The sequence below is a fragment of the Natronomonas gomsonensis genome (assembly GCF_013391635.1).
Taxonomy (GTDB): Archaea; Halobacteriota; Halobacteria; order Halobacteriales; family Haloarculaceae; genus Natronomonas; species Natronomonas gomsonensis_A.
In genome coordinates this window covers 1160187-1215359 of the sequence record NZ_JACAWU010000001.1, presented here as the reverse complement: position 1 = coordinate 1215359, position 55173 = coordinate 1160187, and the positions used below count along the sequence as shown (strand labels likewise).

The following is a 55173-nucleotide window of genomic DNA, read 5'->3' as shown; positions in this document are numbered from 1 at the left end:
GCCGCGTTCGGTCAGCTCGTGGGTCGCAGACAGCACGGCGAGGGCGTCCGACCGGTCCTCGGCTGTGACCGCGAGTTTCGCCACGTCGCCGTAAGTTCCGGCGCGGGTGAGAAGCGACTGGAGTCGCCCCTTCGAGGGCGTTTTTTCGAAGTCGTGGGTCGAGACGACGACCGAGATGTCTTCGGCATCGGCGCGGTCCAGCAGATCGCCGCCGTCGCCGTCCTCCAGCGTCGCGAGTTCGATGTCGACGGCTTCGACCGACGGGTGGGCGAGGGCATCCGCGAGGGCGTCGAGGCGGCCATCGTCGCTTGCCTCTCCGCCCTCCCAGTCGGCGCGGTTGGTGACCAAAAGCGGGAGGTCGCCGTCGTAGTCGGCCAACTGCTCGCCCGGCGCGTCGGCGAGGTCCATCCGGAACTCCACGCAGTCGGCGTAGGCGCGGGCGTCGGGTTCCTCGGAAAGGTCCCCGGTCGCCGCCGCGAGCGTGAACGAGTCGAAATCGAGAGGCATGTTCGGAGCGTCGAGCGGCACGCTAAAAGGGTTCGTGGGTCGCCCGGAACCGCGTCGGCGCCTCGCCCGTCCGCTCGACGGCGGCGACCGTCGACAACTCGATGTGGCGTTCGTTCTTCGTCACGACGTAGGTGTCGTAGTGTTCGGCCTCGTAGTTCGCGGTATCGGGATTGTCGGCGACGAACTCGCGGTGGGCTTCGAGTCGTTCGGCGGCGAGGTCCCGGGAGAGGTCGGGGGCGGTCTCGGCGCGGGGTTCGAACGTCGCCGCGAGGTCGGCGTCGCGTTCGATTGCCACCGACGACCGGCCGGAAACGAGCGCCGCGAGCGAGGTGGTCCCAGTGCCGGCGAAGGGGTCCAACACGGTATCACCCCGAATCGAGTACATCCTGACGAGCCGAAGCGGGAGTTCGAGTGGGAACGCCCCGGAGCGCTCGCGGGCGTCGTCGTCGGCCTCGCGGGTTTGTCTCGTGCCGCGGATTTCCCAACAGTCGGAGAACCACTCGTTTCGCTCCTCCCAAAAGAACGCCGAGGCGTAGCGGTCGGTGTCCTTCGGTGGGAACTCGCGGGTGTCGCCCTTCCGGAACAGCAGGACGTGTTCGTGTTCCAGCGTCGCGTAGGCGTTGGTCGGCAGCGTTCCCGACCCCATGAACTTGTTCGTGCTGTTGGTCGGCTTCCGCCAGACGATGCCCGGCAACTGCTGGAGGCCCGCCGCCGACAACCCCTCGATAATCCGGCCGTGGTTCGGGAACAGCCGAAACCGCCCGTCCATCCGGCGGGTGGCGTCACCGACGTTGACCGCGGCGATGCCGCCGTCGACGAGGGCGTCGGCGATACCCTGCCACACCTCGTCCAAGAGGGCGTGCATCGCCTCGAATGCTGCCTCGCCGTCGGCGGCGTCCAGCGCCTCCGCGACGGCGTCGTCCTGGGCCGCGAAGGCGTCGTCCCACATCTCCACCATCGGGTACGGCGGCGACGTGACGACCAAATCGACGCTCTCGGAGTCGAGGTCGAGTTCGCGGGCGTCGCCGACGCGCACCTCGTGGGTCGTCTGCACGTGGGGGAGAAACGGGGGACGGGTAACGTGCTTTGCGGTCCGATTCAGGCCCGCCCGAGGAACGTCGCCTGTGCGGTCGTCCCCTGTGTGCCGTAGTCGGTCACGCGGACGCTGATGGTGTCGCCCTCGGCGAGTGCGTCCGAACCCGAGGGGTCCGGCACGTCGCGGACGAACGTCTGGAGGCCGTTTATCGTGCCGCGGACCTCCGCCGGCGTCCGGTCGTACTGGGTCTCCTTGACGACGAGTTCGTAGGTTTCGCCCTTCTCGGCGGCCTCCTCCGGCGGGCGCTGTTGGGCTTGCTCGTGGGCCCGGTCACGCTCCCGCTGGCCCTTCGAGGGACCGCCGAGAACCGAGCGACCGACGAGCAACACGACCACGACCACGACGACTGCGGCGGCACCGAGTACGTACGTCTCGACCATTGCCGGCAGTTCTCGGTCGATTGACAAAGCGGTTGTGACCGAGAGTGACGGAGGGGGCCCCGAGGAGGAGACAGAAGGTTGATACGCGGCGCTACCGCAGGATTCCCCGATGACAAATCGGGAGGTGAGCGTCGTGTTGCCCGCCTACAACGAGGCGGACAGCCTCGAACACACCGTCGAGGTGACGCTGTCGACGCTCGCGGAGTTCCTCCCCGCCGGCAGTTTCGAGGTCATCGTCGCCGAGGACGGCTGTGAGGACGCCACACCCGAAATCGCCGACCGGATGGCCGCCGAGGACGACCGGGTTCGACACTTCCACAGCGACAAGCGCCTCGGCCGCGGCGGCGCGCTGGAACGTGCCTTCCGTGAAAGCGACGGCGACGTGTTGGTGTACTTCGACACCGACCTCGCCACCGACATGCGGCACCTCGAAGAGCTAGTGGAGTCGGTCCGCTCCGGCGACTACGACGTGGCGACCGGGTCGCGCCGCCTCCCGGGCGACAAACAGGACCGCCAACCCGAACGCGGCGTCGCCTCGACGGGGTACAACGGCCTCGTCCGACTGTTCCTCCGGTCGCCGCTGTACGACCACCAGTGTGGATTCAAGGCGTTCGACCGCGAGACGCTGCTGGCACTGCTCGACGATGTCGAGGACGACCACTGGTTCTGGGACACCGAGGTGCTCGTCCGCGCCCAGCGGTCCGGCTATCGAATCAAGGAGTTCCCAGTCGATTGGGAGCCGAAGGGCGACACCAAAGTCGACCTCGTGCGGGACGTCTTCGGGATGGGCAGTCAAATCCTGCGACTGTGGTGGCAACTCGGCGTCAAACCACGCATCGACCGCCGGGTGACGATGGCCGCCGGCACCGCCCTCATCGTCGTCGCACTCGCGTTGATGACCGTCTATCTCGACCCGACCGAAGTGTTGGCAGCTCTGCGGTCCGCCGACCCGCGACTCTTGGGTATTGCCACCGTCGTCTACCTGCTGTCGTGGCCGCTTCGGGGGCTCCGGTACCGGGACATTCTCAACGAGTTGGGGTACCGGGAACGCGTCGGCTTTCTCACCGGCGCCGTCTTCATCAGTCAGACCGGTAACCTCGTCTTCCCGGCGCGGGCCGGCGACGCCCTCCGGGCCTACATCGTGAAGGCGCGACGCGGCATCCCCTACCCCTCCGGGTTCGCCTCGCTGGCTATCGAACGGGTGTTCGATTTGCTCACGATTACGGTGCTCGCGGGGGCGACGTTCCTCGGACTCGCGGCCGCCGGCGTCGACGTGACCGCTATCGGTGCGACGCAGGCCCCCGGCGAGGGCGAAAGCAGCGGCCGGACGGCGGTCTACGTGGCTGCCGGTGTCGGCGCCGCCGCCATCGCCGCCGTCGCTGTCATCGTCGCGACGGCCCGCTCGGACCGGAACCTCGTCCGGGCGACGCTGGGGCGAGTCAGCAGCGACTCCTACGTCGACTACGTCGCGAGCGTCGTCGAGCGGTTCACCGGCGACATCCAGACCGTCGCACAGGACCGCCGAGCCTTCGCCGTCATCGGCGCCTCCAGCCTGCTCATCTGGGCCATCGACGTGGTGACGGCGCTGGTCGTCTTCGCCGCCTTCGGCGTCGATCTCGCGCTGTGGGAACTCGTCGCCGTCGGCTTCTTCGCCGTCAGCGTCGGCAACCTCGCGAAGGTGCTGCCGCTGTCACCCGGCGGCATCGGCCTCTACGAGGGCGCGTTCTCGCTCATCGTGTTGGCGCTGACGCCCGTCGGCTGGGGCGTCGCGCTGGCGGCGGCCATCGCCGACCACGCCATCAAGAACCTCGTCACCGTCGCCGGCGGCGTCGCCTCGACGCTCGTGTTCAACGTCTCGCTGACGACGGCCGTCGAAGAGGCCCGAGACGCCGAAAGCGAGGGGTCGGTCCGGGAGTGAGCGCATATAAGGCCGTCAGGCGTTGTGCGGGACGCCCGCGAAAACGTCGTCGTTGCGGTCCGTCGCTCGTAATTACCAGAACTTTTAAAACATTTTCGCACCACTGTAGGTGTAGCGACTGCTGACCGGGTTTTTCGGGGTGTATCCCTACCTGGTAGCACCCGCCTCGTAGCATGAGCGAGCACACACGAACACGAACGACCGAGAACGAGACGGAACGGGAAGCCGAACGAGACGAACGAGCGGGCTGTCCCGAATGCGGCGGGAAGCTCGGCGCGGATACGGAACACGGCGAGACGGTCTGTCGCGATTGCGGCCTCGTCGTCGAGGAAGACGAAATCGACCGCGGACCGGAGTGGCGCGCCTTCGACAGCGCCGAGAAGGACGAGAAATCACGCGTCGGCGCCCCGACGACCAACATGATGCACGACAAGGGGCTGTCGACGAACATCGACTGGCGCGACCAGGACGCCTATGGTAACTCGCTGGGCGCCCGCCAGCGTCAGAAGATGCAGCGGCTCCGCAAGTGGAACGAGCGGTTCCGCACGCGGGACTCCAAGGAGCGCAACCTCAAGCAGGCACTCGGCGAAATCGACCGTATGGCGAGCGCACTGGGACTGCCGGACAACGTCCGAGAGACCGCCTCCGTCATCTACCGGCGGGCGCTCGACGAGAACCTCCTGCCCGGCCGCTCCATCGAGGGCGTCTCGACGGCGTCGGTGTACGCCGCCGCCCGACAGGCCGGCGTCCCCCGTAGCCTCGACGAAGTCGCCGGCGTCTCCCGCGTCGAGAAGAGCGAAATCGCCCGCACCTACCGCTACGTCGTCCGCGAGTTGGGCCTGGAAATCCAGCCGGCCGACCCCGAGAGCTACGTCCCGCGGTTCGCAAGCGACCTCGACCTCTCCGACGAGGCCGAAAACCGCGCCCGCGAATTGCTCCGGAACGCCAAAGAGCAGGGCGTCCACTCCGGGAAATCGCCAGTCGGACTCGCGGCGGCAGCCGTCTACGCCGCCTCGCTTCTGACCAACGAGAAGACGACACAGGCAGCGGTCAGCGAGGTGGCCGACATCTCGGAAGTCACCATCCGCAACCGCTATCACGAACTGCTCGAAGCAGAACAGGACCTCGCGGTCGTCTGAGGCGGTCACTTCTCCGCGTTCGTTCGGTCGGTAGCTTCCGGTCTGGCCGCGATGCCGGCGAGGTTCGTCCGTAGCGATACGCCTATCCGTTCGAGTACCGAGAATCAGCCACAACCACGGCGGCCGAGCGGTCGCCCACACCACCCATGTTGACCGGAACAACGCTGGCTCGCGCCGGCATCGACGCCGTCGCGCTGAAACCCGCCGAACACGACCTCGACGCGGCGCTGGACCTCGACGTCGACACCGTCGTCGTCGACTACGAGGGTCGCGAACACCTGCCGGACGCCGAGACGCTGTCGGCGCTGGCCGATGCCTACGACTGCTACGTGACGACGCCGGTTCGGGCCGACGGCTTCGACCCCCTCGGTGACGACGGCCTCCTCGCTGGAGTGCCAGAAGCGGCCACCCGCGTCCTCGTCGCCGGCAACGGCGCGTACCTGACCGACGAGGAATCCAACCGCGCCATCGCCCCGCGACTGAGTGCCGCCCGCGAGGACGCTCCCGAGGCGTGGGTCGGAACGGAGGGCATCGAACGCGTCGCCCTCGCCGCCGGTGGCACGCAATTCGAGTTACTCTCCCGCGGCACCGACCGCGAACTGCAGGCGCTTCGTACCGCCGGCTTCGACGGCGAAGTCGCGCTGTACGCCCCGACCGTGTTGAGCGACGACGACGACGCGATTCTCGATGCCGTCGGCGGCTACGTCGCTCGCCGTGGCCCCGTCCGGAGGGCGCTACCCGATGGCGCCGCCACCGACGCCGACGCGGCGGGACGGGCCCGCGAAATCCTACTGGACGCCGCGAGTGACTTCGCGCTCGTCGGCGACACGGACACCGTCGCCGAACGAGCCGAGGAGCTCGAAGACGCCGGTGTCGACCGCGTCGTCGCCTACCCGGCTCGCGGCCTCGCGGCGTTCCGCTGATGGCCGCCGGAGGCCAACCACCCGTCGAAGCGCCACCGAGCGTCGCCGTCGTCGGCTGTGGCGTCGTCGGCGCGACCGTCGCCGTCGAGCTGGCCCGACGGGACGCCGACGTGACGATTTTCGAAGCCGGCGACGTGGCCGGCGAATCCAGCGGCCGAGCGGCCGGCATCTGTTACGACGCCTTCGCCGACGCCGTCGACGCCAAAATTGCCGAGCGCGCCCTCGACCGCTTTCGAGAACGCGGCGCGCTCACCGACCATCCCTACGTCTGGCTGGCGCGGTCCGGCGACGACCGCAGCGCCGAGGCGATGGCCGAACACGTCCCCCGCATGCGACAGCAGGGCCGTGACGTGTCGGTTCTCGACGCCGCCGCCTTCGAATCGCGGTGGCCGACGCTGGAAACCGACGACGTAGCGCGGGCTGCCATCGCCCGTAACGCCGGCTACGCCGACCCGGGAGCGTACACCCGCGCAACTGCCCAACTCGCCGTCGGGGAGGGCGCCGACCTCCGGACGGAAACGCCGGTCGAACTCGACGGAGCGGGTCGCGTCGACGGCGAGGACTACGACGCCGTCGTCGTCGCGGCGGGCGCTCACACCGCCCGACTGCTCGGCGAGGCCGGCCACCCCATTCCCGTGAAAGCCTATCGCGTGCAGGCACTCCTGACCGAACAGACACCGCTTGCCGACGATGTTCCGATGCTGTACGACGCCACCGGCGGCTACTACCTCCGCCCCCGCGACGGCCGGTTGTTCGTCGGTGACGGGACGATTCCGGAGGAACACGACCCGACCGACTGGGAAGAAACCGCCGACGGCTGGTTCCGCGAGAACTGTGGGGAGTATCTGGACACCGCCGTCGGCGAGTCAGTTCCGGAGTCGCGGTCGTGGGCGGGCCTCTGTACCGCCACGCCCGACGGCGACCCACTGGTGGGTGAGCGCGCCTCAGGCCTCTACGTCGCTTCGGGCTTCCAGGGCCACGGCTTCATGCGCGCGCCGGCCATCGGCGAGGCGCTCGCAAGCGAGGTGCTGGGGGAGGAAGGAATCGACGCGTTCGACCCGACGCGGTTCGAGGGCGACGAGTCGTTCGAAATCGTCGAAGGGATGACGCTCGAAGATTAGGCGTCGGCGGTCGCGTCGATGTCCTCCGAGTCGGTCTCGTCGGCGTCCGGTTCGGAGTCGTCGACTGTTTTCGGGATTCGGACCTCGAGCGTCCCGTTCTGGGTCACCGTCGCCTCGGCGTCGCCGGCCTCGACGGACACATCCTCGGGCAGTTCTGCGGACCCTTTCAGGCCGAGTCCGCGCCCCGGGAAGCGCATCTCGTAGCCGTCGTGGAACTCCCGGAACCGGTCGAGGCGAACCGTGACGGTGTTGTTCTCGAAACTCACGTCGACATCGTCGGCGGTCGCGCTGGGCGCATCGAAGACGACGAGCACGGCGTCGTCGCTCTCCAGTACGTCCGCCGCCAGCGGTTTTCGCTCCTGAACGCGGCTCGACGCCCGGCCGATGCCGTCGAGGACGGCCCGGCCCAGCGACTCCCCCACCTCCCGAATCATACGTGAATTTCCTCCAGCCCGTCGCTTTCGCCGCAGTACGGACAAGAAAACGCCTCGACACCGGTTCCGTCCGGCATCGAGTACTGGTAGTGAAGTTCGAACATATCCAAATCACAGTCGTTGCGCGTACAGACGACTTCGAGCGTCTTGGGCATACAGCGGTGTAGGGGCGAGACGCTAATCAATGCCCCGGCGTTTTGAGCCGTCGGCACCTAACCGACGTATGGAGATTCGCGGCGTCGACTTCAGCGGGGCGTCCGAGCCGGGCGACGACATCTGGATTACGGAAGGGTCGTGGGACGGCGACCGATTGACGGTTCGGCGGTGTCGTTCCGCCACCGAGGTCTTCGGTGCGACGGGGAGAACTACCGTGCTGAATCGGCTCCGGGAGTATCTCGCGAGCGAGCCCGGAACCTCCGGGCTCGATGTCTCGTTCGGACTGCCCGACACGTTGCTCCCCGACTGTGAGACGTGGCGCGAAACCCTCGAATGGTTCGAAGCGGCGTTCGCGGCGGCCAGCGCCGACGAGATGCGCGAAGAACTGAAGCGCCGAGCGAGAGCCAGCGACGCCGACGGCGTGGAGTTGAAACGACGGACCGACGACGCCGTCGGCGCGAACTCACCGTACAGTTTCATCACCTACTACCAGACGCTGTACGGCATCCGCGAGGTCGTGGCGCCGCTCGTGGCCGACGGACGGGTCGCCGTTCCGCCGATGCAGCCCGCCGACGAGCGAAACCTCATCGAAATCTATCCGGCCGGGACGCTCCGCCGTCTAGACACCGTCGACGAGACGTACAAAGACGGTGCTGCCGACGCTCGCCGCCGCCGCAAGACGATACTGAACGCTCTCGTCGAGTCGACGCCACTCGAGTTGGCCGACGGGATACGAGAGCGTGCCGTCAGCGAGACCGGCGGTGACGCCCTCGATAGCATCGTCGCCGCGGTCGCGACCGCCCGCGCAGTCCGGCGGGACTTCGACCCGGACGGCGATTTCGACGAGCGAGAGGGCTGTATCTTCGTCTGACCGCCGACCCAAAGCCATCCGCATCCGTTTTACCGCTCGACCGCCACGTTCGGGGTATGAAAGAGCCGGCGACGCTGGACGTGACCATCGTGGACGGCTACGTCGACGAGCCGGCACACTTCGGCGTGCCGCCCTACATCTCGACGTATCCGCGCTTCGCAGCCGGTGCCGCCGTCGACGCCGGCGTGCCGTCGGAGCAGGTGACGTATCACACCATCGACGAGCTCCGAGACGAGCGCGCGAAGTGGCGGGACGTGGCCGAGGCGGACCTCTTCGTCTACGTCGGCGGCATGACCGTCCCCGGGAAGTACGTCGGCGGCACGCCCGCCGAACCCGACGAGGTGAAGGAACTCGCCTGGACTGCCGAGGGGACGAGCGTGATGGGCGGGCCGGTCCGGTTCGGCGTCGGCGAGGCAAACGAAGGGGCGACCGAGACCGAACGGCAGAACCTCGATTACGACTTCCTCGCGGGCGCCGACATCGAGGCCGCGGTGTACGACCTCGTCCACGGCGGCCTAGAGGGCTTCGAGGACCGCTACCGTGACAACGCCGAGTTGGACCGCTGGGCCGCGAAGGGCGCGTTCGTCATCGAACAGCATCCCGACCATCCCGACTACCTCATCTGTGAGATGGAGACCTCCAGGGGGTGTCCCTACCGGTGTTCGTTCTGTACCGAGCCGATGTACGGTGACCCCGCCTTCCGGACGCCCGACTCGGTCGTCGCAGAGGTCGATGCCCTTGCGAACCACGGGGCACGCCACTTCCGCCTCGGCCGACAGGCCGACATCCTCGCCTACGGCGGTGACGGCGAGGCGCCGAACCCCGACGCCCTCCGCGAACTCTACGGCGGCATCCGCAACGCCGTGCCGGACCTCGGGACGCTGCACCTCGACAACATGAACCCCGTGACAATCACGGAGTACCCCGAGAAGTCCCGGGAGGGCATCCGCATCATCGCCGAACACAACACACCCGGCGACACGGCCGCCTTCGGCCTCGAATCGGCCGACCCGCTCGTACAGGAGGAGAACAACCTGTTGGTCACCGCCGAGGAGTGTCTGGAGGCGGTTCGAGTCGTCAACGAGGAGGGCGGCTGGCGCCCCGGCGAAGAGCCGGGAAGCGGCCCCTCCGTCAACCCCACCGCCGACCGCCTGCCGAAACTGCTTCCGGGTATCAACCTCGTCCACGGCCTGATGGGCGAACGCCGGGAGACCTTCGAGCACAACAAGCAGTTCCTGCAAGACGTTTACGACGAGGGGCTGATGCTGCGGCGGATCAACATCCGGCAGGTGATGGCCTTCGAGGGGACCGAGATGGCCGAAACCGGCGCCGACATCGCCCACGACCACAAGAAACTGTTCAAGCAGTACAAACGCGAGGTCCGCGAGGAAATCGACAATCCGATGCTCCAGCGGGTCGCGCCGCCGGGAACCGTCCTCCCGAACGTCTACCTGGAGTACCACCAAGACGGCAAGACGTTCGGCCGCCAACTCGGCACCTACGCGCTGTTGGTCGGGATTCCGGGCGAGCGAGAACTCGGCCGCACCGTCGACGTGGCGGTCACCGACCACGGCTTCCGGTCCGTGTCGGGCGTCCCCTATCCACTGGACGTCAACAGCGCCTCGATGGACGAACTGCGGATGTTGCCGGGCGTCGGGAAACAGCGCGCCGGTAACATCGTCGTCGACCGCCCGTACGACTCCGTCGCGGAGTTCGACGACGGCGGCGGCGGCATCGACCTCGAGAAGTTCTGTGACGCCGACTCGACGGGCCGGGCCGACTGACCCCGCCTACACCGGGAAATCGGCGTCGGGGTCGACCACGCGGTCGGGGTCTTCGGGTATCTTCCAGTCGGTTGCGAGTTCGAGGAACTGTGCGAGCATCCGACCCGTCGCCCCCCAGACGGTGTAGCCGTCGACCCGGAAGTAGTGGATACGAATCTCGCCGTAGTGGGGATGGTCTCGGGATTCGGAGTCGTAGTTACCGAGGTCGGTCAGTTCGTCGATAGCGAGGACGGCGATTTCGGCCACTTCGCTCTCGTCGGGGGTGTACTCGCGGTCGGGAATCTTCGCGACGAAGGGTCGAACCGCGTAGTCGGTGACCGTCGGGATGTCGTCGAGGCGGCCGATTACCTCGACTTCCTCGGGTCTGAGGCCGATTTCCTCGTTGGCCTCGCGTTTCGCCGTCGCTTCGAGGTCGGTGTCTTCGGGTTCCCGGCCCCCACCGGGAAAGCTCATCTGGCCGGGATGTTCGCCGAGATGGTCGGCACGCTTCGTAAACAGGAGATACTCGCCGTCCGAGCGGGAGACGATAGGCGCGAGAACGGCCGCCTCACGCTCCGCACCGGTTATTTCGCCCGGGGCGTACGCGATGAGCCGCTCCCAGTTCATACCTGTCGTACGCCCCCGATACTCTTAGTTCGTCTCATCGTGGGCGGCGTCGAGGCGGTCGCGGATGTCGTCCAGTTCGACGCCGCCCCACGCTTCGAGGTCGTAACTCACGTCGAGTAACTCGGCCGCGCGGGCCGTATCCCCGTTTGCGACCGCTCGGGCGGCGTCGGCGCGCAGACGCTTCTCGGCGGCGCGACCGACGACGCTTCGGTCCACGTCCCGCGTGTCGACGTCGAGGATGTGCGGGAGGTCCTCGGCACCGTTCGGGAGCGTCGGGAACGCCGACGGGCCGGGTGCGAGCAGGTCCTCGGCATCGTCGCGCTCGACGGTGACGAGTGCGAACGCGTCGACTGCGTCGTCGACGGCGTCGTCCGGGACGGTCTCACCCTGTCGGTAGGCCAACTCCGAGAGCGCCTCGACCAACTCCGCGCGGGTGAGCGCGCCGAAGAGGTCGACGACGCCGGCCAACTCGTCGGGCGTGAACATCGGTGGAAACGTTCTCGCCGCGGTACCTCAACGTTCCGGCACGGCGTCGACCGATTCGACCGCGCCATCGAGGTCCGCCGCGGCGGCCTCGGCGACCTCGGCGGGCGTAATCGCCGCCTCCTGCCACGCCGGCAATCTCGTATCCTCGGGGGGCGACGCGATTGCGTCGGCGTAGGTCTCGACCTGTTCTCGCTCGCCGGAGCGGTCGTATTCGAGGTCGTTGAACGCCGAATCGAGCGAGTAGGCGTCGACGAGTCGCTCGGCGGCCCGCCGGTAGCGCGCCGGAAGCGTCTCGTATTCGGGCGTTCCGCCGTTGTCCTCGACGGCGCGCAGAAGCGCCGCGGCGACCTGCTCGGACATGTCCGAGAGCCCGCTCGGACCCGACACCGCCCGGTGGTCGTGTTCGTGGACGCCCAAATCGACCTGTGCGCTGCCGGCCGACCCGACAAGTCTGAACGCCTCGCCGAGCGTACCGACTTCGAGTCCCCAGCCTCGCTGGACGCGCATCTCGCGGGCGAGCGCGCCGGTCGTCGCGAACTCCCCGGCGAGGGCGTACCGGAACGAATCGAGGTACTCGACGACTGCGGCGTCGGTGTCGGCGTCCAGCGCCTCGACGAGCGGCCGGTAGAACAGTCGGAACAGTCGCCCGTACAGCCGGTCGTTCTCGACGCGGGCGTAGTACCCCTTCGAGAACTCGTGGCCGTGCGCCAGCGGGAAGAGTAGTTTCGGGACGTGGAAGGCGTCGTAGTTCTTCGCGTCGGCGTCGTGGACGACGACGTAGTCGCTGTCGCCGGCGACGCCCAAGGCGAGCCACACGTCTCGGCCCTTCCCGCGGGTGCCGTTGAGACCGCTCGCGGAGAGCAACGCGCCGAGTTCGGGGCCGTCACACCACAGCAACTCCAGCGGGAGGTCGAAGCCTTCGAGCCACGAGGCGACCGAACCGACTCGCTCCTCGGAGGCTCGCAAGGGGACGACCACCCGCTCGGGGGCGACCGTCTCCAGCGCCGAGAGGACGCGCTCGGCGGCGAGGCCGGCGTGTTCCCGTTCGGTCATGGGAACGACGACGGCGGCGTCGTCGGTCGGCGCCTCGGGGGCGGCGTCGCCGAAGTCGTGGAGCGTCGTGACGCGCTCCTGTACGTACTCCATCAGCAGACTAGAGACGCTACGCATCGAAAAAGGCCGGCGTTCCGGCATCGTGTGTGGGGGCTATCGAGCCGTCTCCTCGACCGTGTCGCCGGGGACGCCCCCGGCCGGCAGCCGTCCGGCGAGATACAGCCCGAACAGCACGACGACGACCGCTCCGACGACGCCGGCAATCGCCCTGAACGCGACCGTGTAGCTCACGCCGCTTGCGACGACGACGCCGACGCTGCCCGACCCCATCGCCTGGACCACCATCATCGATGCCGAGTACAGTGCGTAGGCGCTGGCGCGGTGGTGGTCCGGCAGCGACGCCAACAGATACGTATCGGATGCCGGGAACAGCGAGTGGACGACGTAGCCGAGGACGACGCTGACCGCGCCGACGGCGAGAAGGCCCTCGGCGAACGTCAGCGCAACGACGCAGACGACGAAGCCGCCGACGATGCCCAACAAAAGCGGGACGTTTGGCAGTCGGTCCGCGAGTCGCCCGGTCACGAGGAACGCGGGGACGCCCGCGGCGAACATCAAACTCAGAAGCGTCCGCCCCGTCGCAGGGTCGATGCCCTTGGCCACCGCCAGATAGTCGCCGTAGAGGTTGAACAGGCCGTTCCAGAGGAACCCCGCGGCTCCGAGGAAGGCGATACCCGTGAGGACGATGGGCCACTGTGCGCGGGCGGCCGCGAGGATACTCCTGTCCTCGGCGCCCGCTTCGGGGAGGTCGGTTCGGCGAGCCGCCCACAGGAAGAAGGCGGTCGCGAGTGCGGCGACGACGGCGATGCCGCGGAACGTCGTCCGCCAGTCGCCGACCAACAGGACGAAACTCACCGCAAGCGGCGCGATGACGGCCGCCAACTGACTCGACATGCCGTGGACACCGAGCGCCCGCCCGACCGTTTCGGGGTACAGTTCGCTGACCAGCGGGTTGGCCGCGATGAAGTAGATGCCGCTGGAGAGTCCCATCAGGAACGCGCCGACGGCCAGGTGTGTCACCGACTCCGATAGCGACGTAAATAGCGACGTGACGACCAGAAGCGTCCCCGTCGCGGCGACGACGCGGTGCCGCGGCACCCGCGTCAGGAGGTAGCCGGTCGGCAGCCGCGGGGCCGCGCTACCGAGCCACGCGGCGCTCGTGACGACGCCCAACGAGGCCGCCGTCACGCCGAAGTCGGCGGCGGCGGGTTGGACCAGCGGCGCGAAGACGACTCGTGCGAGGTTGACGAGGAACACCGACGCACACAACGAGCCGAACAGTTCGCGGCGGGACACGGCGGCGATTCGAGACGGCGCGGTTTGAACGAATCGAAGCCGACTCACCCGCTCGTCGACGGGTATCGGAGGTCCGACCAGTAGTCGGTGCCCTCGTAGCGGGCGAGCCAGTAGCCGCCGCCCGTTTCGGGGCGGACGGCCTCGTGAGAACGGAACCGCTCGGCCAGCGAGCGGAAGGCGTCGTTGGCCGACCCCTCGTAGTACCCCCCGTCGATGGCCTCGGTGACGATGTCGCGTTCGGCCTCGGGGAGTCCGGAGAGGGTAAAGCGGTACTCAGAACGGACCTGTTCAGCGAACGCGGCGGCGTCGGCGGCCACCCGCTCGGCTTCGTAGCGGTAATCGTAGACAGTGATTTCCCGACCGTCGTCGGCTCGAATCGGATACCGCGTCCCCTCGTAGACGACCGCGTCGTACTCCTGTTCGGGGACGAGCACCGACGCCTCGGCGGCCTCGTCGTCGTACTCCTGTCCCACGCCGATGTCGTAGCCGTCGGTGGTCGGAGGGTCCTCCGGCGGCGGTAACAGCGAATCCAGCGCCTCGCGGTCGACTTCGGGGAGGTCCTCGTAGTCGATTGCCGACCCGCCGGGCGTATCGGTCCCGGGATTGTAGTCGATGGCGATGTCGTACTGGGTGATTTCGCCACGGTAGGACTCCGTTACCGAGAGAGCGTAGTACGCGCCCTCGTGGGCGATTGGTCGGTCGGTTTCCAGCGGCGGTGACCGGCCGGAAGCGGTCGCGTTGCCGCTGTCGACGGTTTCGGAGACGATTCGGCTTCCCTCGGGGTCGTTGGACACGTCGCGACTCGCTCGCTCGGCGAGATCGTCGTCGTCGACCTCGTCCATCACGAGGACGGCATTTGGGTGGGCACAGCCCGCAAGCGGGCCAGCGAGGAGGGCGGAGGCGGTCGCAAGCAGGGTTCGGCGGCGCATCGAACGGAATCGACGACGCCTCCGGAATAGGTCTTGTGTACGACGACGCTATCGGAAAATCGAGTCGAAGGCGTCGGCACCCATCGGCGCGAACGTCCCCGCGGCGACGTTTTCGGCGGCGTGGTCGGGCGAGCCGGTCCCGACCAGCGCCGAGGTGACGCCGGGGGCGCTGCGGGCGAAGTTGAGGGCCCGTTGGGCCGGCGTCTCCCCCGAGAGTTTCGCGTCGACGGCGTCGGGGATTTCGCCCTCGACGGCGAGGTCACCCTGCAAAATCGACGCCGAGGTGAACACGTCGATGCCGGCGTCGTTGGCGAACCACAGCGCGCTCTGGGCGCCGTCAGCACCCTCGTGGGCCGACAGCGAGAACGCGTCGGCCATGTGGACGTTGAACGGGAGTTGAATCGCCCGGAAGTGCGTCCCACCGGTTCCGGCGCGGTCGGAAGCGGTTCGGGCACGAGAGACCACCTCCGGCAACGAGAGGTACTTCTCGTGGTCCGGCCGGACTCGAAAGGCCTCCCACGTCGCGACGCCGTAGTGGCGGATGTCGCCCGCCGCCGCCCGCTTTTCGAGTCGGGTGAAGGCGTCTTCGAGGTTCTCGTACACCGTCTCGCGGTCGAACTGTGCCAGTTGGGCCTCGGGGTTGTGGATGTAGTAGAGGTCTATCGTTTCGAGGCCGAGGTTCGAAAGCGAGCGGTCGAGGCTCCACTCGAGGAAGTCGGGCGCGAGGGAGTTGCCCATCACGAGGTCCTCGCGGTCGAGGACGCCGGTGTCGAGGAACTCCGATTCGATGTACGCCGAGGCGTCGTTGGGGCGCTCGCCGTCGAAGGGGACGAACCCGCCTTTCGTCGAGACCATGACCGCCTCGCGGTCGACATCGGCGTCGCGGATTGCCTCGCCGACGACGCGTTCGGAGCGCTGGTTCCGGTAGTTGATGGCCGTGTCGACGACGTTGACGCCGCTTTCGAGCGATTCGACGATGGCGTCGTGGTACCGCTCGTCGGCGGCGTCGGTCGACTCGCCGAGATACGTCCCGACGCCGACCGACGAGACGAGACAGTCCGCGAACCGCCGGAAGTACGTTCGTGCGAACGACTCGTGGAAGCGGTCGCGATACGCCCACGTCGCCGATTTCGTCGCCATACCCCCGTTAGGAGAGAGGGGGACAAAAACACCGTGTCGGAGGCCACCCGCTCGCGACATTGGACATCGAGGGCAGCGACGACTGCCGACAGCCATCGACAACCACTTCGAAAGGACCACACAACCATGCGGAAAATAGCTTCATGACCCACACCGGGTAAGCGTTGCTTACCACACGAATGAAGCTGCTTACCGCACAACCGAACCTCGAACACTTCTCGGACCGATGGTAGCGTCGGACAGGGACGGCCTCGATCAACTGGCCGGAATCACCGGTCTCGGGTGGACCGCCTCGATAATCGGCTATCTCGGGACCGCAATCGGCATCGGTAACACCCTCGTCGCCCGCGTCGCCGACCCCCAGTCGCTTTTGTACCTCGGGGCAGTCCTCTTTGCGGCGACGTTCGGGCTCGATAGGCTCCACGACAAACGCTCCAACCGCGAGCGCTGACGGTGGTTCGAAGCCGTCAAATCGTTCCGTTCATCGCGTCGAACAGCCGCGATTCGATGTCCTCGGGGGTCCCGCCGTCGGTCGCCGCCGGGAGCGACGCCTGCCCACCGCCCATCCGGGCGTGACCGCCGGCACTGGCATCCGAAAGCGGCTCCAGCGCCTTTTCCAGGGCTTTTCCCATGTGGACGCGGTCGTCTCGGGACCGCCCCGAGAAGTGGAGCGTCCCCTCGTGTTCGCCGAGGACGACGGCCGCAGAGACGCCTTCGAGACGGACGAGTTCCTCTGCTGCGGTCGCCAGCGCGTCGAGGTTCGACAGTTCGCCGACGCGACTGACCAGAAACGACCCGTCGATTCGGCGGTGGTTGATTGCCCGCGCTTTCACTTCGAGCGTCTCGCCGTCGACCTGTGGATTGGCGATGCGGTCGAGGGAGTCGGCATCCGCCGCCGGGAACAGGTAGGCTGCGGCGTCGAATTCCGCAGGGGTACACCCCCTGGTGAACGCCGTCGTGTCGGACTGGATGCCGTAGAGGAGTCCAGTCGCGAGTCTCGGCGTCACCGTCCTGCCGTCGTCGTCGTGGTTGACGGACCACCCGCGGTCCTGGAGGTACTCGGCGACGATGCTCGCACACGACCCCCGGTCGGGTCTGACGTCCGTGAACGTCAACCCCTCGCCGTTTCCGGGGTGGTGGTCGACGACGGCGTAGGGATGGACGTACTCGGCGCCCTCGAAGCCGCGCGGTTCGTTGTGGTCGACCAACACGACGGCTTCGGTTTCCAGTTCCGCCATCCGCTCGATGCGGTCGAAATCACACTCAAGCACCGTCTCGAAGGCGCGGTTCTCCGAGTGGCGTATCCGCCCGGGGTGTTGGATGACCGCAGACGTGCCGACGGTCTCGGCGATGGCAGCGACGCCCATCGCCGACGCCATCGCGTCGGGGTCGGGGTTCGGGTGCATCAACACGACGACGCGGTCGCGGTCGGCGAGGGCGGCCGCGAGTCGGTCGCCCGGTGTCCGTCGGACGTAGCGACTGAACAGCCGGCCGCCGAGGAACGCAGCGGCGACGAGAAACACGATGAGGAGGACCAGTTCGGGTCGCTGGACGAGGGCGTCGAGTGCCCGCTGGCTAACCGCCGCCGCCTCCCCGACGGCCTGACGCTCCATACACCCGTGTATCTCGTCTCAGGGTAAGTAGCTTCGGCCGGGACAGTCACCGATGGGAGCCGACCGCGGACGCGTCCCGAAGGCTCTGCTTACTCGCGTCGCTCGCGGTAGGCCTCGATTGTGTCCCGATACCCCTCACGGTAGGTCGGATACCGGAACTCGTAGCCGAGTTCCCGCACCCTGTCGTTCGAGCAGCGCTTGCTCGTCAGGATGCGGCGTCGAGCCGGTTCCGACAGCGAATCGTCGTTCAGTCGTTCGGCTTTCGTCCGCTTGGGTGGGCGCTCGACCCCGCACTCGTCGGCCAGCCAGTCGGCGAAGGCCCACTTGTCTACGGGTTCGTCGTCGGCCGCGACGAGCAACTCTTCGTCGGTCGACTCCAGCATGAACCGGACGATTCCAGCGGCGTCGTCACGGTGTATCATGTTGAGATACCCCTCCGTGACGGGCCCCTCGAGGTACCGTTCGAGCCGGTAGCGGTCCGGACCGTACAGTCCGGCGAATCGAGCGACCGCGCCGTCGATGTCGTACTCGGGAGCGAGTTCTCGGGCGGTGCGTTCGGCCTCGACGAGGACGGCCGTCTTCTCCGTGGTCGGCTCCAGCGGCGTCGATTCATCGACCCAGCCGCCGTCGTGGTCGCCATAGACGCCCGTACTGGAGGTGTAGACGAGGCGGTCCGGAGCGTTCTCGCGTTCGCCGAACGTCTCGATGGCCGTCCTGAGACCGTCGACGTACACCTCGCGGGCGGCGTCGGCGCCTCGGCCACCCGACGACGCCGCGAAGACGAGAGCGTCGACGTCCGGCACCGCTTCGAGGGCATCGGCGTCGGTCACGTCGGCTCGGACGGCCTCGGCGCCGGTCGCTTCGACCGCCTCGATACCCCCCTCGGAGCGCCGAACGCCGACGACGGCGTGGTCGTCGACGAGCTGTCGGGCGAGTTCGAGCCCGACGTAGCCACAGCCGAGAATCGCGACCCTCATTTCTTGCTCTCGATGAACTGATGGAGTAGCGCGAACTCCCGGAGCGTTATCGGGAACCGCCCCTCGACTTTCGACTGAATCTCGCGTGCCTCCAGTTGCCCGCCGACGCCCGATTCGACTGCCTCAACGTCGAGAACGGCCGTCGTCATCCCCATCAACAGCGCATCGCGCGACAGCACCGCGATGGTTTCGGCATCGGGCGTGTCCGCAAGCACCGCGAGAATCGCTGCCCCCTCTTCGAGCGTCAACTCCGGGTCCTCGCCGTCCAAGAGCGCCCTGAGCGTCCCCGTCTCGACGCCAGCACGTTCGGCGACTTCCTCGACGCCGTGGGATTCGATGACCGCAACCAACTCCGCGACGTACAGTTCGTACAGCTCCTCCGGCGTGTACTCGCCGGGGGCGTCGACGACCTCGTGGAACATGGCCCGACTTCGGCCTCCTCTCTCAAGTAGCGTTCGGGATTCCCTACAGGAAGGGTCGGTAGTAGTAGGGGCTGACGAACCCCTCGATGAGGCCGGCGACCGCAAGCAGGATGCCCACGCCGACGCAGACCCAGAACGCCCGTTCGAGTTCGTCGGCCAGCGGCGACTGGGGGCCGAACCGAGTGCGCCAGCCGACGACGCCGAGGTGCAGCCCGAGGGCCCCTGCGATGACGAGCGCGGGAATCTCGATGACCCCATGTGGGACCACGAACGCCAGCAGCTCCAACGGTGTCGTCTCGGTGCGCGCAATCGCGCCGAGAACCACCCCGTTGAACCACAGCGACACCGCGGCCGGAACCGCTAAGGCAAGCCCCGCAAAGCCGGTGCTCACCGCGACTGTCCAGTTGTTCGCGCCGAACTCGACGGCCGCCGAAATCGGGTTGTGTCCCTCCAGTCGCGCCGCGATGGAGGACGGAACGGTCTCCGCGAGCGGCGCCGCAAGCGTCCATCCGACGACGCCACCGACGAGCGCGAATCCGAGGGAAGCGACGTGTAACAGCGGCGCCGAGCGAACGAAGCCGACCGTCTCCGACCACCCGCGACGGAGCCCCGATTTCAGCTGGGCAGCGAGCGGCATCTCAGGGGCCGCAGGCGGCGCTACCGACCCGCGAGCGTCGCCGTACAGCGCGGTCTTCGTCACGTCCAGAAACGGCGAGACGACGGTGAATCCGACGACGCCGACCAGCGGCGCACCGCCGAGGACGGCGAGTACCCCGGCGAGCGAGCCGAGAACGAACAGCGAGGCGACCGCGACGCCGTAGTACACCAGGGCCGCGACCGGGTTCGAGCGGACGAACCCCCACCCCCCGCGAATCGCATCGAGGGGGCCGGCGTCGTCGACGACCACCGCGACCGGCGCGAAAGCGAAGACGGCCCGGACGGCGACGAGTGCCAACAGCGCCACCGGAACGACGACCAACGCGAGCAGTCCGCCGAGCAGTGGCGACGCCGAAACCCCTGCCGCGACGGCGCCCGCTGCGGAACCGATGATTACGGCCCAGAGGACTGCCTCGAAGAGCCGGACGGCGAGCACCGATAGCCAGTGTCGCTTGCCGCCACGAATCGTCGCGACCGTCCCGCGCTCGTCTCGGAGTCGGGCATAACTGGCCGATAGCTGTGCTGCGGTGGCAACGACGCTGAGCGCGACCGCGACGACCACCGCGAGGAGTAGCGAGACACCGAGAACAGCCAGTGTCGTCGGCGTCATCGCGATTTCGAGAATCGACTGCACGTCGGCCATCCACACCTCGAGTGCGGCCGGGTCGCCGTTCTGCGGCGGTGGGCCGAGGTCGGTGTTCGACAGCGCGGTACGGAGGTCCGCGAGTCGGCCCGTCGTCGAGAGATACAGGTACGTCACCGCGAGTCCGACGACCGGAAACACTCGAACGACCACGGGTATCGCCGGGGCGAGGAAGTACGCGGGCAACAGCTCCGACGGTCGCTGGAGCGCGACGGCTGCCGCTCGAATCGCCGTGGAGGGCTTCATAGTCGCCGTTCGGTTGCCCGGCAAATAAGTCTCAGTCGTCACGGGGGCCACCCCGGCGACCGTTCGTCGACCACCCCATCGGTGTCCCCGACGCCGCGTTTCCCCGGCGGCACGACGACCACAACGACCGTCTCGGTTCGGAACGATATCCGCTCGGCGGTTCCGAGACGGCGAGACTCGCCGTCATGACGAAGCCGTACCGTCCGGCCGTCGCGGAGATACGTGACCGGTGTGCTCACATCGCCGCGGTTCGCCCTGACCGTAAATCGCTCGTAGGTTCCACCGACGGAGACGGTCCAGGCGTTGCCGGTGGCGTACCAGTAGCCGGGAACGGGGGCAATCGGAAGACCCGCCGGGAGCGCGCCGAGGCGCTTTCCGAGCGCCCGTTTTCGGGCCTGCTCGGCTGCGCCTTGGGTGCCGTTCGCGACGACATCGGTGAGCGCCTTCCGGTAGGCCTCGCGAGCCACCTCCCCTGCCTCGTTCGCGGGCGCTCGCCTCGGGCGGCCCCGTTCGTCGCGGAGGGCCGCCTCAAGACGGCGATTCAGTCGAACGCGGAGTCGGTCGCGGTCTTCGGTGTCGACCGCCTCGACCGCTCGGTCGATTGCCGACCCGTTCGCCAACAGCAGGGCGTCGCTCGCCGTGGTGGTGTCGGTTCGAAGCGCCGACTCCGCCTCACCCTCGGGGATGCCTTCTTCGACCATGGCCGCGGTGAGTTCGCCGCGGACGTACGCCGACGCTGCCTCGACTTCGGCTTCGAGTGCTCGCCGCTCGGCTGGCGCCACGTCGTCGTCCATGGCGGCGAGCGTCCCCGCAGCCGTCGAGAGGGCGACGCGGTCGGTTCCGAGAAACGGAATGCGGTCGACGACGGATTCCGCGACCGTGTCGTGCGGCGAGGCGAAGACGTTGACGTTTCTGGTCTTGAGCGGGTACACCGAACCGCCGCCGCGTACGTCGATACGGTCCCGAGAAACCTCGCTCGTGGGGAGATACGACGGCGCCGCATCGACCGAAATCGAGAGGTTCCCCGCCGGGTCGACAAGTGGCTCGGAGGCCGGCCGGTTGCGCGCCCGATGGGCCGCGAGCGCCCCGTCGAGGCGGTTAGGGTCGATTCCGCGGCTGATGGCGTCCGTGATGCCCTCGTTCGTCCGGTTGTGGGTGTCCGCGCGCGATTCGAGGTGATTGTCGAGACGTTCGAGATACGCGGCTCTGACCGCGAGACGCGTTCGTCCCCGAGCGTTCGTCGCGTTCGGACCGCGTAGGGCCGTCCGTCGCTTCCGGATTTCCGACCGGAGTTTCGACGGCGGGTTCGCTCGCCCTGCACCGACCGCCCGTGCCGGTATCGAGATGGTGACGTTCCGGGTGCGCTCTCGGAGCGGCCGGAGGTCCTCGACGAGCGTCGATCGCTCTACCGTCGCGGGCGTCGTCGCCGCCGTACTCACCGAAGGCGACGACGACGCTCCGGTTGCGGCGTCCCTCGCGGCACCGCGGAGGCCATCGGATGCTTGCAGTGCGTCGGCGCTCGCCCGACGGGTCGCATCCCGCAAGACGCCGTCGAGGTCACCAGTCGGAACACCATCGATTGGCACGGTACGGGCCTGAACCGAGACGCCGATGCGGGTCGACCACTCGGAGACGGCTTCGGTCGTGGTCGTTTCGTTGCCTCGTCGCCACGTTCGCGTCGTCGTCGCCGTTACCTGGGCGTCGAACACCGCGCCGTTTCGCGTCGACCACTCCGTCGAGTGGGGCGGGCGGCTACCGATTTCTTCGAGCGCGACGCGGTGGTCGGTCGACGTGGCGACGCGCCGCCAGTTGCTGCCGGGCGAGGTCGGTTCGCGCCGACTGCCCCGAGACTCGACCTCCGTCGCGACTCTCGCCTCCACCGTGTGGGCACGCTCGACGAGGCTCGAAACGTTTCCGGGCGTGCCGATACCGACGACATCGGCGTAAGCGTGGTCCGCGGAGCCGTTGACGCCGACTTCGACCGTCGGGTTCGCGGGTGGCGACCCACGCCACGTGCCGACCGGTCGCTCGTCGGGTGGGTTCGGCCCGAGGTCGTCGGCGCCCTCCAACACCGCGTCCGTCCACGCGTTCTCGCCACCGGCGGCGGAAAGCAGGTCTGTGGTCGCGACGCGTCGGCCGGCCGCGGCGATACCGCGCTCGCCACCGGGGTCCGTCGTGCCGAAGGCGGCCTGCTGTTCGGCGAGCAACGCGTCGTTGGTCGCGAGTTCCACGTGTCGGGTGCCGAGAACCGACGAAATCGGCGCACCGCCGTACTGGGCGTACCCGCGAGTCCACGCGATGGGGTAGAGCCGTGCCGTCAATCGGCGGCCGAGACCCGGTTCGGTGACGGCGGCGTTCGCCCGGCGCTCGAAGCGCTCGGTCCGGTCGTGGAGCGACAGCGCGGGGTTGGCGACGACGAACGACGGTGACCGCTCAACCGTCGATACCGGCTCGCCGTTGCGGGTCGCCGTGAGCCTGAGTCCGTCGATTTCGACGCGAAGCGCGGCGCCGTCCGTGCCGGTCGAGGAGAGCCGAACCCGCTCGATTGCCTCACGGTAGCCGTCCGTGGTCGCGTTCACCGGCGGGAGCGACGCCGTCGCCACGACGTCGCCACGGCGGAAGGTGACGGTTTCGAGGCGGGCCGCCGCACGCAGGTACAACCGCAATCGAAGCGCGTCCCGGAACGGTTGGCTGTCGTTCAGCGCCCGACCAGCCGTCGTGTTCGCCGGTCGGGTTACCGGCCGGGCCGCGGCGGCGGTCGCCGCGTCGTCGGCGGCTCCCCGGAGCTCGGTCACCGATTCGGCGGTTACGCCCTCCATCGCACGGTCGACCGCCGGAGTCGAGACGGGTCGCTCGTGTCCGACCGTCGCCGTCAGCGTGACGCTGGAGACGACGAGCAGGACGCCGACGAGCGCGAACGGCACTCGCGCTCTGTCGTTCACGGTTCCCACCGCCTGACGGCGATGTCGACGGTCCCAGTCGTGACGTTTCGACGAGCGGCCTCGGGCGAGTCGTACCGTTCCCGGAGGTCCCGACGCAACCGAGCCGCGAGGGCGTCCGTGAGCGCATCGTTCGCACGCCGGACGCGAGCGTCGGTTACGGCCGGACGAACGTCGACAGCGAGGCTGTCGCCGGCCCGGCAATACCGAGTCGAAACTGCGGGTGCCGTTCGAGCATCGACGAGCAGTGCTCGCGTCCGCTCGGGTGGAAACAGCCACGAGACGTACGCAGAGGCGAGTTCGCGGGACAGGTCTTCGAACGTCGTGGCGTCTGTCGGCGTGCGAACGCCGCTATCCGTGGTCACCCTCGTGACGGCAACGGACGCGTCGCGAGGGGGCCGGTCACCGACCGAGACGGCGCCGGAAAGCGGGGCGTCGGGGTACGGTTCCCACCGCGCCGTGACGAACACCCGCCGGCCGGTCGAAGAGTCGACCGCATCCCGAACCGAATCCGGATACTCCGAGTCTGTCAACCGGTCTTCCTTGATGTTGCTGTCGAGTACAGCGGCTGCTCCGAGATGGCCCGCGAGGGTGTCGTGGGTTGCATGGCCGAGGCCGCTCGGAACCGTCGCGGTGGCCGTCGCGACGGTCCGGGCAGTCGAATCGGCGCGTACGGCGGGCTCTTCGTCCTCGACTGGGACGCCGACGACAAGCGTCGCGACGGCGACACCCACGAGCAGTAGACACAGCGAAACGTCGAGGACGGTACTCACGCCACGGGCCACACGCACACCTCCAGAGTACCGGGCCGAACGGTCGCAGGGGCGATACGGACGCTGACCCGTCTCCGCACGCACTCGCTTGTATCGGGTGGGTTCGGGCCGACAGTCCAGACGGACCTCTCGGCGGCCACAGTCGCGTTCAGTTCGTAGCCGGCCGGCCGAGCGCTCGACGCGTTCGGCCCGAGCGGAACCTCCATCGAGCCGAACGACGATGCCGTCGTGACGAGTCGGTCGGCAGCCGTCGGCGCGACCGCTCGATCCGGCGACAGCGACACCAACGCCGCCTCGACGGCGCCGGCGTACAGCGTCAAACCGATGCAGACGGCCAACACCGCGGCCAGCGCCGCCAGCGGCTCGACCTGTGCCCTACCCGACCAGAACGACATCGACACCCTCCCAGGAGACTCGTCGGACGCTGATTCGGTCGACGTTTCGCCACTCCGGGTCGTCGCTTCGGGCCGCGTTGGCGGCTCGCTCGAAGGCCGTTGGTGAGTCGAAGCGCGATTCCGGGGGCGCCCCGTCCAACACGTCCGAGAGGCGTTCGGACCCCCGTGCGGGCGTTACGGGGCCGTATCGAAACCGGGCGTGTGTCGTCCCGCCAGCACCGCGGAGCGACAGCGACTCGGCACCGATGCGGGCGGCGTCGGCGTTCGGAACCGGGTGGTCGCCGACGGCGGCGTAGTCGCTCGCCGCGACGCTGTCGACCGTCTCCGCCGCCCCGGTCGATTCGGGGGGCGCCGCAGTCGGCATCGCACTGGCGACCCCGAACACCGAACCGCTGGCGACCGCGAGTCCGACCCAGACGTACCACGCGTCGAGAGGAACGTCGAACATACGCGCGGTGGCCGCGTTCTCGGTTATAAACCTCCGGTGACGGTCGCGGCGGCACGGAACGCCGCGAGGTACGTCACCGTCGCTGCACACAGCGCGGCCCCGACCCGATAGCCGATGGTAGCCCGGTCGAGGCCACGAACGAGACCGGTCGACAGCGCCGTGAGAACGGCCGCAAGTAGGAGGACGTAGACGCCGACGGCGACGGCAAGCGGCGCGGTTTCTGGCACCGACCCGTCGAGCGTCGGTGCCGTCCCGACGCTGTCGGCGAGGGCGACGGTCGTCCCCCCGACGAGTGGGCCGAAGAACGCGGCCGTGTTGCCGAGCGTCGACGTGACCCGAGCGAGGTCGCGGCGAGCAGCCGCTTCGACGCGCCGGAGGTCGGTGAGGTGGTCGGCGGTTTCGACCAGCGCCCGACCGGCCGGTCGTCCCTCCTGTGCCGCGATTCCGAGCAACTCGGCCGCACCCGCCGTTCGCTCGCTCGGAACCGACCTCAACGCACCGTGTTCGCCGTTGAACGCGGCTTCGACGCCGACACGAAGCTGCCGTTGGCGTCGAGCGGCGGCCGCGAACGTCTCGCGAGCGACGCCGTCGAGTTCGTCCGCGGCATCGGCGACCGCTCGCTCGACGGAGACGCCATCGACCACTCGGCGGCCGACGAAGTACATCGCATCCGGGAGCGCCGACTCGAGTTCGTCAGCGCGTTCTCGGACGGCGACGACGGGACGGTACGCGACGACGAGAGCGACGCCGACGCCGAGGCCGACACCGGCGAACGGGACGCTCCACGTCGGGAGAACGACCGACGCAGCGAGCGCCGAGCAGACGGCGACGAATCCACCGGCGACGACCGGTCGCCAGCGCCGATTCGGCACGTCCGGGTGGTCCGGTCCGACGCGTGTGGGTGGAAATGCGACCGGACGGTTGGCGAGCAACCACCCACCGGCACAGCACAGTCCGAGCGGCAACAGCAGGTCGTAAATCACGACGATAGCGGGGACCGTGGCTTCGAGTCCGGCCGCGCCAGCGGCAGGGAGCACACCGACGAGTGCGAGCGGAAGGAGGACGCCGAAGGCGTACAGCGCCGTCGCGGGCCCGCGGAGCGAGTCGGCGGCGTCGGCCGCCCGCTCCCGCGTTCCGTCGAGGGCGGCGTCCATCGCCCGGTCGAGCGCCCGCGTCCGCTCATCCTCGGGGGCATCGGCAGCGGCGTCGACGAGCGTCACCGCCCGGTGGAGCGCGGGGAACGTATCACGCCACATCGCGGCGAACGCTCCAAGCCCCGACTGCGGCGTCCCGCGCTCTCGTCGAACGTGCTCTTCGAGGTGGTCACCGAGGCGGCCGTCGGTTTCGGCCGCGAAGGCGGCGGCACCTTCGACCGTCGGCGCGACGCGAATCCGCAGAACTGCACGGCTGACGAGCGCCGGTGCCGCGCCGAGTGCGCGACTTCGACGGGCACTCCCGACCGTTCGAACGGCCGTCCGGCATCCGACGGACGTTCCAATGCCGACACCGACTGCGACGACGAACAGCGCCGGCGACATCGTAACGGCGGCGAGGACGGCGACCCCTGAACCGGCGACGATGCCCGCACCATCGGCAGCGGCGGCCAGCAGACGCGGGTCCGTATCGAGCAGCGGCGCGGTGTCGAGAAGCGCCTGCGGTGCCGTCGTCCGAGGCGACAGGCGGGCGAGTCGGGCTATCAGCGACATCGGCCGGAGAGAGTGTCCGCACGCGCTTCGATGTCGTTTCGAACGTCTTCGAGCGTTTCTGTCGGTCCGGCCAGCGTCGAGAGCGTCGACGCCTCGGCTGGGTCGAATCGACCGCCTCCATCCGTGAGCGACTCGAAGGTGACGCCGGCAGGACCGCGTTGGACGGCCTCGATGTCCCGAAGACGGCGGGTTCGTCCGTTACCGTCGTCGAAGGCCTCGAGCGTAACGACGAAGTCGGTGTCGGCGAACGCCGTCTCGGGGACGCCGAGGTCGGTCACGACCCGCTCTCGGACCGACTCGCCACCGCCGCCGTGAATCGTTCCGAGGACGGCCCCGTCGGCTGCGCCCACGCGCATCGCCTCGTACAGTACTCGCGCCTCCTCGCCGCGGACTTCGCCGACGACGAGCGCACCGTCGCCCAACCGGAGCGCCGTCCGGAGCGCTTCGCTCGGTTCGATGGACGTGCCGTCGCCCGTTTCGACCCTGAGCGCCTGCACGTCGCGTCCGTCCGACTGTAACTCCTCGATGGGGAGTTCGGGCGTGTCCTCGATGGCAACAGTGCGAACGCTTTCGGGGATTTCCCACAGTAACGCGCCGAGCAGGGTCGTCTTGCCGGCCCCGCGAGCGCCGGCCAACAGGACGGCGGCGCCTCGTTCGACGGCGACCGACAGAAAGGCGGCAGTCCTCGGAGCGAACGTCCCGTTCCCGACGAGGTCCGCGAGGCGGAACGCGGATTCGTCGTGGGCGCGGAACGTGAACCCGACGCCGTCGCTGACTGGCCGGGTGACGCCGGCGACGCGGATTCTGCGGCCGTCGGCATCGGTCGTCGCGGCCAGCGTCGGACTCGCACGCGAGAACGCGCGGCCGCTGGAGCGTCGAAACCGAGAGGCGAGCGACTCGACGCCCTCGTCGGTTAACCTGACGTTCGTCCGCAGCGTTTCGCCGTCACGACGCACACGGAGTGGGTTCTCGGCGACCGGCGCGGTCGCGAACACGTCGGTGACCGCCGCGTCCGCGAAACAGTCATCGAGAACGCCGAGCCCCCGGGTGTGTTTTTCCAACACCGACGCGAGCGTCTCGACCGGTTGGCCGTCCTCGGCGACCGACTGGACCGCCCGAGACGGCGCTCGCTCACCGCCGGAGACCGCACCGCTGGCGAGCCGTTCGTGGGCTTTCGCCAGCGTCGCCGTCGCCGCCGCGTCGAGGCGGTGTTCGACAGGGGTGAGGTGATACGTCGCCAGTTCTGCGGTCTCATAGCGACGGACGACGGCACCAGTATCGAGTTCGTATCGGTCCTGCAGGGTCGCCTCGGCGGGCGGACGCGTCGCGATCCGCGAGCGCGCGAGCGCCGGCCCGACGTGTGGTCGAAGCGCCGTCTCGTAGTCACGTCCTACGAACGCTTCGAGACCGGTTTCGGCGGCGAGGCGGGCCAGCGGGTCGCCTCGCCCGGCCGCAACGCGTGCGGCACCGAGCGGGTCGCTGCGCGCGCGTTCGGCGAGCGCATCGTCGTGAAACGCCGCCGCGTCGCTAAATCGACCTGCGGCGACCAACAGTCCTGCGGCACCGCCCTCGTAGGTTCGTTCGAAGCCGGCCGACCGCGTCCGAACCGACGCGACATCTCGGTCACGGAGGGCCTCGATTGCCGTCGCTCGGCAGGCTGGGACCGAAGCGAGACGCCCGTCGCCGGAACAGGCCGAACCGTCGAGGAGGAGTCGGTCACCCTCGAAGGTCGCTTCACACCGACAGTCGGAGTCGGTCGACAGGAGTTCCTCGAACACGGGCGGTCTGGGCCCGGCTTCGCTTTTGAACCCTCGCCCGTCGAACCCGGACGACTGTCGTCCCGCCGGTCGAAACCAACGACAGTCTGAGCGGGGTCCGGCCGCTGAGTACCAGTGGCGTCTCGACGCGAATCGGCACCGCGCTTTCGACCGTCCGGTTCCGGCCGGTCCGTGGCGCCCACACGAGACGGTCGTTTCCGACGAGGAGTCGGCCGCCGTCGGTGAGCGTCGGGTCGGGCGGGTCGACGACGACGGTTGTGCCGGCAGGTGCGCGACCGGCTTCGAGAGCGGCGTTGCCGTCGGCGAGGGAATCCGCCTCGCGGGCCAGCGACGACAGTTCGGCGGTCGCGAGTTCGCCGTTGCGGTCGCGTTCGACCCGCTCGGCGGCAGGGAGGCTCACGCCGAAAAGTGCGGTCGCCACCACCACCGCCAACACGACGCGAATCACGGCCACTTCCGGAGGCGGGCGAACGGGCCATCCGGGGCGTCGTCAGCGTCGGTGCTCTCGGTATCTCCAGAGTACTTCGGTAGGTTCTCTCCGACGGTATCGCCACCGACGTGACACTCGAGGGCCGTGGCTTTCCGCAACGCGAGGTCCGCACGCTGTTCGATGTCGTCGTTGACCGCCCGGACGGAACCGACGTAGCCGCGCAGCGCCTGGACGGCCGCTTCCAGTTCGACGACTCTGCCTTCGAGGTCGTCGAGTCGGTCGGCGTACTCGAGGGGTTCGTCCGTCGCGAGGGCGCGTTCGACCGCCGCGAGTCGCCGCTCGACGGATTCGCGGTCGTGCTCGGTGTCGTTCGGAGCCATGTCGGCGGCTTGCCTCGTGCTGGAATTTGAACGTTTGGACGAAACGAACTGAAAAGCGAGCGGCGACAGCTGTGTTGTTTGTCGTATTCAATACCACCGAACCCACTTTGGACACCAGTCTGCGGTTCGAGTGGAACTCGAGTGCTCGTTCGAGCGCACTCGCGAGACAGGATGTGGCGGCCAGTGCCGCCGGATATCCCGAATGCGCATGCAGGCGATTCGGTCCGAAAACGTACTCATAAGTTATGGATGGTTGCGGGGGAGTTACCCGAATATAGTATTGTATTATCGTCCCAAAACCGTTATTACACTCAAGGGATTACGCTCAAGCGAGCAGAAATGTACCAGGTGCGAACTACCGCGAAAGGGTTACAAGAACGATGGCAGGATTAGAAGTTCCGACGTGGGACCCACAGGCAGCGATACTCATCGGTGCCGTGCTGCTGGAGGCGGTCCTCCTGTACGTCGGTTACGGTGGACTCGAGAAACTGATTGGCCCGCGTCTGATGAAGGCCCTCGTCGGGGGTGAGAACGGTGCTTGAGACGGTGTTCGACACCCTCGCCGGGACGGTTGGCGGTTCGCCCGAACTGCTGGCGCTGTTCGTCGGCTTCGGGTTAGTCGTCGGTATCCTGTTCGGCTTCTTCGGCATGGGCGGGTCGTTCCTCGTCACGCCGGCGCTGTTGATGATGGGCTACCCGGCCCGCGTCGCCGTCGGGAGCGGGATGGCGTTCGTCTTCGGGACGGCAGTCATCGCGACGCTGAAACACCACGACCTCGGTCAGGTCGACTACAAACTCGGTGGCATCATGATTGCCGGGACGACACTCGGCATCGAGGTCGGCCGTGCGAGCGTGTTCTACCTCGAAGAGATGGGACTCGCCGGCGGCATCATCAGCGTCGTCTACGTCCTGCTGTTGGGTGCAGTCGGACTGATGGTCACCCGCGACGCCCTGAAGGGTGACGGCGGGGGCGGCGGCCACCACGACGCCGCCGACAAGGACCTCAGCGAGTACGAGATACCCGACATCGCGAAGACGATTCAGGAGACCGTTCGGATTCCGCCGATGGTGTCCCTCCGCGGCGACGTCACCGTCTCCCTGTGGGTCATCATGGCCGTCGCCTTCGCGACCGGCCTGCTGTCGGGCTTCCTCGGCGTCGGCGGTGGCTTCATCCGGATGCCCGCGATGATTTACGCCATCGGTGCGCCGGTGCCGGTCGCCGTCGGGACCGACCTCTTCGAAATCGTCTTCTCTGGTGCCATCGGCAGCTACCTCTACGGACAGGGCGGCGGCGTCGACCTCGGTATCGTCGTCCCGCTGCTGTTCGGTAGCGCCCTCGGTGCCCGTATCGGGTCGGCGGCCACCAGCGTCGTCGACGCCGACGGCATCAAGATTTACTTCGGCGGAATGTTGCTGGCCGGTGCCGTCGCCGTCGGTGTCGGCGAGGTCGGCTCCTACCTCGGTATCGAAATCCTCGAAACCATCGGCCTGGTGTTGGTCCTCGGCGCGGCCGTCGTCGTCGCCGCCGCGGTCGTCTACACTAGCCTCCAGTCGCTTCGGGCGACGCACCGTCAGCAGACGCAAGCCGCCGACTGAGGCTGTTCGGACGTTTCGACACCCGTCGCTGTTTTCGGTTTTTTCCGCTATTTTACCGGCCGTGAGTCACTGACATGACATCCTCCTCGCCGTGAACGGCGAGGTTTCCTCGCGCTGGGGTATCGGTTACCGACCCACGGAGGCAACTTGCGGGTTCGTATGCTCCTCGTTGGGAACTGAGCGTGGTGACTCTGACCAGGTATGGTCATCCCACTTGAGGCATACAGGCCGTGCCATCGACCGTGGTACCGTCGTCTGCCGTCTCAAGAACGTCTCTGACGCTGTGAGGTCTGCGTGTCCCTCGAATCCACACGGACACGTCAGTGTATCGCGGTGGCGCATCGTATCCTCTGTCGAACCACAGTTCGGACACTCTTGACTCGTCCACGCCTCGGACCGAACCTCGACCGAGATGCCGTACTCCTCTGCGGTACACGACAACCGGGTCACGAACGCCCGAAACGCCCAGAAATTATGCGTTTTCGCGTTCGTCTCCACCGACCAGTGCTTGTCGTACTCCTTCCAGTTGGGTTCGCCCCGAACTTCGAGCCGGAGACGCTCGCGGTATCCAAGCCCGTACTCGTCTTTCAGGTCTTTGCCGACGAGGATTTCGAGCCGAGAGTATTCGCCCCACTCAACAGAGTATGACGTGTTGCGGATGTACGTGCGGAGTTCCCGTCCGTCTTCGGAGTTGCCCCAGAATCCGGGTTTGCCGTTGGCTTCGCCCTTCTTGAGGCTAAAGAACGACTTCCACGCTTCGCGGTTCTTGCGTTCGATCTGCTGAACCGTGGACGCGCCGAGAACACCGCCGTAGCGTCCGCGGTACTCGCTGATGTCCCAGACGTCTGCGTCCGGGTCGGCGTAGTTCTCGCGGCGCTCGTAGTTGATTTCGTTCCAGAGAGCGGCAGAAGCGTCCAACAGGCGTCGTAGTAACTCCTCGTCCTCGTCGGACTGCGGAATCACCTCGAACGTGTTGGCTCGCTTCATCGACTACTGGTTGTATCCGAACACACATAAATGTGGGTTTCATGTGTTACTACATGGTCGAAGTCCGCATCGAGTTCGATGACGAAGAACAGTACGAACGGCTGAAGGAACTGAAGAAACATCGTGGATTGACGTGGAAAGGGTTGCTCCTCGAAGGAGAGAAGAAAGTCAGGGAAGATACCCCACAGTGAGCGTCGAACGTGGGTTGTGAAGTGGAGTGTCGGATTCACGCCCGCCCTAAAGGACGGGACTCTCTCCTTGAGTCAGGTAGCTACGGAGCCGTCGCCGCGAGGCCGACGAACGAGCCCTCGCCGCGGCCCGACTCGACGCGGTCCGGTTCCGTCATCTCCTCGGGCATTCGGAACACCGTCTGGACGGACTCGAACGACCCGAAGCCGGCCGACTCCATCGCTTCGAGGAGTTCCGCCGTCGAGACGAACGTCGCGTCCCGATAGAAGGGATTGTCCGCTTTTTTCGCTTCGTACCGTTCGCCGAGCGGACTCTCGCTGTCGACGTACCCGACGACGAGTCGGCCGCCGGGAGCGAGCACTCGGCGTGCCTCCCGCAGCGTCTCGGCGATATCGTCGACGAAGCAAATCGTCGTCACGACGAGTGCGGTGTCGAAGGTTCCCGAGCGGAACGGGAGCGCCTCCGCGACACCCCCGATGACCTCGATGCCGCGCTCGGCGGCGCGTTCGAGCATCCTCGTCGAGGGGTCGACGCCCACCTCGATTCCGAGCGGCACCGCAAAGCGGCCGGTTCCGACGCCGATTTCGAGTCCACGACCCGGGTCGCCGACGAGTCGCTCGAGGGCCGCCAGTTCGGAACGGTAGGCGTGTTCGTACTCCTGAAACCACTCGTCGTACCGGTCGGTGTGCTCCTCGAACGGTTCGGTTACGGGCATACGTCTACTTCGCCTCGCCCCCGCTTATCCGTGTGGGTTTTTGTCACATCACGACGAACGTTCGAGACATGAACGACGTGGTCCTTCTCGAGGCGGCGCGGACGCCGCACGGAACGTTGCTCGGTTCACTCACCGACGTCGAGGCCAGAGAACTCGGCCGCCACGCCGTCGACGGCCTGCTGGAGCGGGCCGAACTCCCCGCCTCCGAAATCGAGTGGGTCGCACTCGGCAACGCCATCCAGGCCGGTATCGGACAGGTACCGGGCCGGCAGGTCGTCGTCGAATCGACGCTGCCGGACGACACCCCGGCGACGACGATCAACGAAGCCTCGGGGTCGGGGCTACGAGCCATCACGCTCGCCGCGGACCGAATTTCGGCCGGCGAGATAGACGTCGCCGTCGCCGGCGGGTTCGAGTCGATGACGAACGCCCCCTGGATACTTCCGGATTACCGGACGGGGACGCGACACGGCGACGTCACGCTGAAGGACTCGATGATTCTCGATTCGCTGTGGGACGTCAACCTCGACGTCCACATGGGCGAAATCGCTGAACGGCTCGTCGACCGCCACGCCGACGTGTACGACCTCTCACGGGAGGCCCAGGACCGCTACGCCCTCGAGAGTCACCGCCGCGCAGCCGAAGCCATCGATGGCGGGCTCTTCGACGACGAAATCGTTCCCGTCGAGACGCCGGAGGGCACGCTCGAACACGACGAGGGACCGCGCCCCGAATCGACGATGGCGGACCTCACCGACCTTCGGCCGTCGTTCCGCGAGGACGGGACCGTCACTCCAGCCAACGCATCGAAGCTCTCCGACGGCGCTGGCACCGTCCTCCTCGCGAACCGGGAAGCGGCCGAGGATGCCGGCGTCGACCCGATGGCAGAACTGCTCGATTACCACGTCGTCTACCGGAGTCCCGACGAGTTCAACGAGGCTGTCGCCGACGTCATCGAGGAGCTCCTCGCCGCGAACGATCTCGCCGTCGACGACATCGGAACGTTCTGGGTCAACGAAGCCTTCGCCGCCCAGGAGGTGTACGTCATGGAACGACTGGACATCCCGCGGGAGAAGATGAATCCCCGCGGTGGCGCCGTCGCCTTCGGCCACCCGATAGGCGCATCGGGCGGGATGATTACGGCGTCGCTGGCCTACGAACTCCACGACGAGGGGCTGGAGTACGGGCTCTCGGGAATGAGTATCGGGGGAGGCGGGGCAATCATGTCACTGTGGCGCCGCTGCTGAACGCGAGCGGTGGCTTTTCGGCATCACGAGAACCCTACCTGTCGAACAGTGGCTGACGGCTCAGAAATCCAACGTCTCGACCAGTCGGTCGATTTCGTCGGTGGTGTTGAAGGCGTGGACCGAGACGCGAATCGCCTCCTCGCCCGGCAGCGCCCGGACGACGATAGACCGGTCGGCGAGCCGTTCGACCGTCTCTCCGGCGTCGTCGACGGCGATGGGGACGAGTCCGGACTCGTAGGACCGCGGCCCGAGCAGGCGGTCCTCGGGGATGTTCGCTTTCAGGTGGTCGGTGAGCCGTTCGATGCGCGAGGACACAGTCGAGAGGCCGATGTCCTCGAAGACGCCGATGGCTTCCTGTAAGGCGACGTGAGCGGCGGGGTTCGTCGTCCCGATTTCGAACCGGCGTGCGCCCGCCTCGTACTCGAAGGGCGTGGCGCCCGAGTCGGTCACGCTCCGGTAGCCGATAGCGGTCGGCTCCAGTCGCTCGGCGAGGTCCGAGCGGACGTAGAGGAAGCCGGCGCCCCAGAGGCCGAGCAGCCACTTGTGGCCCGCCGCCGCCACGGCGTCGGCGCCCCACTCGCGGACGTCGACGGGCATCTGTCCGGGGGCCTGTACGGCGTCGACCAACACCAGCGCGTCGTGTCGGTGGGCGATGTCGGTCAACTCCGCGACCGGCAGTTTCGTACCCCGGGTCCAGGAGACGGCGCTGAGACACACCAGTTTCGCGTCCTCGACGGCCGCCTCGAACGCCGCCTGGTCGAGGCGTCCGCCCTCGCTCTCGACGACGCGGACCTCCACGCCGTCGCGTTCGAGTCGCTCCCACGGCAGGACGCCGGCGGGGTGTTCCAGATCCGTCCGGACGACCACGTCGCCGGAGTTCCAATCGAGGGCGCCGGCGAAGCGGTTGATGCCGTCGGTCGTGCTCTCGGTGAGCGCGATTTCGTCGGGGTGAGCGCCCAGAAACGAGGCGACCGTCTCGCGGACCTCGTCGTAAGTGCCGAAGGCGAGCGGGTAGGGGTCGCCGGACGCGTGGGCGTCGTACTCGTGGCGCTCGGTGTAGGATTCGGCGGTCTCGACGACGTAGCGCGGACTCGGCCCGCTGGCGCCGGTGTTGAAGTAGGCGGTCGATTCGAGTGCGGGGATGTCCGCACGGAGTTCCAGCGGGGTCAACCGGCCGTCCAGACGGGAACTCACGCGAGGACGCCTCCTCGGTGGACCCGACACTCGCGGTCGATTCGCTCGGTCGCTAAATCGGTCATGGTTTCGAATAGACCGCCTCGCGGCTAAAGTCTTGTGTGTATTGTGAAATACAAGCAATTTTAATTTCGGTCCACGTTCGCGTACCCGAGACGACGACCACAGAACAGCATCACCGACAACGGGCGTTCAGGAGTCCCGTTGGAGATTCTCGCGTCGCGTTTCGTACTCCTCCTCGGTGAGGTCGCCGCGTGCGTACGCGAGTCGGAGTTCCTCGAGCGCCGTGTCGTCGCCGTCCGACCCGGTCATCGCCCGGTAGAGGAAGTAGCCCCCGGCGACGATGGCCGCGAGGAACAGGAGTCGGAAGAGGAGTCCCGCGAGAACGACCCAGCCGGAGACCGTTCCGTCGCCCCACATTCCGTGGCCCCACGTTCCGCTCATCATCGAGCCGTACCCCATCATTCCGAACCCCATGAACAGGGCAGGGAGTACGACGAGTGCGCCGACCACGACGAGCAGTATCGCGAGGAGTCGACTGTCGTCGGTGTTGGTTGTCATAACGTGTAGATATACGTCCCCTGCATTCAACACAGTTGCTGCTCAGAAAGCATCGGATATCGTGGTGTTAGTCTTAGATAAGAAAGCAGAGTGCGGAAAAGCACCACGTATCAAAACCAATCTATCTCGGTTCGGTCACTGTCCGTGGAATCCGCGACCGCCGCCCGGGGAGTACGGTCGGTCCACACGTTTACTGTAACCCCCGTCGTAGTGGTGGGCATCGATGTATGGGGGTCACTTCCCAGAGTTGGGGACCGAGGCGGGGACCCAGCCGCCACCGCTGTCGTTTCGGGACGCGACGGGCCGCGACATCGAGGTCCGGGCCTACGGCGACGGCCCGGTCGACTCGGAGTACGACGCCCTCCTTGCGATGTACCACGACTTCGATTCGGCACACCGCTCGCTCGGGATTCCGCCGGTTCGCGAGACGCGACTGCAGGAGTGGCTGGACGTGATGGTGTCGGGTTACTGCGTGCTGGCGTGGCACGACGACCGCGCCGTCGGACAGGCAGTCCTCATCGAGGAAGAGCCCGGACGCTGTGAGTTGGCCATCTTCCTCCATCAGGACTACCACAGCGCGGGTATCGGCACTCGGCTACTGGAAGCCACGCTGAGTTACGGGCGGGAACACGGCGTCGAGTACGTCTGGCTCCTCGTCGAGCGGGAGAACCGCCGTGCGGTCAACCTCTACAACGACGTGGGGTTCTCGGTCGTCGAGACGACCAACTACGACATCACGATGGCACTGACGCTGGCCGATTTCGGTCGGTGACACCCGGGCCTGCGGCGGTGTGTTGAAACGTCCGGGCCGTCTACCGGCGAGCAATGCCGACTGCGACGCTCCGTTCGACTCGAATCCTGCTCGTCGGGGAGGCCGACTGGGTCGAGACGGTCGCCGACGCGTTGACCACCCACACCGACGCGGTCGTCGAGCGGGCCGCCACGGCCGCGGCGGCGCTCGAAACCGTTCGAAACGAATCGGTCGAGTGTCTCCTCAGCGAGTACGCCCTGCCGGAGTCGACCGGCGTGGAGTTGCTCCGCTCGGTGCGAGCCGAAACCGAGACGCTCCCGGTGATACTGGGCACGGCTTCGGGGAGCGAAGCCGTCGCCGCGGACGCCATCGCCGCCGGCGTCACCGACTACATCGCCCTCGACGGACAGCGCGTCGACGTCGACGACGTGCTCACCCGCATCGAACGCAGCGTCGACGCCGCCCGAGAAACGAGGACCCGACGAGACCGCGCGAGGCAGTTCGATGCCATCTTCGAAGACAGCCGGACGGCCACGTGGGTGCTCGACCCGGACGGCACGCTCACCCGGATGAACGAAACCGCCCGCGAGATGGTCGAAACAGGCGTCGAAGACGCCATCGGCGAGCCGTTCTGGGCGCTCCCGTGGGGGCCGGCGGCGGCGGAGACGCGGGCCGACGTGCGCCGAATCGTCGAGACGGCGATGGACGGCACCTTCGGCAACGCGGTCGTCACCGGCGCCGCGGACGAAACCGAGCGCGTCGTCGACCTCTCGGCCCGCCCAGTTCGCGACGACCGGGGGGGTATCGTCTCCATCGTCGTCGAAGCCGTCGACATCACCGAACGGGTCGACCTCGAGCGCGACCTCCGGCAATCCGAGGAACTCCATCGGGTGACGCTGAACAACATGACGGACACGGTGTTGATTACCGACGAGTCCGGCGAGTACACCTACGTCTGTCCGAACGTTCACTTCATCTTCGGCTACACGGTCGAGGAAATCCGCGAGTTGGGGACGATAGCGGAACTGCTCGGTCCGGACCTCTTCGACCGCGAGGAACTCGCCGAAGAGGGCGTGTTGAAGAACATCGAGTGTACCGCCACCGACAAGGCCGGACGGGAACACACCCTGTTGGTCAACGTCAGGGAGGTGTCGATTCAGGACGGGACGCTCCTCTACAGCTGTCGGGACATCACGAAACGGAAGCAACGCGAGGAAGCGCTGGCGACGCTCCAGGGGACGGCGAGGGATTTCCTGTACGCCGAAACCCACCGGGAGATCGCCCAGCACGTCGTCGACGACACCGCGAGCGTCCTCGACGTCGACGCGAGCGCCGTCTACCTGTTCGACGCCGACGACAACGACCTCGACCCGGTGGTCCACTCCGCCGAGATGGAGCGGCTGAACGGGCCGCTGCGAGCGGTCCACGCCAACGACGGCGGGTTGACGAGTTACAGTTTCGTCGAGGACGAACCGCTGTTTTTCGACGACGTCCACGAGTCCGACCGGCTCGAAAACCGTGCGACGGACCTCCGGAGCGCCGCGTTCATTCCGCTCGGCAATCACGGCGTGTTCGTCGCGGGGTCGGAAACCGTCGCCGCCTTCGACGACGTGACGCGCGAACTCGCCGATTTGCTCGCGGCGACGGCCGAGGCCGCACTCGACCGCGTGACCCGTGAGAGCCGCCTTCGCGAACAGGACCGCGAACTCCAACACAGGAACGACCAACTGACGGCGCTGAACCGAATCAACGAGACGATTCGCGAAATCGACCAGGCGCTCGTCGAGGCGGAGACGCGCGAGGAAATCGACCACACGGTGTGTGAACTGCTCACCGACGACGACCGGTTCGCATTCGCGTGGGTCGGCGCCGTCGACCCTCGAACCGACACGATAGAACCGCAGGCGTGGGCCGGCGACGAACAGGGGTATCTGGACAGTCGCACGTTCCACGTCGACGAGACGACCGACGAACCCGTTGGACGGGCAGCGGCCACGCGGGAGGTGACGTTGGTGTCGAACGTCGCCGCGCGACTCCGGGATGAGGCGTGGCGAAAGGACGCGCTGTCGCGGGATTACCTCTCGGTGTTGAGCATCCCGCTTTCGTACAACGAACTCACCTACGGCGTCCTGACGGTGTACGCGCGGACCCAGAACGCCTTCGAGGGCACCTTGCGGACGGTCATCGCGGAACTCGGCGAGACGATTGCGGCGGCGATAAGCGCAATCGAGCGGAAGAACGCGCTGCTCACCACCTCGATGACGCGAGTCGAGTTATCCATCGACGACCAGCGGTTCGTCCTCTCTCGACTCGCCGCGGAGGCCGACTGTACACTCACCTATCAGGGCGGCATCCAACAGACCGCCGAGGGGAGTTACGTCTTCGTCGCCGTCGAGGACACCCCTATCGACGTCGTCGAGATGGCCGCACGGGGGCTTCACTCCATCGAGACGGTCCACCGAATCAGCGCCGACAGCGCCGGCGGTTTCCTCCGACTCGGCCTGTCGAGTCCGTTCCTCGCAATCGAGTTGGCCGACCACGGCGCGGTGTTGCGGAGCGTCTCGGCGAACCCGACGACGACGACGCTCGTCGTCGACATCCCCGAGAGCATCGACGTGCGACACATCACGGGACTCGTCCGTGAGTCGTTCGACGACGTTCGACTGCAGTCGAAACAGACGTTCGACCGCTCGACGGAACGGGACCTGTACTCGCGGGTCTTCGACCGCCTGACCGACCGGCAACTCGAAGTGGTTCAGACGGCCTACTACAGCGGCTTCTTCGACACCCCCCGCGAGAGCACCGGCGAGGACGTCGCGGCGACGCTCGGCATCTCTTCGACGGCGTTCTACAACCACATACGGGCCGTCCAACGGACGCTGTTCGAATCGCTGTTCGACGACATCGGCGTTTCAGCGGCCCAATCGGCAGCAGAAGGTTGATTATCCAACCCCCAATACACCAGAAGGTTCGATAACCAACCGCCGAATATTCCCTTATACACCTATTACCCGAGTGTAGAGCGCGAGCGATTCGAGCGACACTGCTCCCGACACCATGCGAGACAAAATCCAAACCCAGAACGCCGAACGGCGGTACGAATGCTTCGAGTGCGGAACCGTCGTGGTCTCCGCGGAGAGCCCCGGTTCCTGTCCCGACTGTGGCGGTGACCTCCGGAACCGCGGGACACCCATCGAATGAGAATGGCTTCGAGTACGACCCCGAGTGACGACTCCGAAGAGACGACAACGGAGTCGTCCGAACCCGAAAGCGCACTGGAGACCGCTCGCCGGCAACTCGAGTACGCCGCCGAGTACGTCGATATCGACCCGAGCATCGTCGAACGACTCAGACACCCCAAGAAGGTCCACGAGGTTACGGTCCCCATCGAACGGGACGACGGCTCCGTGGAGGTGTTCACGGGGTATCGAGCCCAACACGACAGCGTCAGAGGCCCGTACAAGGGCGGTCTCAGGTACCACCCCGACGTGAACAGAGACGAGTCCGCGGGCCTCGCGATGTGGATGACCTGGAAGTGCGCCGTCATGGACCTCCCGTTCGGCGGTGCGAAGGGCGGCATCGCCGTCGACCCCAAGGGGTTGAGCGACAAGGAGAAAGAACGGCTCACCCGCCGGTTCGCCCAGGAGATGCGACCGGCCATCGGCCCGACACTCGACATCCCGGCCCCCGACATGGGGACGGACCCCCAGACGATGGCGTGGCTGATGGACGCCTACTCGATGCAGGAAGGCGAGACGATTCCCGGCGTGGTGACCGGCAAGCCGCCGATAGTCGGCGGCAGCGAGGGCCGAGACGAGGCGCCCGGCCGGAGCGTCGCCATCATCGCCCGAGAGGTAATCGACTACTACGACACGGACATCGAGGAGACCTCCGTCGCCGTCCAGGGGTACGGAAGCGTCGGCGCCAACGCCGCGCGACTCCTCGACGACTGGGGGGCGAACGTCGTCGCCGTCAGCGACGTTAACGGCGGCGTCTACGACAGGAACGGTCTGGACACGCGGTCGATTCCCTCCCACCACGAGGAACACGAGGGCGTGCTTCGACACGACGCCCCCGAGACGGTCACGAACGACGAACTGCTGGAGTTGGACGTCGACGTGTTGATTCCGGCGGCTATCGGCAACGTCCTCACCGAGTCCAACGCCGACGACATCCAGGCGGACATCATCGTCGAGGGCGCAAACGGCCCGACGACCATCGCAGCCGACGCGATTTTCGCCGAACGCGGCATTCCCGTCATCCCGGATATCGTCGCCAACGCCGGCGGCGTCACCGTGAGCTACTTCGAGTGGCTTCAGGACATCAACCGCCGGTCGTGGTCGCTCGAACGCGTCAACGAGGAACTCGAAACGGAGATGGTCGAAGCCTGGAACACCATCCGCGAGACGTTCGAATCCCGCGACGTGACCTGGCGCGAGGCGACATACATCGTCGCCCTCACGCGTATCGCGGCCGCCCACGAGGCGCGCGGCCTCTGGCCGTAGGGCCGGACCGCCATCCAGAGCCTTCATTTATCGACCGAGAGATTGTCCCGACGAGATGGTACTCGGCGGTTTCCTTCCGAACACGCCGGTCGTGAGCGTCGGTCTGATACTCTTCGGGACCGGCCTGCTGTGGGTCGGCACCGGCTGGCTCGAAGGCGCCGCCGAGCAACTGTCGGCGTACTACGGCCTGCCAGCGGTCGTCCAGGGCTCTATCGTCGTCGCAATCGGGTCGAGTTTCCCCGAGTTCACCACCGTCGTCTTCTCGGCGTTCGCCGGCGTCGTCGACATCGGCGTCGGCGGCATCGTCGGGTCGGCAATCTTCAACATCCTCGTCATCCCGGCGCTGGCCGGTCTCGCCGCCGACGAACCGCTCGAAGCGAGTCGCGCCATCGTCTACAAGGAAGCCCAGTTCTACATGATAGCCGTCTCGGCGCTCATCATCACGTTCGCACTCGCGGTCATCTACGCCCCGGTGCCAGACGGGCCGGCGCTCGCCGGAGAGATTACGCGACCGCTGGCGATGATTCCCCTCCTGTTGTACGGGCTGTACCTGTTCATTCAGTGGCAGGACGTCAGCGACCACGACGCCGAAGACCTCCGTGACGGCATTCCGGTCGGACGGGAGTGGGCGAAACTCCTCGCCGGACTCGCGGTCATCGTCGTCGGTGTCGAAGAACTCGTCGTCGGCGTCGAATCCATCGGGGCAACGTTCGGCGTCCCCGAGTTTATCGCGGGACTCACTATCGTCGCGGCCGCGACGAGCCTCCCGGACCTACTCGTGAGCGTCCGGTCGGCCCGAGCGGGGAAAGGACTGACCAGCCTCGGGAACGTCCTCGGGTCGAACACGTTCGATTTGCTGGTGGCGATTCCGGTCGGCGTCCTCATCGTCGGCGGCATCACCATCGACTTCGCGGTGGCCGTCCCGATGATGGGCGTGTTGACGCTCGCGACGGTGCTGCTGTTCGGGATGCTCCGGACGGAACTTTCGTTGACCGATTTCGAGTCCTACATCCTGTTGGTCGCCTACGCGCTGTTCATCGCGTGGGTCATCGCCGAGACAGTCGGCGCGACCGCGTTCCTCAAGAGCATCTGAGCGCCCCGCCGTCGGTGAAAGCCAGCGAGTCGATAGCCTCAACACCCGACACCACACACGTCTTATCATGGTCGACTGGGCCGCCTACACGCTCGTCTTCGTCGCCGGACTCATCACCGCCCTGGCGACTGGAATCGGCGCGCTCCCCTTCTTTTTCGTCCCCGACATCTCCGAGAAGTTCAACGTGGGGCTCTGGGGGGTCGCCTCGGGCATCATGATGGCCGCTTCGATATTCGGACTCATCCCCGAAGGACTGAACGCAGGGCCGTGGACGACAGTCGCGGTCGGACTCGTCGCCGGCGGCCTGCTCGTGTTGGTCGCAAACGACCTGCTGATGGACGCCGACATCGACTCCCGAACCTACGAGGAAGCCGACTTCAAGAAACTCGTCCTCATCTTGGGCGTCCTGACGGTCCACTCGTTTCCGGAGGGCATCGCCATCGGCGTCTCCTTCGCCGAACTCAATCTCGGGTCGGGTATCCCGCTTCTGGGCTTCACCGTCCCCACCCTCGCCATCGCGATGACCATCGCCATCTCGATTCACAACATCCCGGAGGGCGTCGCCATCTCGATTCCGCTGCGGACGATGGGCGTCGCCGAGTGGAAGATGGTGTGGTGGTCGATTTTCTCCTCGCTGCCCCAACCGCTCGGCGCGGTCATCGCCTTCGGGTTCGTCCAGTTGGCGGAACCGCTGTTGCCCGCCGGGTTCGGCTTCGCCGCCGGCGCGATGATTTATCTCGTGTTGAGCGAGTTCATCCCCGACGCGCTGGAGGCGGGACAAGAACTCGACGGGAAGGGCTACCGGGAACTGGTCGCCGGGTTCGCCGCCGGGGGCGGCGGCATGATTCTACTGCTCGTTGTGGTGTGACGGCGAATTATCGCCGACGAACCCACCAGTAGCCCCCCGCGATGACGACCGCGACGCCGAGGATTCCGACGATAGCGAGCGAGGAGGTGTCGACGGCATCATCCTCTTCGGCGACCTCGACGGGAACCCGGTAGGCGTCGGTAGCGGCGGCGTCGCCATCGGCCGGTTCGGAGGTGACGTTCATCCGTAGCGCATGAGAACTCGGAACGGTGTCCTCGTCGATCGACACCTCGAAGGCGACCTCGGCTGATTCGCCCGGTTCGAGCCGGGAGACGTACGCCTCCGGCGAGATGCTGCTGAACGGCGGCGTCGCCGCCACCCGTGCCGCCACGTCCGTCCGCGTCGTCTCCCCGACGTTCGTCAGTCGGACGACGAGTCGGTTGCTGGTGTCGGCGGCGAACGTCGCGTTCACCGCTTCGGCGGTGAAGAACTCGCGGTCGGCGCCGACCGACCGCTGGAGCCGAATCGGGTCGCTCGTCCTGGTGTCGCCGTCGGCGGTTTCGTAGTTGACGGTCGCCGTGAACGGCCGCAGGCCCTCGCTCGCGCCGGGACCGACGTCGACGGCGAACTCGAAGGGCGTCGACGACCCGGGGGCGAGGTCGCCGACGGCGACCGCCCGTTCGGACACTGTGACGCTCGGCGACGACGACTCGATGACGACCACGGCGTTCCGTGCCGTCCGCTCGCCCTCGTTTCTGAGTTGCCCCGATAGGGTTCCCTGCTCGCCGACGTACAACTCGGAATCGATGGCTTCGGTGCTGAAACGGAGGCCTGACCCGACCGTCACGGCCACCGGAAGCGAGTCGTCGCGTCGAATCTCGCCGTCGGCGTTCCGGTATCTCGCCGACGCCTCGAAGACGTACGGTTGGGCCCGAATCCCCTCCCTCACGTCGACGGCGTACGTCACCGTTCGCCGCTCGCCGGGGGCCACTCCACCGATTCGACGGCTGTTGGTGGGCGCTCCGCCGAGGTCGAACCCCTCGTTGGGAGAGCTGAGGGTCACGACCGTGTCCCGGGCCGGTTCTGTCCCGCGGTTCTCGACCGTCACCGAGACGCTGCCGCCGTCGTCGGCGCGAACGTCGGCGGTCGTCCCCACGACTCGGAACCGACTCTCCGAATCCGCTTCGATTCGAACTCGGACGTTGAGCGTCCGCGAGCGCGTTCGCTGCTGTGTCACGCCCGACAACTCGGCGATCTGTCGCGTGTAGGTGTACTCCACCTCGACGGGGACCCGGTAGGTGCCGGCCGTCGCGTTGTCGTCGACGGAGACGGAGAACGGTATCGTAGCGCTCGCGCCGTCGGGAATGCCCCCGACGACTCGCCGCGGCGAGTCGACCGAGAAGGGAAGATTCCCGTCGTCGAGGCGGATTTCGACCCCTCGGGCGGTCGTGACGCGTTCGTTGAACGCGGGGTTCGACAGCGACGCCACTTCGAGGTCGGCGCTGTTGGCGACTGTCAACTCCAGGGTACCGTCCTCACCGGCCGTGAGCGTGGTGTCCCCGACGCTCGCCTCGAGGTCCGGTTCGCCCCGGACGACTGCCGTCGCCGTCCCGGGGACGACGAGCAGCACCACCACGGCCACGACGACCACCTGCAGACGGTTCATCGGGCCACCTCGATAGGTTCGATGCGGGGTGTCGTCTGGCGATGCGGACCGAACAACCGTGGTGGGTGTGTCGTGTTCATCAGATGTCCCTCCGCTGGAAGACCAGCAGGCTCGCGACGAGCAGCAGCGCCGACGCTTCGAGGAGGATGACCGCGCCGACGAGGTCGTAGGTGCCGTGGACGAGGATGTCGTTCGTATCGAAGTACCGCGATGGGCTGACCACGCCCAGCCAGCCGAAATCCGTCTCCGTCACCAGCGCCTCTATCATGTACAGCGAGAAGATGACGCCCATGCTCGCACGCTGAGCCGACCCCTCTCGCTCCATCGCGGCCGACGCCAGCAGGCCGATGGCCGCACAGCACAGCAGATACGGAACCGACAGGGCGTGAACCGCGACTACGTCGAACAGTGGAATCGGGTCGTCGACGACCTGCGCGCCGACGTAGATGACCCCTCCGACGACGACGTTGACGACGACGATTGGGACGAGAAGCGAGAGGTACTTTTCGAGGACGACGCTCGACCGAGAGACGGGATTCGACAGCAGCATGTCCATCCGGTCACGTTCGACGTCGCCCGCAATCGTCGACCCGGCGCTGTAGGCCATGTACAGCCCCATCAACAGAATCCACCCGAGCGTGTAGAACTCCCCAGCGAGGATGCCCGCGAGGCTGTCGAAGGACTCCAGTCCGAACGCCGAGGAGAACGCCGGCGGGAGGTCTTCGAGCATCGCCTCGTAGTCCACCTCGCCGATGATTTCGGGCGTGATGGCGATGAACAGCGCCGCGAACGCCGCGAGACCGACCGCGATGATGACCGACCCCGAAAGCCGACGTTCGGCCTCGTATCGTGCGATTTCGAGCATCACGGGACTCCACGGTCCACGACATCTTCGGAGGACTCCTCGCCGTCGGTGCCGTCGTCCGGGTCGGGCCCGGCCGACCCGTCGTAGAACCGCCGAAACACCTCGTCCAGCGGCGCGTCCTCGATGGTGAAATCGAGCACGTCGAAGTCGGCCAGGTGTGCGATGAGCGCGTTGTAGCGCCCGGTGAAGGTAAACGAGAACGCGGTCGCCTCGGCCGAGTCGGCGACATCACGTCGGGGCGGGTCCTCACCGGACCCGACGGTGAGGTTGGCGACGCCATCGATGTCGAAAGCCGACGGGGGAACCGCCTCGGCGACCCGAAGATGGACCGACTTCCCGCCGCGACTCCGTAGCGTCTCGATGTCTTCGAGTTCGACGAGTCGGCCGTTCCGGATGATGCCCACGCGGTCGCAGATTTTCTGGACTTCGCTGAGGATGTGCGAAGACATGAAAAACGTGACTCCGTTTTCCCGTTCGGTGCGGACGAACTCGTCGAACCGCTCCTGTTTGATTGGGTCGAGTCCGCTCGTCGGTTCGTCCATGAACACGAGTTCGGGGTCGTGCATGAACGCGAGGACGATGGCGAGCATCTGTTTGTTGCCCCGGGAGTACTCGCCGACGGGACGCTCAAGCGGCGGACTGAACAACGTCAGTAGCTCCTCGCTTCGCTCGTCGCCGCGCAACGACCCGTAATACTCGAGTAATCGCTGTCCCGTCGCCGTCTCGTCGAGTCCCGGGTCGCTCGGCAGGTAGCCGATGTTCCGTCGAGCCTCGACCATCGCCCGCTCGTCGGTGATGTCGCTGCCGAGAACCGTCGCCGACCCCGCAGTCGGGGATTGAAACCCCAGCAAGGTTCGAATCGCCGTCGTCTTGCCCGCACCATTGGGGCCGAGGAATCCGAACACCTCGCCCCGCTCGACGGAGAGGCTGAGGTCCTCGATACCCCGAGTGTCGCCGTAGTACTTGCTCAACCCCGCGGCGTCGATAACAGGCATTGATTTCCCCGATCCACGTTTCGTTTAAAAATTCATAAACCTACCCTCGGTCGGACGACGTTGCAACGACACTCGGCCCGGGTGTAGTAATAAACGACGCGGCGATGCGAGGCCCGGTGGTTATTGTGTCGGCCGTACACGTAGTACGTATGAGTGAAGATGCCAAACAGGGTTCGTCCGTGCCCGTCGAACCCGACGGCCCCTCCGAGAGTGGTCCCGGCGACCCCGCTCAGCGACCCCTCCCGCCGTATCCGCCGAACCTCACCCATCCGTCGCTCCATTTCCTCCATCAGATGCGGGACGTCATCGACTTCGGGGAGAAGGCGCTCGCGACTCGCGACGTGGTCCGCAGTCGACTGCCCGGCGAGGGTGACGTGTTCTCGCTGGCGCATCCCGACCACACCAAGCGCGTCCTGCTGACCGAACGCGAGAAGTTCCGCAAGAGCGACGATTTCAACATCGCCTTCGGCGAGGGGCTGTTGACCGTCGAGGGCGATGAGTGGCGCCAACAGCGCGACGTGCTCCAGCCGCTTTTCACCCGCGACAGCGTGATGGACTACGCCGACGGCATGGTCGAGCAGATTCAACGCCGGAGCGACCGCTGGTCCGACGGCGACCGCTTCGACTTGCAGGCGCAGTTCACCGACATGACGCTGGACGTGCTGTTCGCGACGGTACTCGGTCGGGAACTCGAACTCGACGGTGACGCTCGCATCCGGGAGGCCGCCGAGGCGCTCCACGACTGGTTCGTTCCCACGTCGTATCTGCTCCCGAAGTGGGTGCCGACGCCCGCACGTCGGCGGTTCCGGGAGGGCAAGGCGACGCTTCAGGAGGAGGCCCAACGACTGCTCGATGAGAAATCCGGCGAGGCGCCGACGAACCCCTCGGCGGCCGACGACCTGCTGTCGCTTCTGGTCGGACTGCGGGAGACCGGCGTCGCGGAGTCGGGGATGTTGACCGACGAGCGCCTCCGCGACCAGATGGTGACTATCATCTTCGCCGGCCACGACACGACGACGACCTCCCTGACCTTCGCTTTCTGGGCGCTGGCGAACAACCCCGACGTGCGCGAGCGGTTTCACGCTGAGGTCGACGAGCTCGACGGTCCGCCGACGATGGACGACGTAGACGACTTGGAAGTGACCGAGCAGGTGCTGACCGAGACGCTGCGGCTGTTCCCGCCGGTGTACTCGCTGCCGCGGGAGAGCAAAGAGGAGACGGTGTTCGACGGCTACCGAATCCCCGCCGAGAGTCGGATTATCCTGCCGATTCGACACATCCAGCGTGACCCTCGGTTCTTCGAGGACCCCGAAACGTTCCGACCCTCGCGGTGGGACGGCGAGTTGCGTCGCGAACTCCACGACTTCGCCTACGCCCCCTTCGGCGGCGGCCCCCGCATCTGTATCGGCCGGGAGTTCGCGCTGTTGGAGGCGAAACTGGCGCTTGCGACCATCGGCCGAAACTACGAACTGTACTGGCTCGGAGAGAACCAGCCGGACGGCGAACCGCCGGTCTCCCCCGAGATGACGATGCGGATGGAACCCGGACAGGAGTTCCTCGTCTCCGAACGCTCCTGAATCGTCGCGTTCGGTTCCACTCCCGTGGATGCCCGCCGATCCCACTCGGTAGGAACCACGGTCTACGTTTATATCGATTCGAGCCCGTGTGTGAGACACAAGCATGACAGAGCTTCAGCTCACGAGTCCGGTGTTCGCCGACGGCGATGCGATACCACGGCAGTACGGCTACACGGAGACGAACGTGAACCCACCGCTCGAAATAACCGGCGTCCCCGACGACGCCGAGGCATTGGCGCTGGTGGTGGACGACCCCGACGCCGTCGAACCGGCCGGAAAGGTGTGGGACCACTGGGTAGTGTACGACATCGACCCCGCGACGACGACCATCCCCGAAGACTGGGACGGGGCCAACGCCCTCGACGGGACGAACGACTACGGCGAGACGGGCTACGGCGGCCCGAACCCGCCGGACCGCGAACACACCTACCGGTTCCGGCTGTACGCCCTCGATGCGCCGGTGGACCTCGATGCCGGCGCGTCGAAGGCCGAACTCGAAACCGCGATGGACGGCCACATCCTCGAAAGCGCCACGCTCGAAGGCACCTACGCGCCGTAGGCTCCCAGCCGTCCGTTCTGATTCCATGGGAGCCACGGCGAGACACTTCTCGACGATGAATAGGCGGCCGGTAGCGGAAGCGGTTCGAGCAGCTAATATATAAATAACCGTCTATAGCTCGCGTTATCCTGATTATTATATTAGATGACGGGACGCTATGCGACGTGAATCCCTCCAAGCCCTCTCGGTCGTCGTCGCGGTCGCGGTGTTTGTCGGCACCGGCATCGCGCCGGTGGCGGCGGTCGGCGACGGCGTCGACCTCGGTGCTGGAACGGACGGACTCAACGCGAGCGTCGGCGGGGGCGACGGGGCCTCCGTCGAAGTTGGCAGCAACGACGGCGTCGACATCGGTGCCGGTGGCGAAGACGGCGTCGATGTCGGCACCGACGGTGTCGAGGTTGGAGACTCGAACGTCACGACAGACGGCTTCGGGGAGGTCAAACCGAGCGACGACGGCGTTGGAACCTCACAGGTCGACTTCGGGTCGGGTGACACACCCGAGTTGACCGACGTGGAGTTCGACTCCACGGAGGACATCCCGAAGAACGCACAGGTGCTTCGGCTCTTGCTCCGGAGCATTCCCGGAATCAACCAGACCGGACCGGAGGATTTCCCCATCGGCGACGAACGGGCGGCGCTCAACGTCTGTGACCCACTCGACGTCGAGCCCGGCGACCTTCCGCTGGAACTCCTTCCGAGCCTCCAAGACGCCCCGGAACCGCTGCAAGTGCCGGGCGTCCCATCGACCATCCTCTCGAACGAGGCCCTCGCCGGCATCCTGCTGGGGCTGATTCCGGCGCCGTGTGAGGTGTTCAATCCGAACGACCCACAGATAGACCCGACGGACCTGCCCGACGAACCCCGTGGGCAGTTCGACATCCAGCGGGCGGGACAGTACCAAGACGGCGGCGTCATCCTCGTCGACGGGTCGGGAACGCTCAACGAATCCGCCGACGGCCCCCGTACCGACGTGAAAGTCGGGGCCCTCGCGACCTCCGAGTTCGGCGACTTCGATACGGAACTGACGTTCAACGACGGCAAGAACGACTACGGCGTCGAGCGGCTCCGAGCGCGGTACAACGACGACGGCGTCAAACTCCGATTGGTGCTCTCGTTGGTCGACAAGCAGGCGGGGGTCGATCTCTCCTGTGACAGTTCCCCCGACGAGGCCGTCTTAGAGGAGGCCTTCGCAAAGGACCTCGACCAACTGCAGGAGAACCCACTAGCACCGTGTGAAATCGAATTTATCGGCCTTCCACAGACGCTGCTCGACCCCGGTCTCGTCTTCCAGATTCTGGCCGGACTGAGCGAGACGGCGACGAACCCGACCGGCTGAGCCATCTCCGCGAGGCCATCGAAATCGGGATACAGCGTCTGGAATCGGACGTACGTATAAAAACCACCGGATAAAAACCACTCAAAACCCCACATGAAGTCCCCTCCACTACCTTCCGTGAGACTCGTCGGTGACGAACGCGGTGCCTCGGAAGTCGTCGGCGCGATACTGGTGTTCGGCCTGTTGGTCATGTTGCTCTCTATCATCCAACTGCAGGCGGTGCCGAACGCCAACGCCGGCGTGGAATACGAACACAGTCAGGCGGCCCAAGGCGACCTCGACCGACTCGACGAGTCGATAGACCGAACCGTCGAAACCGGCAACAGCGAGGGCGTCGGGGTACAGCTCGGCACGCAGTATCCGACCCGGCTGGTGACGTTCAACCCACCACCACCGCAGGGTTCCTTGCGGACCGAAAACCGACGAGCTCTCCGAATCGACAACGCCAGCGCCTCCGGACCCGCTAGCGTGCTCCTCGACGGCCGAGAACTGCAGTATCACTCCCACTCGCTCGTCTACGAGGCCGACTACAACGAGTATGACAACGCCGCTCGACGCGTCAGCGAGGTCGGCATCGGATACAACGAGTTCCGCGACGGCACCGTCGTCCGGACCCAGCCGTTCATCGACGGCGCGACCATCGAGTTGGTGACGTTCAACCGCTCCTTCGAGGCGCAGTCGAGCGGGTCGAAGCTCATCGAACCGACTGACGTGAGCGGACCGGCGACGACGGTTCCCGTCGAGAACGCCGCAGCCAACGAGTCGATTCGCATCGAAGTGCCGACGGCGCTGGACAACGAGACGTGGAGCGAAGCCCTCGACGACGAACGCGTCGAGAACGGCGGTCACGTCGAATCCTTCGGCGTCAACGAGACAACCGACCGCCTCGTCGTCCACCTCGAACCCGGTGTCACCTACGACCTCCGGATGGCCGACGTTGGCTTCGGCGAGGCCGACTCCGAGGAACCGCTGTACATGGTTCCATCGCCGGAGTCGGAGGGGCCGGCCAGCGTCGATGTCGGCCGAGAGGGGTCGGTCAGTGTCGAGGTGCGCGACAAGTACAACAACCCCGTCGGTGGCGTCGACCTCACCGCGGAGTTGGCGCCCGGGAACGGAACGATAGCCAACGGAACCGCCAGCGGGACGGTAGTGAACGTCTCGACGAACGCCTCCGGCATCGCGACGGTGCGCTACGACGCGCCCAACGGCTTCGACGCCGAAGTCGTTCGGTTCTCGCCGGCCGACGACGACTCGACGCTTCAGCCACGAGACGCCCTCGTGTTGACCGGGTTCGCCGGCGACCAATCCGTCGTGATGCGAGGTGCCGGCGGGGGAGCCGACACCAATCAGTTGACCCTCCGCGTCCAGAACCTCGGCGAGAAGCGGGAGGTGTTGGGCGTCGAACTCAACTCCGCAAAGGAGGTCACAGCGACGGAGGTCGCCGCCCGGTCGGGGCTGTCCGGAACGCTCGCCGGTATCGGCGACGACCTCTTCGACCTCGGCGAACTCGTCGTCGGGTCGGACCTCCCGGAGGTGAACCAGGTCGGAGCGAGCAACATCTCGTATGCTCCGGGCGAAATAACCGGACTCGCGGTCAACAACGGCTCCAGTACCGATTCGACGACCCTCACTGCACCACAGGGTGCCGGCCCGGACTTCGTTGCCGCCGACGGACTCCCCACTCTCGGCGTGGGCGAGGTTGCGGACCTTCGGTTCACGTTCAACGAGAACTACGAGGTCGGCGGTTCGAAACTGTTCGTCGCCGAAATCACCGTCTACTACACCGGCGGACAATCGGAGACCTACCAGGTGCAGTTCGCCGGCGACGGCTCCTGACCGCTGTATCTTGGTCGGCCGTTATTTATAACACCGAGTCGACAGAAACGGGCGTCCGATGGACGAAGCACTCGAAGTCGTCGAGGTACTGGCGGATTCGGGTCTCGAAGAAGCCCTCGTGTGGATACTGCGCATCCTGGGCGTGGTGGCGATACTGGCCGGCCTCGGGTTGTGGCTGCTCACCGACGCTGGGCTGCTCGTGTTGCCGGCGGCGTTGATACTGCTCGGCGTCCTGTTGCTCGCGATTCCGCAGGTGCTGCTCGCGCTCACCGAACTCGCCTGACGGCGGCCGCTCCAGGGATGAGCGGTACATCGGATTCCGGAAATATATAGCGCTCAATTGTGCGACCGAGGGCCCCGTACCCCAATTATAACGGGCTATACCCGCCACTGGAGAGGCTGCTCGTATGGACGGCACCGACGAGGCGGGAGTCGGAACCGACGGTCGACTGCGGCGAGCGATGACGGCCGTCAGGCGGGAGCGACGGCGAACGGCCGACGAACTCGAAGCGTTCCGGGCGTTCGAAGACCGGGTTCGAGCTATCGACGCCGAGACGACGACCGCGAGGGGCGGGTCGACGGTGAGCGTCGCCGCCGTGCGGTCCCAGCCGACGAGTGGGCTCCGGCGCGTCCGGCAGGCCTACGAGACGACGGTGATGAGCGTTCCCCACTACGTCGAGGAGTACGACGACACCTACGTCGAGAGCCTTCAGGGGGAGTTCAGCCCCGATATCGCCTCAGCGCTGACCGACGGGACGAACTTCAACGAGCGCTGCAGGCAAGCGACGCTGTCGGCGGCTTCCGAGGCACAGTCCTCACGAGAGTTGCTCGTCGGCGCCCTCGATTCCGAACGCGAGTCCCTCCAGGAGGTGACCGAGGAGTTACGGCCGGTCATAGAGGAGGTGGCCGACCTCGCGGCACGGTCCTACGCGGAGGAATCATTCGGCTCCCTCGACGCGTACCGTGCCCGCCTCCACGTCCTCGAGGAGCACTGCGACGACGTCGCCGCCGGCCGACAGGCGAGCCTGTTCGAACAACGCCGTGCGAGGTGGCTGCCGTCGAGCGCACCGGATATCGCTTGCTACGTGTACCAGGCGGAGGCCTTCGACTACCCGGTCATGTCGACGGTCGCCGAGTTGACCGAGCGCATCCGGACCGTCCGGGCGACTGTCGAGCGAGCGATGGCTCGCTGTCGACCCTGAGTACTCTCTATATCAGTACAATCCACAGCGCCGCGGTCGCGTCCTGCCGGCGTTACAGTTACGTCCCCCGCGTGTCAACGACCCACATGGCCACCACCTACTCCTGTGACTGCGGTGCGACGCTCGGTGCCGTCGACGATTTGATTCGGGAGTCGACGCTGACCGGCCGGTCGTGGTACTGTCGGTACTGCCGGACGCCGGTTCCGGGGTCGGTCGGCGAGCGACTGGGGCACGTCCGCGACGGGTCGCCGACGGACCGACGCTGAGTTGGTCACCGTCGGCGCCACGCGAGTGTGCCGACGCCGACGAGCGACAACGTACCGCCGAGCAACGACGGAACGAGCGAGGAGACGTGGCCGTTACAGCCATCCGACCACACCACCTGCAGGTCGCTCCAGTCGATGTCGACGGTGTAGCCGGGCGGGTAGATACCGACCGCGTCGTACACCGCGCCGTAGAAGCCGCCGAACTCACAGGCTGCGAGCGTACTCGTGCCGGTCCAGAACGGAAGCGGAACCAATACGAGACCGACGAGTACACAGAGCCAGGCGAGATACCGAACTCGGCGGGAGCGAAGGGTCTCGCTCATGATAGCGGCTGTCCAGCGCCAGTCCCAAAAATGTCGGCTATCTCACACGGCGGTTACGACGAGCAGCTGAATCCAACCAGCGACGAACCCCAGCGCCGCGCCGACGCCGATGAGGAGCCACTCGTCTTCCTTGAACGCCGCCCGGAGCATCCGGGCGAACTCCTCCGGCGGGAGATTCTTCATCCGACCGGCCATCAGCCGCTGGATGGCCTCGCTCCGTTCGGCGTTGAACTCGGGGTCGGACATCGGTTCGATGGCGTACTCGACGCCGCGGTCGGCGATGTCCTCGCGAATGGCGTCGTACTGTCGGTTACCGGTCGTAAACCGCAACAGCGGCGCGGCCAGTCCCATCGATCCGTCGACGGCATCCCGGAGTTCCTCCGCTATCATCTTGCGTGTCCGGTCGGCGTTCGGGCCATTGAGGAGGTTTCGGGCGACGTTTTCGAGATTGATGACTTCCTCGGCGACAATGGAGGCGTACGTCTCGGAAGCCTCGGCCTGTCGACGGATGAACAGCCCCTGAATCGTGAACGGGCCGACCTCGTGGGGTTTCATCGGCTGGAAAATCATCTTCAGCGCGAGCCAGTTGGTGAAGTAGCCGACGAAGATGCCGGCGACGGGCAACACCCACCAGCGGTCGATGAAGACGAACAGCGGAATCGAGAAACATCCCAGAATCGTCCCGAAGATGAACCCCGACTTGACGAGGAAGTCGAACTCCCGTTCGCCGGTTTCGAGGAAGATGCGGTTGACGAGTTCGGGGTTCTCGCCGAGGTGGTTCATCACCATCAACTTGATGTCGAGCAGTTCGTCGATGTTCTCGCCGATTCGCTCGGTGATGCGATAGGTTACCTCCGGGAGTTGCTGGGAGACGCGTGCGTGAACCAGCCGACGGGTCGCCTCGGGGGAATCCCGCCACAGTTGCGGCTGGTTTTCACGGATGATTTCCTCGACCATCCGGTGGATGTCCTCGCCGCCCTCCGCGAGCATGTGTTCGGCGATTCGCTCGGCGTCGAACTCCTGATAGAACTCCCGCTGGCTCGCGATTTTGCTGATTCCGGTGTCGACGGAGATACTTCCCATCTTGCGTGCGCGTGAAGGAATGATTCCCTGCCAGCCGATTCGCCCCTGCATCATGCCGGGAATCTGTCTGACGCGCTGGGGAAGCGCCGTCGTCAACACTTCCAAGCCGGGCACGTCGATACCCCGGAATTCGACCGGTTTGAACAGCATCCGGATGGCCACCCAGTTCGTGATGTAGCCGATGATACCCGTAATCGGCGGGATGAGGAGCAATCGGAGGTCGGCGGCCGCGAGCAGTCGGCGGATGTCGACGCCGAACTGAAGTAGTGACTCGGCGAGAACGAACGGGCCGAGTGCGACGCCGAGTGACGGAAACATCGGGTAGACATCACGTCGGGGGCCGGCCTCTTGACCCCAACGCATGCCGCATGTCAGTACTGCCCAGTTAGCTGGACGGTTTATATCGGATACTCACGAATGCGTCGATAGATGGGTCCGCTCGCGTGGATTATCGCAACGACTGTCGGCATCAGCCTCACGGCGTGGGTCGGCATCTTGACGCTGTATCTCCGT

57 protein-coding genes (2 of these 57 running past the window's edge) are annotated in these 55173 nt (G+C 66.6%); 25 read left to right on the top strand and 32 right to left on the bottom strand.

The features are described 5' to 3' along the window. The 3 genes in view from HWX69_RS06365 to HWX69_RS06355 are tightly spaced (at most 44 nt apart) and all read right to left on the bottom strand, a layout consistent with a single transcriptional unit that may run on beyond the window. Window positions 1-507, bottom strand: partial view of a type I 3-dehydroquinate dehydratase gene (locus tag HWX69_RS06365; protein ID WP_178916245.1) — the 5' portion only. The gene continues 168 nt to the left of window position 1, outside the view; 507 of the gene's 675 nt are visible here — the first part of the coding sequence; it begins with the start codon at window positions 505-507; the stop codon falls past the left edge of the window. Between the two features lie 22 nt (window positions 508-529). Further along, the gene (locus tag HWX69_RS06360; protein WP_178916244.1) at window positions 530-1561 is read right to left on the bottom strand and encodes a DNA methyltransferase; all 1032 of its coding nucleotides are present in this window, start codon (window positions 1559-1561) and stop codon (window positions 530-532) included. Between the two features lie 44 nt (window positions 1562-1605). Continuing rightward, window positions 1606-1983 carry a hypothetical protein gene (locus HWX69_RS06355; protein ID WP_178916243.1) on the bottom strand — a complete coding sequence of 126 codons (378 nt, stop codon included), beginning with the start codon at window positions 1981-1983 and terminating at the stop codon, window positions 1606-1608. Between the two features lie 109 nt (window positions 1984-2092). On the opposite strand from HWX69_RS06355, the gene HWX69_RS06350 reads away from it, so the two are divergent. The 4 genes from HWX69_RS06350 (at window position 2093) to HWX69_RS06335 (ending at window position 7084) form a co-directional block, all read left to right on the top strand. Further along, a complete protein-coding gene (locus HWX69_RS06350) occupies window positions 2093-3901 on the top strand; it encodes a flippase-like domain-containing protein (RefSeq protein ID WP_178916242.1) in 1809 nt (602 codons plus the stop codon). Between the two features lie 173 nt (window positions 3902-4074). Next, entirely contained in the window at window positions 4075-5040 is a 966-nt protein-coding gene (locus HWX69_RS06345; protein ID WP_178916241.1) for a transcription initiation factor IIB, read from the top strand. A gap of 146 nt (window positions 5041-5186) precedes the next feature. Further along, the gene (locus HWX69_RS06340) at window positions 5187-5963 is read left to right on the top strand and encodes a DUF7388 family protein (RefSeq protein WP_178916240.1); all 777 of its coding nucleotides are present in this window, start codon (window positions 5187-5189) and stop codon (window positions 5961-5963) included. Next, window positions 5963-7084 (top strand): NAD(P)/FAD-dependent oxidoreductase, encoded by a 1122-nt coding sequence (locus HWX69_RS06335; RefSeq protein WP_178916239.1) that lies wholly within the window; start codon window positions 5963-5965, stop codon window positions 7082-7084. Before HWX69_RS06340 ends, HWX69_RS06335 begins: the two co-directional genes overlap by 1 nt. Here HWX69_RS06335 and HWX69_RS06330 read toward each other — a convergent pair. Beyond that, complete coding sequence (locus tag HWX69_RS06330) at window positions 7081-7518, bottom strand: Hsp20/alpha crystallin family protein (protein ID WP_178916238.1); 438 nt, start codon at window positions 7516-7518, stop codon at window positions 7081-7083. The genes HWX69_RS06335 and HWX69_RS06330 overlap by 4 nt on opposite strands. After that, complete coding sequence (locus tag HWX69_RS06325) at window positions 7515-7673, bottom strand: DUF7559 family protein (protein ID WP_178916237.1); 159 nt, start codon at window positions 7671-7673, stop codon at window positions 7515-7517. Before HWX69_RS06325 ends, HWX69_RS06330 begins: the two co-directional genes overlap by 4 nt. Window positions 7674-7741: 68 nt before the next feature. Here HWX69_RS06325 and HWX69_RS06320 point away from each other — a divergent pair, with 68 nt between their 5' ends. Both HWX69_RS06320 and HWX69_RS06315 read left to right on the top strand, forming a co-directional pair. Continuing rightward, the gene (locus HWX69_RS06320) at window positions 7742-8545 is read left to right on the top strand and encodes a DUF429 domain-containing protein (RefSeq protein ID WP_178916236.1); all 804 of its coding nucleotides are present in this window, start codon (window positions 7742-7744) and stop codon (window positions 8543-8545) included. 56 nt (window positions 8546-8601) lie between these two features. After that, a complete protein-coding gene (locus HWX69_RS06315; protein WP_178916235.1) occupies window positions 8602-10329 on the top strand; it encodes a radical SAM protein in 1728 nt (575 codons plus the stop codon). 6 nt (window positions 10330-10335) lie between these two features. Here the strand turns inward: HWX69_RS06315 and HWX69_RS06310 are convergent, their stop codons facing one another. Genes HWX69_RS06310 through HWX69_RS06285 form a run of 6 tightly spaced genes read right to left on the bottom strand, consistent with a single transcriptional unit; the run spans window position 10336 to window position 15899 of the window. Beyond that, window positions 10336-10935, bottom strand: coding sequence for an NUDIX hydrolase (locus tag HWX69_RS06310; protein ID WP_178916234.1), 600 nt, complete (start codon window positions 10933-10935; stop codon window positions 10336-10338). Window positions 10936-10959: 24 nt separating this feature from the next. Then, window positions 10960-11421 (bottom strand): DUF7109 family protein, encoded by a 462-nt coding sequence (locus HWX69_RS06305; protein WP_178916233.1) that lies wholly within the window; start codon window positions 11419-11421, stop codon window positions 10960-10962. Window positions 11422-11448: 27 nt separating this feature from the next. Continuing rightward, entirely contained in the window at window positions 11449-12567 is a 1119-nt protein-coding gene (locus HWX69_RS06300) for a glycosyltransferase family protein (protein WP_178916232.1), read from the bottom strand. 60 nt (window positions 12568-12627) lie between these two features. Further along, window positions 12628-13830, bottom strand: coding sequence for an MFS transporter (locus tag HWX69_RS06295; protein ID WP_178916231.1), 1203 nt, complete (start codon window positions 13828-13830; stop codon window positions 12628-12630). A 44-nt stretch (window positions 13831-13874) separates the two neighbouring features. Beyond that, entirely contained in the window at window positions 13875-14759 is an 885-nt protein-coding gene (locus HWX69_RS06290; RefSeq protein ID WP_178916230.1) for a hypothetical protein, read from the bottom strand. A gap of 48 nt (window positions 14760-14807) precedes the next feature. After that, a complete protein-coding gene (locus HWX69_RS06285; RefSeq protein WP_178916229.1) occupies window positions 14808-15899 on the bottom strand; it encodes an aldo/keto reductase in 1092 nt (363 codons plus the stop codon). Between the two features lie 226 nt (window positions 15900-16125). Here HWX69_RS06285 and HWX69_RS06280 point away from each other — a divergent pair, with 226 nt between their 5' ends. Then, window positions 16126-16350 (top strand): hypothetical protein, encoded by a 225-nt coding sequence (locus tag HWX69_RS06280; protein ID WP_178916228.1) that lies wholly within the window; start codon window positions 16126-16128, stop codon window positions 16348-16350. Window positions 16351-16366: 16 nt separating this feature from the next. On the opposite strand, the gene HWX69_RS06275 is transcribed toward HWX69_RS06280, so the two are convergent. The 12 genes from HWX69_RS06275 to HWX69_RS06220 all read right to left on the bottom strand — a co-directional run bounded on the left by HWX69_RS06275 (window position 16367) and on the right by HWX69_RS06220 (window position 29306). Further along, window positions 16367-17512, bottom strand: coding sequence for a DHH family phosphoesterase (locus tag HWX69_RS06275; RefSeq protein WP_178916227.1), 1146 nt, complete (start codon window positions 17510-17512; stop codon window positions 16367-16369). Window positions 17513-17601: 89 nt separating this feature from the next. Beyond that, a complete protein-coding gene (locus HWX69_RS06270) occupies window positions 17602-18489 on the bottom strand; it encodes an SDR family oxidoreductase (RefSeq protein ID WP_178916226.1) in 888 nt (295 codons plus the stop codon). Then, entirely contained in the window at window positions 18486-18911 is a 426-nt protein-coding gene (locus HWX69_RS06265; RefSeq protein ID WP_178916225.1) for a DUF5791 family protein, read from the bottom strand. The genes HWX69_RS06270 and HWX69_RS06265 overlap by 4 nt, the downstream gene beginning before the upstream one ends. Window positions 18912-18954: 43 nt before the next feature. After that, on the bottom strand, window positions 18955-20457 hold the full coding sequence (locus HWX69_RS06260) for a stage II sporulation protein M (RefSeq protein WP_178916224.1): 1503 nt from the start codon (window positions 20455-20457) through the stop codon (window positions 18955-18957). A gap of 38 nt (window positions 20458-20495) precedes the next feature. After that, complete coding sequence (locus HWX69_RS06255) at window positions 20496-23399, bottom strand: DUF7286 family protein (RefSeq protein WP_178916223.1); 2904 nt, start codon at window positions 23397-23399, stop codon at window positions 20496-20498. Next, complete coding sequence (locus tag HWX69_RS06250) at window positions 23396-24181, bottom strand: DUF7284 family protein (RefSeq protein WP_178916222.1); 786 nt, start codon at window positions 24179-24181, stop codon at window positions 23396-23398. The genes HWX69_RS06255 and HWX69_RS06250 overlap by 4 nt, the downstream gene beginning before the upstream one ends. Beyond that, entirely contained in the window at window positions 24166-24564 is a 399-nt protein-coding gene (locus HWX69_RS06245; protein ID WP_178916221.1) for a DUF7285 family protein, read from the bottom strand. The genes HWX69_RS06250 and HWX69_RS06245 overlap by 16 nt, the downstream gene beginning before the upstream one ends. Continuing rightward, the gene (locus tag HWX69_RS06240; RefSeq protein ID WP_178916220.1) at window positions 24545-25012 is read right to left on the bottom strand and encodes a DUF7283 family protein; all 468 of its coding nucleotides are present in this window, start codon (window positions 25010-25012) and stop codon (window positions 24545-24547) included. The genes HWX69_RS06245 and HWX69_RS06240 overlap by 20 nt, the downstream gene beginning before the upstream one ends. A 23-nt stretch (window positions 25013-25035) precedes the next feature. Next, window positions 25036-26718, bottom strand: coding sequence for a type II secretion system F family protein (locus tag HWX69_RS06235; RefSeq protein WP_178916219.1), 1683 nt, complete (start codon window positions 26716-26718; stop codon window positions 25036-25038). Then, complete coding sequence (locus HWX69_RS06230; protein ID WP_178916218.1) at window positions 26709-28496, bottom strand: ATPase, T2SS/T4P/T4SS family; 1788 nt, start codon at window positions 28494-28496, stop codon at window positions 26709-26711. Before HWX69_RS06230 ends, HWX69_RS06235 begins: the two co-directional genes overlap by 10 nt. After that, on the bottom strand, window positions 28453-28944 hold the full coding sequence (locus tag HWX69_RS06225) for a DUF7311 family protein (protein ID WP_178916217.1): 492 nt from the start codon (window positions 28942-28944) through the stop codon (window positions 28453-28455). Before HWX69_RS06225 ends, HWX69_RS06230 begins: the two co-directional genes overlap by 44 nt. Further along, window positions 28941-29306 carry a DUF7310 family coiled-coil domain-containing protein gene (locus tag HWX69_RS06220; protein WP_178916216.1) on the bottom strand — a complete coding sequence of 122 codons (366 nt, stop codon included), beginning with the start codon at window positions 29304-29306 and terminating at the stop codon, window positions 28941-28943. Before HWX69_RS06220 ends, HWX69_RS06225 begins: the two co-directional genes overlap by 4 nt. Window positions 29307-29686: 380 nt before the next feature. Here HWX69_RS06220 and HWX69_RS06215 point away from each other — a divergent pair, with 380 nt between their 5' ends. Then, window positions 29687-29848 (top strand): DUF7512 family protein, encoded by a 162-nt coding sequence (locus HWX69_RS06215; RefSeq protein ID WP_178916215.1) that lies wholly within the window; start codon window positions 29687-29689, stop codon window positions 29846-29848. A gap of 4 nt (window positions 29849-29852) precedes the next feature. Beyond that, a complete protein-coding gene (locus HWX69_RS06210) occupies window positions 29853-30902 on the top strand; it encodes a TSUP family transporter (protein ID WP_178916623.1) in 1050 nt (349 codons plus the stop codon). 126 nt (window positions 30903-31028) lie between these two features. Here the strand turns inward: HWX69_RS06210 and HWX69_RS06205 are convergent, their stop codons facing one another. After that, window positions 31029-31889: a zinc ribbon domain-containing protein gene (locus HWX69_RS06205; protein WP_178916214.1), complete on the bottom strand. Its 861-nt coding sequence runs from the start codon at window positions 31887-31889 to the stop codon at window positions 31029-31031. Between the two features lie 53 nt (window positions 31890-31942). Here HWX69_RS06205 and HWX69_RS06200 point away from each other — a divergent pair, with 53 nt between their 5' ends. After that, window positions 31943-32080, top strand: a complete 138-nt coding sequence (locus HWX69_RS06200; protein WP_178916213.1) for a hypothetical protein — start codon at window positions 31943-31945, stop codon at window positions 32078-32080. 80 nt (window positions 32081-32160) lie between these two features. Here the strand turns inward: HWX69_RS06200 and HWX69_RS06195 are convergent, their stop codons facing one another. After that, entirely contained in the window at window positions 32161-32793 is a 633-nt protein-coding gene (locus tag HWX69_RS06195) for a class I SAM-dependent methyltransferase (protein ID WP_178916212.1), read from the bottom strand. A gap of 68 nt (window positions 32794-32861) precedes the next feature. Here HWX69_RS06195 and HWX69_RS06190 point away from each other — a divergent pair, with 68 nt between their 5' ends. Continuing rightward, window positions 32862-34040 (top strand): thiolase family protein, encoded by a 1179-nt coding sequence (locus HWX69_RS06190; protein ID WP_178916211.1) that lies wholly within the window; start codon window positions 32862-32864, stop codon window positions 34038-34040. 60 nt (window positions 34041-34100) lie between these two features. Here the strand turns inward: HWX69_RS06190 and HWX69_RS06185 are convergent, their stop codons facing one another. Further along, on the bottom strand, window positions 34101-35234 hold the full coding sequence (locus HWX69_RS06185) for an aminotransferase class V-fold PLP-dependent enzyme (protein WP_348642984.1): 1134 nt from the start codon (window positions 35232-35234) through the stop codon (window positions 34101-34103). Between the two features lie 192 nt (window positions 35235-35426). Then, entirely contained in the window at window positions 35427-35795 is a 369-nt protein-coding gene (locus HWX69_RS06180) for an SHOCT domain-containing protein (RefSeq protein WP_178916210.1), read from the bottom strand. A gap of 223 nt (window positions 35796-36018) precedes the next feature. Between HWX69_RS06180 and HWX69_RS06175 the strand changes: the two genes are divergently transcribed. The 6 genes from HWX69_RS06175 (at window position 36019) to HWX69_RS06150 (ending at window position 43012) form a co-directional block, all read left to right on the top strand. After that, window positions 36019-36567 (top strand): GNAT family N-acetyltransferase, encoded by a 549-nt coding sequence (locus HWX69_RS06175; RefSeq protein ID WP_178916209.1) that lies wholly within the window; start codon window positions 36019-36021, stop codon window positions 36565-36567. A gap of 53 nt (window positions 36568-36620) precedes the next feature. Continuing rightward, entirely contained in the window at window positions 36621-39488 is a 2868-nt protein-coding gene (locus HWX69_RS06170) for a bacterio-opsin activator domain-containing protein (RefSeq protein ID WP_178916208.1), read from the top strand. A 115-nt stretch (window positions 39489-39603) separates the two neighbouring features. After that, the gene (locus tag HWX69_RS06165; RefSeq protein ID WP_178916207.1) at window positions 39604-39747 is read left to right on the top strand and encodes a rubrerythrin-like domain-containing protein; all 144 of its coding nucleotides are present in this window, start codon (window positions 39604-39606) and stop codon (window positions 39745-39747) included. Then, the gene (gdhB, locus tag HWX69_RS06160) at window positions 39744-41051 is read left to right on the top strand and encodes a glutamate dehydrogenase GdhB (protein WP_394353427.1); all 1308 of its coding nucleotides are present in this window, start codon (window positions 39744-39746) and stop codon (window positions 41049-41051) included. The genes HWX69_RS06165 and gdhB overlap by 4 nt, the downstream gene beginning before the upstream one ends. A gap of 55 nt (window positions 41052-41106) precedes the next feature. Then, window positions 41107-42144: a sodium:calcium antiporter gene (locus HWX69_RS06155; RefSeq protein WP_178916205.1), complete on the top strand. Its 1038-nt coding sequence runs from the start codon at window positions 41107-41109 to the stop codon at window positions 42142-42144. A gap of 67 nt (window positions 42145-42211) precedes the next feature. Next, window positions 42212-43012 carry a ZIP family metal transporter gene (locus HWX69_RS06150; protein WP_178916204.1) on the top strand — a complete coding sequence of 267 codons (801 nt, stop codon included), beginning with the start codon at window positions 42212-42214 and terminating at the stop codon, window positions 43010-43012. A 7-nt stretch (window positions 43013-43019) separates the two neighbouring features. On the opposite strand, the gene HWX69_RS06145 is transcribed toward HWX69_RS06150, so the two are convergent. From HWX69_RS06145 to HWX69_RS06135, 3 genes are all read right to left on the bottom strand, one after another. After that, the gene (locus tag HWX69_RS06145) at window positions 43020-44618 is read right to left on the bottom strand and encodes a COG1361 S-layer family protein (RefSeq protein WP_178916203.1); all 1599 of its coding nucleotides are present in this window, start codon (window positions 44616-44618) and stop codon (window positions 43020-43022) included. Between the two features lie 79 nt (window positions 44619-44697). After that, window positions 44698-45483 carry an ABC transporter permease subunit gene (locus HWX69_RS06140; protein WP_178916202.1) on the bottom strand — a complete coding sequence of 262 codons (786 nt, stop codon included), beginning with the start codon at window positions 45481-45483 and terminating at the stop codon, window positions 44698-44700. Beyond that, entirely contained in the window at window positions 45483-46478 is a 996-nt protein-coding gene (locus tag HWX69_RS06135) for an ABC transporter ATP-binding protein (protein WP_178916201.1), read from the bottom strand. The genes HWX69_RS06140 and HWX69_RS06135 overlap by 1 nt, the downstream gene beginning before the upstream one ends. 149 nt (window positions 46479-46627) lie before the next feature. Between HWX69_RS06135 and HWX69_RS06130 the strand changes: the two genes are divergently transcribed. The 7 genes from HWX69_RS06130 to HWX69_RS06100 all read left to right on the top strand — a co-directional run bounded on the left by HWX69_RS06130 (window position 46628) and on the right by HWX69_RS06100 (window position 53254). Beyond that, window positions 46628-48055 (top strand): cytochrome P450, encoded by a 1428-nt coding sequence (locus HWX69_RS06130; protein ID WP_178916200.1) that lies wholly within the window; start codon window positions 46628-46630, stop codon window positions 48053-48055. A 103-nt stretch (window positions 48056-48158) separates the two neighbouring features. Next, on the top strand, window positions 48159-48614 hold the full coding sequence (locus tag HWX69_RS06125; protein ID WP_178916199.1) for a YbhB/YbcL family Raf kinase inhibitor-like protein: 456 nt from the start codon (window positions 48159-48161) through the stop codon (window positions 48612-48614). A 157-nt stretch (window positions 48615-48771) separates the two neighbouring features. After that, the gene (locus HWX69_RS06120; RefSeq protein ID WP_178916198.1) at window positions 48772-49950 is read left to right on the top strand and encodes a hypothetical protein; all 1179 of its coding nucleotides are present in this window, start codon (window positions 48772-48774) and stop codon (window positions 49948-49950) included. Window positions 49951-50067: 117 nt separating this feature from the next. Beyond that, window positions 50068-51786 carry a hypothetical protein gene (locus HWX69_RS06115; protein WP_178916197.1) on the top strand — a complete coding sequence of 573 codons (1719 nt, stop codon included), beginning with the start codon at window positions 50068-50070 and terminating at the stop codon, window positions 51784-51786. A gap of 58 nt (window positions 51787-51844) precedes the next feature. Further along, window positions 51845-52069 carry a hypothetical protein gene (locus tag HWX69_RS06110; protein ID WP_178916196.1) on the top strand — a complete coding sequence of 75 codons (225 nt, stop codon included), beginning with the start codon at window positions 51845-51847 and terminating at the stop codon, window positions 52067-52069. 124 nt (window positions 52070-52193) lie between these two features. Then, window positions 52194-52988 carry a DUF7260 family protein gene (locus HWX69_RS06105; RefSeq protein WP_178916195.1) on the top strand — a complete coding sequence of 265 codons (795 nt, stop codon included), beginning with the start codon at window positions 52194-52196 and terminating at the stop codon, window positions 52986-52988. Window positions 52989-53074: 86 nt separating this feature from the next. Beyond that, entirely contained in the window at window positions 53075-53254 is a 180-nt protein-coding gene (locus HWX69_RS06100) for a hypothetical protein (RefSeq protein ID WP_178916194.1), read from the top strand. A gap of 5 nt (window positions 53255-53259) precedes the next feature. Here HWX69_RS06100 and HWX69_RS06095 read toward each other — a convergent pair whose 3' ends face one another. After that, on the bottom strand, window positions 53260-53577 hold the full coding sequence (locus HWX69_RS06095) for a hypothetical protein (RefSeq protein WP_178916193.1): 318 nt from the start codon (window positions 53575-53577) through the stop codon (window positions 53260-53262). A 42-nt stretch (window positions 53578-53619) separates the two neighbouring features. Beyond that, a complete protein-coding gene (locus tag HWX69_RS06090) occupies window positions 53620-54978 on the bottom strand; it encodes a DUF445 domain-containing protein (RefSeq protein ID WP_246286416.1) in 1359 nt (452 codons plus the stop codon). Between the two features lie 111 nt (window positions 54979-55089). Here HWX69_RS06090 and HWX69_RS06085 point away from each other — a divergent pair, with 111 nt between their 5' ends. Then, on the top strand, window positions 55090-55173 hold the 5' end (the start) of the coding sequence (locus HWX69_RS06085) for a ZIP family metal transporter (RefSeq protein ID WP_178916192.1). Its footprint extends 675 nt past the window's final position; only the first 84 of its 759 coding nucleotides appear in the window; the start codon lies at window positions 55090-55092; the stop codon falls past the right edge of the window.

What these genes read in the sequence shown, in the direction of transcription:
- HWX69_RS06335 (WP_178916239.1), top strand. Translation starts at nt 5,963, where the DNA reads ATGGCCGCCGGAGGCCAACCACCCGTCGAAGCGCCACCGAGCGTCGCC.
- HWX69_RS06310 (WP_178916234.1), bottom strand. Translation starts at nt 10,935, where the DNA reads ATGAACTGGGAGCGGCTCATCGCGTACGCCCCGGGCGAAATAACCGGT.
- HWX69_RS06110 (WP_178916196.1), top strand. Translation starts at nt 51,845, where the DNA reads ATGGACGAAGCACTCGAAGTCGTCGAGGTACTGGCGGATTCGGGTCTC.
- HWX69_RS06140 (WP_178916202.1), bottom strand. Translation starts at nt 45,483, where the DNA reads ATGCTCGAAATCGCACGATACGAGGCCGAACGTCGGCTTTCGGGGTCG.
- HWX69_RS06245 (WP_178916221.1), bottom strand. Translation starts at nt 24,564, where the DNA reads ATGTCGTTCTGGTCGGGTAGGGCACAGGTCGAGCCGCTGGCGGCGCTG.
- HWX69_RS06090 (WP_246286416.1), bottom strand. Translation starts at nt 54,978, where the DNA reads ATGTTTCCGTCACTCGGCGTCGCACTCGGCCCGTTCGTTCTCGCCGAG.
- HWX69_RS06165 (WP_178916207.1), top strand. Translation starts at nt 39,604, where the DNA reads ATGCGAGACAAAATCCAAACCCAGAACGCCGAACGGCGGTACGAATGC.
- HWX69_RS06130 (WP_178916200.1), top strand. Translation starts at nt 46,628, where the DNA reads ATGAGTGAAGATGCCAAACAGGGTTCGTCCGTGCCCGTCGAACCCGAC.
- HWX69_RS06215 (WP_178916215.1), top strand. Translation starts at nt 29,687, where the DNA reads ATGGCAGGATTAGAAGTTCCGACGTGGGACCCACAGGCAGCGATACTC.
- HWX69_RS06235 (WP_178916219.1), bottom strand. Translation starts at nt 26,718, where the DNA reads ATGTCGCTGATAGCCCGACTCGCCCGCCTGTCGCCTCGGACGACGGCA.
- HWX69_RS06180 (WP_178916210.1), bottom strand. Translation starts at nt 35,795, where the DNA reads ATGACAACCAACACCGACGACAGTCGACTCCTCGCGATACTGCTCGTC.
- HWX69_RS06350 (WP_178916242.1), top strand. Translation starts at nt 2,093, where the DNA reads ATGACAAATCGGGAGGTGAGCGTCGTGTTGCCCGCCTACAACGAGGCG.
- HWX69_RS06135 (WP_178916201.1), bottom strand. Translation starts at nt 46,478, where the DNA reads ATGCCTGTTATCGACGCCGCGGGGTTGAGCAAGTACTACGGCGACACT.
- HWX69_RS06355 (WP_178916243.1), bottom strand. Translation starts at nt 1,983, where the DNA reads ATGGTCGAGACGTACGTACTCGGTGCCGCCGCAGTCGTCGTGGTCGTG.
- HWX69_RS06190 (WP_178916211.1), top strand. Translation starts at nt 32,862, where the DNA reads ATGAACGACGTGGTCCTTCTCGAGGCGGCGCGGACGCCGCACGGAACG.
- HWX69_RS06340 (WP_178916240.1), top strand. Translation starts at nt 5,187, where the DNA reads ATGTTGACCGGAACAACGCTGGCTCGCGCCGGCATCGACGCCGTCGCG.
- HWX69_RS06195 (WP_178916212.1), bottom strand. Translation starts at nt 32,793, where the DNA reads ATGCCCGTAACCGAACCGTTCGAGGAGCACACCGACCGGTACGACGAG.
- HWX69_RS06150 (WP_178916204.1), top strand. Translation starts at nt 42,212, where the DNA reads ATGGTCGACTGGGCCGCCTACACGCTCGTCTTCGTCGCCGGACTCATC.
- HWX69_RS06105 (WP_178916195.1), top strand. Translation starts at nt 52,194, where the DNA reads ATGGACGGCACCGACGAGGCGGGAGTCGGAACCGACGGTCGACTGCGG.
- HWX69_RS06325 (WP_178916237.1), bottom strand. Translation starts at nt 7,673, where the DNA reads ATGCCCAAGACGCTCGAAGTCGTCTGTACGCGCAACGACTGTGATTTG.
- HWX69_RS06155 (WP_178916205.1), top strand. Translation starts at nt 41,107, where the DNA reads ATGGTACTCGGCGGTTTCCTTCCGAACACGCCGGTCGTGAGCGTCGGT.
- HWX69_RS06175 (WP_178916209.1), top strand. Translation starts at nt 36,019, where the DNA reads ATGTATGGGGGTCACTTCCCAGAGTTGGGGACCGAGGCGGGGACCCAG.
- HWX69_RS06120 (WP_178916198.1), top strand. Translation starts at nt 48,772, where the DNA reads ATGCGACGTGAATCCCTCCAAGCCCTCTCGGTCGTCGTCGCGGTCGCG.
- HWX69_RS06345 (WP_178916241.1), top strand. Translation starts at nt 4,075, where the DNA reads ATGAGCGAGCACACACGAACACGAACGACCGAGAACGAGACGGAACGG.
- HWX69_RS06280 (WP_178916228.1), top strand. Translation starts at nt 16,126, where the DNA reads ATGGTAGCGTCGGACAGGGACGGCCTCGATCAACTGGCCGGAATCACC.
- HWX69_RS06305 (WP_178916233.1), bottom strand. Translation starts at nt 11,421, where the DNA reads ATGTTCACGCCCGACGAGTTGGCCGGCGTCGTCGACCTCTTCGGCGCG.
- HWX69_RS06290 (WP_178916230.1), bottom strand. Translation starts at nt 14,759, where the DNA reads ATGCGCCGCCGAACCCTGCTTGCGACCGCCTCCGCCCTCCTCGCTGGC.
- HWX69_RS06270 (WP_178916226.1), bottom strand. Translation starts at nt 18,489, where the DNA reads ATGAGGGTCGCGATTCTCGGCTGTGGCTACGTCGGGCTCGAACTCGCC.
- HWX69_RS06285 (WP_178916229.1), bottom strand. Translation starts at nt 15,899, where the DNA reads ATGGCGACGAAATCGGCGACGTGGGCGTATCGCGACCGCTTCCACGAG.
- HWX69_RS06275 (WP_178916227.1), bottom strand. Translation starts at nt 17,512, where the DNA reads ATGGAGCGTCAGGCCGTCGGGGAGGCGGCGGCGGTTAGCCAGCGGGCA.
- HWX69_RS06100 (WP_178916194.1), top strand. Translation starts at nt 53,075, where the DNA reads ATGGCCACCACCTACTCCTGTGACTGCGGTGCGACGCTCGGTGCCGTC.
- HWX69_RS06320 (WP_178916236.1), top strand. Translation starts at nt 7,742, where the DNA reads ATGGAGATTCGCGGCGTCGACTTCAGCGGGGCGTCCGAGCCGGGCGAC.
- HWX69_RS06315 (WP_178916235.1), top strand. Translation starts at nt 8,602, where the DNA reads ATGAAAGAGCCGGCGACGCTGGACGTGACCATCGTGGACGGCTACGTC.
- HWX69_RS06200 (WP_178916213.1), top strand. Translation starts at nt 31,943, where the DNA reads ATGGTCGAAGTCCGCATCGAGTTCGATGACGAAGAACAGTACGAACGG.
- HWX69_RS06170 (WP_178916208.1), top strand. Translation starts at nt 36,621, where the DNA reads ATGCCGACTGCGACGCTCCGTTCGACTCGAATCCTGCTCGTCGGGGAG.
- HWX69_RS06300 (WP_178916232.1), bottom strand. Translation starts at nt 12,567, where the DNA reads ATGGAGTACGTACAGGAGCGCGTCACGACGCTCCACGACTTCGGCGAC.
- HWX69_RS06095 (WP_178916193.1), bottom strand. Translation starts at nt 53,577, where the DNA reads ATGAGCGAGACCCTTCGCTCCCGCCGAGTTCGGTATCTCGCCTGGCTC.
- HWX69_RS06205 (WP_178916214.1), bottom strand. Translation starts at nt 31,889, where the DNA reads ATGAAGCGAGCCAACACGTTCGAGGTGATTCCGCAGTCCGACGAGGAC.
- HWX69_RS06330 (WP_178916238.1), bottom strand. Translation starts at nt 7,518, where the DNA reads ATGATTCGGGAGGTGGGGGAGTCGCTGGGCCGGGCCGTCCTCGACGGC.
- gdhB (WP_394353427.1), top strand. Translation starts at nt 39,744, where the DNA reads ATGAGAATGGCTTCGAGTACGACCCCGAGTGACGACTCCGAAGAGACG.
- HWX69_RS06260 (WP_178916224.1), bottom strand. Translation starts at nt 20,457, where the DNA reads ATGAAGCCCTCCACGGCGATTCGAGCGGCAGCCGTCGCGCTCCAGCGA.
- HWX69_RS06265 (WP_178916225.1), bottom strand. Translation starts at nt 18,911, where the DNA reads ATGTTCCACGAGGTCGTCGACGCCCCCGGCGAGTACACGCCGGAGGAG.
- HWX69_RS06145 (WP_178916203.1), bottom strand. Translation starts at nt 44,618, where the DNA reads ATGAACCGTCTGCAGGTGGTCGTCGTGGCCGTGGTGGTGCTGCTCGTC.
- HWX69_RS06240 (WP_178916220.1), bottom strand. Translation starts at nt 25,012, where the DNA reads ATGTTCGACGTTCCTCTCGACGCGTGGTACGTCTGGGTCGGACTCGCG.
- HWX69_RS06220 (WP_178916216.1), bottom strand. Translation starts at nt 29,306, where the DNA reads ATGGCTCCGAACGACACCGAGCACGACCGCGAATCCGTCGAGCGGCGA.
- HWX69_RS06125 (WP_178916199.1), top strand. Translation starts at nt 48,159, where the DNA reads ATGACAGAGCTTCAGCTCACGAGTCCGGTGTTCGCCGACGGCGATGCG.